Origin of the sequence: Virgibacillus salexigens (genome assembly GCF_014905415.1) — a bacterium.
GTDB classification, from domain to species: Bacteria; Bacillota; Bacilli; order Bacillales; family Amphibacillaceae; genus Virgibacillus; species Virgibacillus salexigens.
Genome location: NZ_BNEO01000002.1, coordinates 1 through 57,671 on the forward strand (window position 1 = coordinate 1; position 57,671 = coordinate 57,671).

Sequence of the window (57,671 nt, forward strand, 5' to 3'; positions counted from 1 at the left end):
CGATGTTCAAAAAGAGTGCTGAGCTTGGTGTAATCATTCGTTCTAGTTCCGGAAAAGATAATTGTAAAATCGCATGCATTTTGCCCCGTAGTTGGATTAATTCTTCATCAACTTCGTCGTAATAACGTGATAGGGCATGCATTTGATTATAATAGGTGTCTTGTTGAAACATTGGCTTACGGTTTATTTTAAAGTGTGTTTTAGCCAGCTCATGCGCATCGCTTTTATCGGTCTTATTTTTCTTCGCATAGCTGCTGTCTGAAGTTTTGCCTCAAGTGGATTTAAGCGACAATATATGTATCCACGATCTTGAAGAAATTTTTCCAAAGCCATTGAATAAACCCCAGTCGCTTCAAAAACAATTTCCGGTCTTTGACCCTTTTGTTGTTCTAACAATATCATTCGCTTACGAAGTGATTCGAAGTCCGCTTGACAATGATTTATTTCCCCTTCAAATATACAGCGTTTTTGATCATAAATAACTATCGTACTTTTACCTTTACTTACATCGAGCGCAACTACAGGTTTCATTTCGTCTCCTCCAATTAATTACTCATAGAAGTCTTCACATAACCTTATCGATTCCACTTTCTTATACACGATCTCTATGGACCCAACATACTAAATTGATTCAAATAAGGGTGTGAAGTGAGCCTGTTTGGGGTGCGGATTCAATATTGATCCCAAAGTTAGATCGGCTTTTCTTCACTCCTACTATAAAAAAATAGTAGCACAAAACCATGGCCTTGGTTTTGTACTACTAATCTTAGTATGTTTGGGGTGATTATTTAGAAGTCTCACAATCCACTGCGACTAGGAAATACTTCTTTTTTATTTACGATGGATTATAAATTGTGCCCATAAAAAGTATGCTATTTGTTTCATGATCTGTAATAGTAAAGAAGAATGGTCGATTTACTTCCATATGAAATGGAGGATCTATTGGGGCCGAAGTCGTTTCCATTCCGATAGAAGTAGCACCAGCCGCCTCTGTACCCTGTTCAGTTACTTCTATATATGTTTTCTGTTTAATATCACTAATCCAGAGTTGGTTATTTTCTTGAATCATCTTCTGGAAGTTTGCGTTTTGCTTGTCGAAAGCCTCTGTCATTCCAAGTTGTTGTAGAGCATCATTTAATGTGGTTTCATATTCGATTTGAAATTTTGGCAACTGCACCGTTCCTTCTTCTTCTTGAAATTGTGACTGCCATTGCTGCCAAATGTCACTGGTTAGCTTTGTTTTTAGTTCAGACAGACTGGTATTCTTTTTAGGAAGGAAAATATTCATGCTCATCTTTTTTTCTTCACTATAAGGAAGGGATACAGCTTGCACATATTTATTCTCTAGATAGTTTAGTTTTTCTTTAAGCAGCATCATTGGCACTTGTTTGGTATCTCCATTTTCAAGATGAAAGTTCCTGTTTGTTGTTTGCGCTTCATTAAACGCATAGGTCCATTGTCCATTAAAATAAATAGCGTTGATGAGCATCGTTACTAAGTTAGGATCCAAAGGGCTGTCTGTAATTTCAGTAATCTTGTTATTCGTCGATTTCTTTATCCAGTCATTCATCTTTTGAGCTGCGTCTGGATTGTTGATGTCAATTTCCTCAATCTCCGCATTAAAGTAATCGGTATTTTTGTCCGTGAAGGCTTCCTGAAAATGAAATTGGTCATTCAGCCAAATTGAGTTTCCAATCTGCAATTGAATTCCCTCTGGTTGCTCCATAAGTGAAGATAGCAAGGAAGCATTCGCTCGATTTAAGTCCGTCGAACGTTTATTTTCTAGATGTAGAATTTGGGAAATTTCATCTTTGGTTGTTTCTTCCGCACCATTATAAACCATAGATAGTGCGATAAATAGACTCGTAGGAGAGAATAAGGTGTTTCCTTTGTCATTTGGCTTCACCCTATTCAATAATTGAAAGCCTAGTTGGTTATTAGCGGAAGTGATTTTTTTGTAATCTTGTTTGTCAAAACTAGCATTGATTACCGAATCGGTTCCTGTTTTACTCGTACCACATCCACTTATATAAAAAATTAGTGCTGCCAAAAATACAAGTATCACGTATTTTTTTGACATGTTTATCACCACCCTTACTCATTAGTCCGTATGCTATAGGAAAATGTTACATTGTGTTTCGTGTTTAATTAATAAATTTAGTCCATGATGTTGTTTGAAATATCCATTATTTAGAAAAGGATATATCTGTAAATTAGTCTTTCCCAGATGATGTAAAAGGTATACAAACGAATAAAAGGCGGGGTACATCGTAAAGTAATTTGGTCGCATACATCCGAATGATATAGTCTCTTTTTAATAAAAATTAGCTTGAAACTTCTTCTTCCAACGCTGCTGTTTGAAATAATTCAATAAAGTTTCGTGTGCTTTTTGAAAGATACCTTTCTTTAAGCCAAATAAGGGATGATTTAGAGATAATTGTATTATCTTCAATCATTAATGTTCTTACCCCGCGTAATGGAGGGCCAGATAGAGTCGATTCAGGGACAATTGTTGCTCCAACCTCCTCACTGACTAACTGAAGAATCATATCTACGTCAGGACATTCACAAACAATGGTGGGAGATAGCCCGAAGTTCTCGAATTGATCAAGTATTAGTTCATATTGTCCTATACCGCTTATACGATGTAATAATAACAATGGGAAGGCATTTAATTGTTCCATTGTAGTTGATGTTATAGATGGATTACACCATTCTTCAGGCAAAACTGCGACATATTTTTCTTCAGGAAGAGCAAGAGAATCGAATGCATGCATTTCTAGCGGTAATCGAATAATGGCAAGATCAATATCTCGATTATGAAGCTGTTCCGCAAGCAGATAGGAATCGCCTTCTTTTAAATGAAAACGTATGTGAGGAAATTTTTGTTGGAATCGTTTCATTTGTTTCGGTATTTGTGAAAAACAGGTTTTTACACAACCAATTGAGATCGTCCCCTTAGTTCCTTCCCCAGTTTCTTTTACTTCGGTAATCGTTTCCTCTAATGTATGAAATAATTTGTCTACATGATTATAAAGAACAGTTCCAGCATCGGTTAACTCCATTTTCCGTCCATGACGCTCCATTAATTTAACACCTAACTCTTCTTCTAATGATTTGAGGCTTTGACTCAATGGCGGCTGAGCCATATGTAACTTATTGGCAGCTTTCGTAATTTGGCCTTCATTTGCTATTGTCTGAAAGTAACGCAAATGTCTCATTTCCATAGAAGATAAACATCCTTTCTTTCATATAACCATTCATGAAAACGCTTCCTTATAAAGAATTATATATAATTTTATATATAAAGACAATGCGATTATCAAAATAGTATATTTTTTATATATAGAATACGAATGTAATAGATATTATTAATATAGTTATAACCGTGCTATTATTCAAATAAGCACAAGTATTCAGATAATGGAAAAGGAGGAAAGGTCTGTTCTGATATGACATCGCTTACATTAATATGGTTATAGGAGGAATTAGAATGCCCGCCAAAACAGGACAACAATATATAGGTCGATTAAAGCAAGCAAACAATAATGTGTATATTCATGGAGAACGTGTTGATGATGTAACAAAGCACCCAGCATTTAAAAATGCAATTCAGTCAATGGCAAAATTATACGATATCCAATATGAAAAACCAGAAAAAATGCTTTATACTTCACCAACTACTGGAGATAAAGTAGGGAAGACATTTATGGTACCAACTACTATCGATGAATTAATTGAACGACGTGAAGCAATTATGGAGTGGCAAAGTTTTACAAAAGGGTTAATGGGGAGATCTCCTGATTATTTAAATGCTGATGTTATGGCCATGGGGCCAGCAAGTGAATTCTATGCTGAAGGAGACCCTGCGTTTGCCGAAAACGCTAGGAACTATGCTACCTTTGCTAGGGAAAATGATATTAGCTTAACTCATACCCTAATACATCCACAAGTGAACAGGGCAAAAATTCAGGCAGATCAAAAAGATGCCAATGTTGCTCTTCATGTAGTTGAAAAAAATGATCAAGGAGTCATAGTTGATGGGATCCGTCTTTTAGCAACACAAGGTGGTATTACCGATGAAATATTAGTATTTCCATCTACGGTTAAGAAATCAGGGGAGCTGGATGATCCGTATTCATTAGCTTTTGCGATACCGAATAACACCCCAGGGTTAAAGTATTTAAGTCGCGAGTCATTTGAATATGGGGAGAATCGCTATGATCATCCCCTAAGTTCAAGATTTGAAGAAGGAGATACCATTGTTGCATTTGATCATGTACTTGTTCCTTGGGATCGTATTTTTGTTTTAGAAAATTCATCGATATGTAACCGAGCTTTTGCTGAGACAAACGCAGTTGTGCATATGACACATCAGGTGATAACAAAAGATATTGCTAAAACAGAATTCTTGTTAGGGGTGGTTTTGACATTAATGGATTCAATTGGAATTGATGGGTTCCAGCATGTGAAAGATAAAGGAACTGAAATCATGCTTACCTTAGAAACAATGAAATCCCATCTATTTCGAGCAGAGCACAATGCGAAATTGGATAAATGGGGAATGATGACACCAGACTTTCAAGCATTGGATGCTGCGAGAAATTGGTTTCCGCGTATTTATCCGAGAATGGCTGAAATTCTAAGAATTTTAGGAGCATCTGGAATGATGGGAATACCCACGCATGCTGATTTTAATAATAAGGAAATTGGTCCGATTTTACATCGTGCCATGCAGGGGAAAAACGTAGAAGGCTACGAACGTGTCCAAATTTTCCGATTAGCTTGGGATCTAACCATGAGTGCCTTTGGCAGCCGACAAACACATTATGAATATTATTTCTTTGGGGACCCAATTAAGATGGGGATGGCTTACTTTGATAAATATGAGAAAGAAGTTTATAAATCTCAAGTTCGTGATTTCTTAAGTAGTCAACAAATCCAACAAGTGAACATATAAACTGGAGGAACAATGTAATAATTTCTGTCTGAATTCTAGTTCGCACGAAACAATTTTTGTTGTAGACGCTATATTTCTCATTTAGTAAGATAAGCTTAAGATTTAGAATATGGTGTGGAGGAGGTAAGTAGATTGAAAGTCATTCGTATAGATCCATTTATCAAGGTAACGAATTTTCAGGATCATGTGATGGCGATAGGGTTTTTTGATGGTATTCATTTAGGGCATCAGCAATTATTACGCCATGCAAAAAACATAGCTGAACAGCAAAATCTGTTGTTTACCGCAATGACATTCGATCCGCATCCAGATGAGGTAATCAACAATGAGAAAGCACGGAACTATTTGACGCCGCTTTCAGAAAAAATTGACAAGATGGAAAAGATGGGTGTAGATGCTCTATTTGTTATACATTTTGATCGTACATTTGCTTCTCTTTCTCCAGCAGATTATATTCAAAACTATATTCTTGAGCTAAATACGAGGCATGTTGTGGTTGGTTTTGATTTTAGGTTTGGTCATAAAGCACAAGGGAATACACAGGTTTTGGCACAGGCTGCAAAACAGAGTGATTTTGGTTTGAGTGTGATACCTAAGAAAATGTACGACAATAAGAAAATTAGTTCAACATTAATTAGGGAATGCATTCAAGCAGGAAGAGTAGAAGTCATTCCATTTTATCTCGGCGCTAATTATCAAATAAAGGCTGTTATTTCCAATACACATACAATTGGTATCTTTCAACTCGATCCAATAGAAAATTTCATCTTTCCTAAAGAAGGAAGCTATAACATTTTACTAATGGTAGATGCCAGGTCTATTCCAGCAGTATTACAATGTGATCGGGGTAAATGGATGTTGATGGTTAGAGAAAGGATAACGAACCACCAGCAAACAGTCACCATCGAATTTCTAAGCCAGGCGATGGTTAAAAAAACGATGACGATGTAAACCTATAAAGGAGGATGATCATGATGGAAAGTAGAACTTTTCGTAATGCAATGGGTCGATTTGCCACGGGAGTTACAGTGATCACTACAAAATCAGGAGAAGATCATCATGGGATGACAGCAAATGCATTTATGTCCGTTTCGTTGGACCCAAAATTGATTACAGTTTCCATTGATAACCGAGCAAACATGCTTCATAAAATTAATCAATCTGGCAAATTTGCTGTTAGTTTCCTTTCTGATAAGCAGCAGGATATCTCGATGCATTTTGCAGGTCAGGCAAATTCAGGTGAAGAAATTCAATTTGATTATATCCAGCAAATTCCAGTCATTCAAAACGCTCTTGCTTCAGTCGTATGTGATTTAGATCGCAGCGTTGAAGTTGGAGATCATACCTTGTTAATTGGTAAGGTGGTTGATATCAATTTAACAGATGGCAATCCGTTAACATTCTTTGGTGGGAAATATGGAAAACATGAACCTGTAGAGTATGTGTAGCTACTTATCATAAATATTATATATGATTTAATATATTATTCATAAAAGGAGTGAATTCATATGGCTAACCAATTAGCGGATGAACATATAGAAATGAAACAGCAAACAAAAGATATCAAGCTGTATATTAATGGAGAATTCGTTGATGCAGCAAGCAAGCATACATTTGAAAATATCAGTCCTTATACCAATGAGACCATTAATCACGTTGCCTCAGGAGATAATGAGGATATTAAAAAAGCTGTCCAGGCAGCAAGAGCAGCGTTTAAAGGAGAATGGGGGAAACTAAAAGTAAAAGATCGACTTGCATATGTTTATAAAATTGCTGACCTCATTGATGATCATATCGATGAAATTGCCCCTTTAGAATCATTTGATACCGGTTTGCCAATAGCACAAACGAAGAAGATGGTGAGTAGAGCAGCCTATAATTTCCGTTTTTATGCTGAAATGGTCTCTACACGTATGGTGGGAGAAGCATATCAAGTAGATGATGAATTTTTAAATTATACCATTCATAAACCAGTTGGTATTGCTGGATTAATTACTCCATGGAATGCACCATTTATGTTAGAAACTTGGAAAATAGCACCTGCGCTGGCTACTGGAAATACGGTTGTCTTAAAACCAGCAGAGTGGTCTCCGCTAACCGCAAATCGATTAGCAGAGATTATTGACAAAGCAGGACTTCCAGACGGTGTATTCAATGTCGTTCATGGCTACGGAGAAACCGCAGGTGCTTCACTTGTGGCGCATCCTGATGTTGAGTTGATTTCATTTACTGGTGAGACCACCACTGGCTCAGAAATTCTTAAAAATGGTGCGGATGCTTTGAAGCGTTTTTCCATGGAATTAGGTGGAAAATCACCGATTATTGTTTTTGATGATGCTGATTTTGAACGTGCACTTGATGCATGTACATGGGGAATATTCTCGTTTAATGGAGAGCGGTGTACGGCGAATTCGCGTTTGTATGTGCATGAACATATTGCAGAGAAATTTATTGATAGATTAAAACAACGTATTAACAAAATTAAAGTAGGTGACCCATTGAAAGCTGATACACAAGTGGGCCCACTTATTCATAAAAATCATTACGATAATGTCAAAGATTATCTTAAAATTGCAAAAGCCGAAGGCTGCGAAGTAATTAGCGGAAATATTCCAGATGGTAAAGGGAATTACATTGCACCAACCCTTATCCTAAATGCAACAAATCAAATGCGTGTGGTACAAGAAGAAATATTTGGACCAGTTATTGCTGCAATGACTTTTACAGATGAACAAGAAGTAATTGAATTAGCTAACGACGTTCGCTATGGCTTAGCCGGGTATGTTTGGACGCAGGATATACAACGGGGACATCGTGTCGCTCAAGCAATTGATTCTGGCATGTTATGGGTGAATGCACAGAATGTTCGTGATTTAAGAACTCCATTTGGAGGGTCTAAGCATAGTGGAATTGGCCGTGAAGGGGGACATTATGCCTTTGAATTCTATACAGAAACGCAAATTATCCATGTTGCCTTAAAGGATCATCATATTCCGCAGTTCGGAAAGTAATTATTGTAATTCATTGATACCATTTTATATGGAGAGGAGAATACCAGCATGATGTTTGATATTATTCGTTCCGGACGTGCTATCTTGCATGTAACAGACCTAGAACAGTCTAAAAGTTTTTATGAAGCACTCGGGTTTATTGAGTCAGAAGCAGATGAGGAGAATATTTTTTTCCGAGGGCTGGAAGAACATAACCACCATAGTCTTTGGTTAAAAAAGAAACCAGAACCTGCTGTAGAGGCAATAAGTTACAAAGTTATTTCTGAGCAGGACCTTGATGAACTTGAGAAGTTTTTTATTAGCCAAGGAAATGATATCAAATGGTTGGAAAAGGGGACTCAACGATCAGTTGGGCGAGCTTTACGAGTTCAAGATATTTCGGGGTTGCCGTTAGAATTTTACGCTGAAATGGAAACTGTTGATCGCCTATTGCAGCGTTATGATTTATACAAGGGTGCAAAAGTTCAACGAATTGATCACTTCAATTGTATGGTTCCAAATGTAGAGCGAGCTTATGATTATTATATTAAACACTTAGGATTTGCATGTTCAGAATATACGGTTGGTGAAGAAGAGAAAGTGTGGGCTGCCTGGCTCCACCGTAAGCCATCTGTTCATGATGTAGCATTTATGAATGGGATCGGCCCGAGACTTCATCATGTCGGTTTTTGGCTAAAAGATCCAATGAGTCTAATCGATGGCTGTGATGTGCTTGCTGCTTTAGGTTACGGACCGAACATTGAACGCGGTCCAGGACGTCATGGTTTATCAAATGCTTTTTTCTTATACTTACGAGATCCAGATGGTCACCGGATTGAATTGTACAATGGGGACTATTTAACGAGTGATCCTGACTTCAAACCAATCAAATGGGATTTAGATGATCCAATGCGCCAAACGTTCTGGGGACATGAAGCACCAGATAGTTGGTTCGATGAAGCATCTGAAGTATTAGATATACAAACAGGAAGAAAATTGCCGCAGCATGAACCAAAATTAAAGAAAAGAAAACCGCAATTTGTGATATAAATTTAATACAATTCAGTTATTGAAAAGAAAGGATGGTCCAAATGAATAAGCAATATGATGAAATTAAACAACGATTAAGAGGTTCTGTGACACCAGTTATTACACCGTTCCAAGCTGATTTTTCTATCGATTATGAGAAACAATCCGAACTGATAGAATACCAGTTAGAGAATGGCACTCACGCGATTTCAGTTACGGGAACATCTGGTGAACCAAGTTCATTGACTGTTGAAGAACGTGTCAAAGTTATGGAAAATGCGAAAAAAACAATAAATGGTAGAGTACCCTTTGCACCGGGTACAGGTTCGACAAATCATGATGAAACAATGTATTTAACAAGGAAGGCACAAGAAATCGGTGCAGATGCAGCGATGGTGATCGTTCCGTATTACAATAAACCAAATCAGCAAGCGTTGTATAAACATTTCAAGAAGGTTGCAGATTCTGTAGATATACCAATCATTGTATATAATATTCCAGGGCGTACAGCATTAAATATGGAAGTTGAGACATTGGCTAGATTAAACGAAGATTGTCCAAATGTTGTAGGAGTAAAAGAATCAAATAAGGATTTTGAACATGTGAATCGAGTGATGCTTCACTGTGGAAGAGACTTTTTATTGTATTCTGGTATTGAATTACTTTGTTATCCCATGTTGACAATAGGTGGGGCTGGGTCCATTAGTGCAACAGCGAATGTAGAACCTGCGAAGGTGGCTGAAATGCATGATGCATGGAAAAATGGGGATGTGAAGCGTGCTCAGGATCTGCATTTTGAATTAATGAAACTAAATGATGTCTTGTTTAAAGACACGAACCCCGCACCAGTAAAGGCAGCGTTGGGAATGATGGGCAAAATTGAGCCAGTATTACGTCTGCCAATGGATTTACCATCGGATTCATTACAAGAAGAAATACGTAAAACTTTGTTAGAATACGGTAAATTAGTGCAACATGCTTAAAATAAGGGGGAGATGCCGCATAATAACTACGTTGACTTGGCTAACATCCAATAACGAAACAATGGTGGCTCATTTTGGGTGTCTCCCCAAGCCTATTGCTTCCTTTAAATCCGCGTTGATAGGAGAATGTAAACTTTCTTTTTCCGTACAATCGCAGTCCTTAAGCAATATCCCTTTGTGGCAAGGTTGTCATCTCGGGTATTGCTTAAGTTGTTTCCTAGATCTGATCTAATTAAGAAGGGATGATGTTTGTGCAAACCGTTTATTTAAAGCAGTCCGGCGTACATCCGTTTAAAGAAGCGAGGGTAGACTTAGAAAATGACACCATTGTAATTGCGGGAAAAACATATGTCAAAAAGGATATCTCCTACGACATTCCTGTCAATGGAACGGTTTATGGTACGCTATTAAACTATCGCGGCGCTTATCAGAAATTAGAAAAATCCATGTATGAGCCGCCGTACCAAGCACCTCCAAAGGCACCAATTTTATATATCAAGCCTGTAAATACGTTTGCTTCAGCTGGTTCAACCATTGCACTTCCAGAGGGTGTATTCGAATTAGAAATAGGTGCTGCATTAGGGGTTGTTATTGGTAGAACCGCAACAAAAGTAACTACATCAGAAGCTCTATCTTATGTTGAAGGATATACGATTGTGAATGATGTTAGTATTCCTCATGATAGCGTCTATCGTCCAGCAATTAAAGAAAAAGCTCGTGACGGGTTTTGTCCAATTGGTCCCTGGATAGTAGCATGTGATTCTATTAATAATCCTAATGACTTGCAACTTCGCGTAAAAATTAATGGGGAATTGAAACAAGAAAACACGACAAAGAACCTTATTCGATCTGTCGAAGAACTTATTGCTGATGTGACAGCATTTATGACGTTAACAAAAGGGGATGTATTATTAGTAGGCGTACCTGAAAATGCACCATTAGCTAGAGAAGATGATATGGTACAAATTGAAATCGACAAAATAGGGACTTTAGAAAATCAGGTAATTTCTGAAAAAGCATTTATAGGAGGGAGAATATGAAGCATGCTCGAATTGCTTACCAAGGTCTAGCTCAAGAAGCAATTGTGACAGAAGCTGGTATTCAACTCAATGATGGCAGGTTTGTGAACAAAGATGAGGTTGTATGGCTGCCGCCTGTTGAACCAAAGACAATTTTTACACTGGGTTTGAATTATGCTGATCATGCGAAAGAGTTATCTTTTTCAGCAACTCAAAAAGAACCACTTATTTTCTTCAAAGGACCAAATACGCTTATTGGTCACAATGCTCAAACGATGCGCCCAAGTGATGTAACTTTTATGCATTATGAATGTGAATTAGCAGTCATTATTGCGCGCGAAGCAAATCAAGTAAGCAAAGAAGCCGCGTACGATTATGTTAAAGGCTACACGATTGCAAATGACTATGCATTACGTGATTACTTAGAGAATTACTATCGACCAAACTTAAGAGTGAAAAATCGTGATGGTTGTACGCCAATCGGCCCGTGGTTTGTTGATAAAGAGGATGTGAAGGATCCCATGAATCTGACCTTACGTACATATGTCAATGGAAAGAAAACACAGGAAGGGACGACTGCTGATATGCTTTTGGGAATTCCAGAGCTAATCGAATTCTTAAGTGGATTTATGACCTTACATCCTGGGGATATTATTCTTACTGGAACACCGAAAGGTTCTGTGGATACGAAAATAGGCGACGAAGTGGTAACAGAGATAGAGGGGATTGGGCGTCTTGTTAATACGATCGTAGGAGAGAATACATTCCAAACGAATTGACGAAAGGAGGAGCATACGTGCCGCATTTAATCATTGAATATACGAATAATCTTAAAGAAGAAGCAGATATCCCTAAATTACTACGAACAGTAAATAACACATTATTGGAACATCAAGATATTATTCCAATTGGTGGATTACGCTCTAGAGCCATTGAATTGTCAGATTATCTTGTAGCGGATGGCACCGAAGATGATGCTTTTGTTCATGTGACATTAAAACTAGGTAAAGGAAGGTCGGAGGAAGAAAAACAAGATTTATGTGATAACTTATTTAAGGCGATCGAACAGCATTTTTCAATAATCTATCAAAATCGTTATCTTGCATTGTCTATGGAACTCTATGAATTTACATCACCTACGTATAAACGGAATAATATTCATCCGCGTTATAAAGAATAGTATAAAATGATATAGTCGCTGTTACTATGGTTTAGCATCCAGAGACGGAAAGATAACGTAATAGAATAAGGAAATAACATGCTTTGACATCATATATGATATAGTATATGATTAATCCACTATGGAAAATAAAACGATTACTAAAAAACAAAAAGCTTATGATTACATGAAATCGCGAATTATTGAAGGGCACTATGCACCTGGACAACGAATTGTAATTAATCAATTAGTTAAAGAATTATCAACGAGTGCAATACCAATACGTGAAGCCGTACGCCAGTTAGAAGCAGAAGGTTTAATTGATTATCAAAATAATATTGGTCCGGTAGTTACTCCGATTGATAAAAGTGAGTATTTAGATACGATTTCTGTATTAGCAGTTATGGAAGGGTATGCAACAGCATTAAGCAGCCAACATGAATTTTCACAAGTGAAAATCATAGAGCTGACAACTAAAAATCAACAAATGAAGGAGGCAATTGAAGCATTCGATCTACAATCTTTTGGTCAACTGAATCGGGAGTTCCATGAATTAATCTATTCCCAATGTGAAAACACTTTTTTGGTTGAGGAGATTCGGAAATCTTGGAGAAAATTAGATTCGATTCGAAGAACGGGTTCTGCATTCCATCCTAAACGAGCATTTGCTTCGATTCAAGAGCATCAACAACTCATTGACTTACTTAGTAAAAATGCTGATTTTGAATTGATTGAGAAGGCAGCACGTACACATAAATTAAATACAAAGGAAGCATTTAACAATCAAAATACCCAAATTCGTAGCGAAGGATTTAAATAGCTAGGAAACGACTGTTGTATCCTTATATCAAGGATTGGAAATCCAGCTTTTCTAGAGCTGCCATTGAGGACAGCTCTTTTCTTTTTATGAAAGCGTTATCGATAAGGGGTGAGGGAGCATATTGATAAGATAAATACTGAGAGAAAGCTTGATTTTGCAAATTTACCGAGTTTTCAAGATTTGACGGATAAGGAGGGAAGGATCTATTTAAACGGGGAACGAATTATTTTAACTTCTTCCTCTGTGTTTGGCATTTTACGGAAAGATTTAAAAGAAAATATCTCTGAGCAGCGTATGAAAGGTTTTCTGATTCGGTATGGATGGAACCTAGGGAAATTAGATGCACAAAGGGTATTAAAACAAAGGTTATCTTCTATAGAACAAATTTTGAGGCAAGGTCCGGTACTACATATGATACGTGGATATACAAAAGTGCAGCGAACCAATTTAAATATTGATTACGATCCATCAGGAAAGATAAATGCTGTCCATGTTGAAGGAATATGGACGGGTTCATATGAAGCAGAAGAGCATCTAAGACAATTTGGTGTCACAAATGAATTTATTTGTCATACCCTTGTTGGTTACGCTAGTGGTTATTATTCAGAGATTTGCAGGAGAAAGGTCATTTTTAAAGAAACGAGTTGTAAAGCTGCAGGGTCAAGTTATTGCTATTATGTAGGAAAAACAATTCCGGAGTGGAAAGATGACATTGTAGAGGAATTAAAATACTACGAAGACAATCCAATTGTCGAGGAACTGGCGATCACCTATGAGAAACTATTAGAAGAACGCAATAATCTGGCGAAGACGTTTATTGTTCATCAACAATTAACGGAAAAATTAGTAGAGGGCGAAGATATACCGTCCATTGCAGAATTAGTCCATCAGAAAACCCAATTACCAATTATGATTGATAATACGAAGCACAATCTGATTGCGCATGCTGGATTTGGTTTGATAAATTCGCTTCAACATTATCAAACTTTTTTGGAGGCTTTACAACAAGAAGAAGCGCAAGATTGGTTTAAAATAAGGCGTGTTTCTTATAATGGTTGTCAGTTTTTAACAAGCCCAATAATGCTTAAGAAAAAATATATTGGTTCTTGTACTTTTGTATATGGAGAAAATGAACAGCCTACAAAAGTGGATCAAATGATATTAGAGCGTATAGCAACGGTTTGCTCTTTATATATGTTAAATGAAAAGACTACATTTGAAGCAATGGAACGAATGAAGGGTCATTTTTTAGATCAAATTATTGACGGGAGCATCGCATCCAAAAAAGAAATGATTAAACGAGGCAGTTATCTGCAAGTTGATTTGGACCAAAACTATTTTATAGTGGCAATTAATTACGAACACACGAAGAATCATTCAAGGAATGAGTTAGTATTTCATGAGCAAGTGATGGAACATGTTTTGAATTACTTTAAGACTCGGTCAAACATGTTAATTGGACAGCGTTCTTCCACAATTATTTTATTAATACAAATACAGTCGTCTGCTAGTGAAGTATGCACCCTATGTTCACATCTGAAGGATAATTTACATGAACATTTTTCTAATCGCATGTTTACATTCGGAATAAGTACAATAGGTCTGGATGTAAAGTTAGCAAACGATCATTATCATGAAGCATTAACAGCCTTATCAATGGCTACTCGATCGAAATCGGTTATGTTATTTGAAGATCTAAGTGTTGTTGGAATGCTAATCCATTCAAAAAACAAGGATGCGATTAAACAAAAAGCGAAACATTTACTTGGTCCATTATATCAAGATAAAGACAGGTATAAGGAACTATTAAAAACGTTATATGTATTTTTATCGAATGGCGGCAATTTAGAGAAATCAATGAAAGAACTGGCTTTATCTATGAGCGGATTAAGATATCGTGTTAAACAATTAGAGGAAATACTTGGTGAACAATTAAGAGATCCTGCAGTAAGTCATCAATTATTACTTACATTAGAAGTGTTGCTTGCTAAAAGCGAATTATCATTTGAATAAAACAATGATTGTCAGTTAGCAGATTATTCACCAACAACCATTGTCGTAGCTGGAACAAATACGATTTGCTATCCTAAATCTACAAGAAAATTACTTGAAAATTCGATAAAAGAGCATTTCAAAAATTGGAGGTAGTATCATATGATGGATGGCAAGCAATATTTAGATAGTTTGAAAGATGGTCGTGCTATTTATTTAAATGGAGAGAAGGTAGACGATGTAACTACACACCCGGCCTATCGAAATGCAGCTCGATCAATTGCAAAACTGTATGACGCATTACATGATCCGGCAAAGGAAGCTATTCTGACGACAAAATCTGAATTTGGGTTCCGTACACATAAATTTTTTAAAGCTTCTACTAGTTCTGAAGAATTGCTAGGGGCAAGGGATGCAATGGCGGAATGGACAAAATTAAGTTATGGCTTCATGGGGAGAACCCCAGATTATAAGGCAGCGTTTACCGCATCATTGGGTCCATATGCTTATTTTTATAAAGGTTTTGAGGATAATGCAAGAAGATGGTATAAAAAAGCTCAGCAAGAAATTCCATTTTGTAATCATACTATAGTTAATCCACAACTGGATCGGGATCAACCACTTCACAAGAATAAGGAGGTATTTGTTCGTGCAGTAGAAGAGCGGGATGATGGTGTTATTGTTAGCGGCGCCAAAATGGTTGGAACGTCAGCAGCATTAACGCATTATAATTTTGTGGCTAATTATTCTCCTCAAGATTTAGGGGAAGGGGATAAGAGTCACGCATTAATCTTTTTTGTACCAATGAATGCACCGGGGTTAAAAGTGATTAGTCGCCAATCCTATGAGGAAACGGCAGCAATAATGGGGACACCTTTTGACTATCCTTTATCTAGCAGGTTTGATGAAAATGATGCAGTAATTGTGCTGGATAATGTATTTATACCATGGGAAGACGTACTAACATATAACAATGTTGACATTGCGAATGGATTCCGACCTAAAACTGGATGGCTCAATCGTTATACTTTTCAAGGATGTACACGCTTCGCGGTAAAATTGGATTTCATGGTAGGGTTACTTTTGAAGGCGACTGAAATGGCAGGTACAAATAAGTTTAGAGGCGTTCAAGCGAATATAGGTGAAGTTATCTCTTATCGTAATATGTTCTGGGCGATTTCGGAAGCTATGGCAGCAAATCCCGAAACTGGTCCAAATGGGGTGGTCTTACCTAATGCTACTTATGCAACAGCTTACCGGACATTCGCTCCTAGTGTTTGGCCAAAGATTAAGCAAATATTTGAGCAAGTAGTAGCTGGAGGGCTGATCCAGCTTCCTTCCAGTGCAAAAGATTTCCAAAACCTGGAATTACGTCCGTATCTCGACCATTATTATAAAGGTTCTGGTGGAGTAAGTGCTGAGGAACGTGTTAAGGTCTTGAAATTAATATGGGATGCAATTGGTACTGAATTTGGAGGCAGGAATGAACTATATGAAATTAATTATGCTGGTAATCATGAAGGTATTCGCTTAGATGCGTTGAAAATGGCTGATAATTCAGGACAGACAGCTAAATATAAAGCATTTGTAGAACAAGCATTAAGTGATTATGATCTTACAGGCTGGACATCGGATACATGGATTAATCCGGACAAACATCAAGAAAAAGTGTTTAACTAGATGCAGCACAAAAAAAGCACTTATATCCTGTTTATAGGTGCTTTTTTCTTTAAATAACAACATTAAGCTATGATTAATTGACATCATATATGAAATCATATATAATTTTATAATAAATGTAAGCGTTAACATATGGTGGATTACTACACTCCATTCCTTAGGGGGAGAAAATATGTATCGAAAGATGATGAGTTGTTTAATTAGTGTACTTCTCTTAGTTGTCCTTTCTGCTTGTTCTAGAGGTATAGCCTCTACTGGTTCTTCACATAATTTAATTATTTCTCACTTCTTACCGGGGAATCATCCGATTCAAACACAAGTATTCCAACAGATTGGGAATGATTGGAAGCAGAAGTCAAATGGGGAGATTACGTTTGAACTGTATCCATCCAATGCTCTAGGTAATGCCGGTTCACAGTATGATATGGCTGTTACAGGGGAGGCAGATATTGCATTAAGTGTACATGGGTATTCTCCTGGGAGATTTCCATTAGTCTCTGTTATGGAGTTACCATTTCTTGCAGAATCAGCTGCGCATGGTTCAGAAATCATAGCCAATCTATATGAAGAATTTCCAAGTATACAGGCAGAACATGATGATACGATACCGTTATATTTATTTACTGCTGAACCTGCCCAGTTAATTATGAAAGACCATCAAATTGAATCACCAGACGATTTAAAAGGATTACGTGTTCGCTCTCCATCACCATTGGCTAATGATATATTGGAGGCTTTAGGAGCCGTACCCATTTCTATGCCGATGGGAGACGTATATGAATCACTGGAAAGAGGGGTTATTGATGGAGCAATGGTGCCTTTGGAAGCGCTTTACAATTATAATTTGCATGAAATAGCATCCTATATTACAATTGGAAACTTTTCAGCTACGCCATTTTTTACTGTTATGAACAAAGATACATATCAGCGTTTCACAGATTCAGAAAAGGAGCTTATTAATGAATCGACAGATATAAATACTGCTATTAAGAGTGGACGTGTTTTTGACGTAGATGGTCAAAAAGGAAGGAAATTAGCAGTTGAAAATGGCGCAAAAGTAATTGAACTTAGTGAACAACAATTAGTGCCATGGAGGCAGGCGCTAAATTCACTTGTACAATCATGGATAGAAGAGATGGAATCGAAAGGGTTACCAGGTGAAAAAATCTATCAGCGGGCGAAAGCATTAAAGGATGAAGTGAAGTAGCGGGAGAGGTGAATGGTGTGGAAAGAATAATACAGCGATTAAGTAAGATGTTGCATGTTTTTGCTCAGATTATCTTATTATTCATGGCAGTGATGATTACGTTAGATGTGCTTGGGAGATGGCTCTTTAAAACTCCAGTAACGGGCACTGTAGATTTTACAGAGTTAGGTCTATCTGTAGTTATCTTTCTAAGCTTAGCATATACACATGTCAAAGAAGAACATATTACTATTGACTTTGTTGTTGAGCGGTTTTCTCAGCGTATCCAGTGGATAGTTGAATCGATTATTCATTTATTAATCGCTGTTTTAATGGTACTTGTTTCTTGGAGTACTTGTCATTATGCGATACGACTTTTTCATGCTAATACAGTAACGGGGGATTTAAGTATCCCACTTTATCCAATTGCTATATTAGCAGTTATTGGTTCCATTCTCTTTGCATTCATTGCAATCCTGCATTCCATTTACTACTTGCAAAAGGTGGTTCATCAAAATGAGTCCTGAAATGATTGGTTTTATTGGGATTGTACTATTATTGATCTTATTTTTACTAAAAGTTCCAGTTGGTATTTCTTTGTTATTCGTAGGCTTAGTAGGTACAACCTTAATCAGGGGATGGGATGTAGCGTTTGCTCAACTAGGTAGAACTCCTTTTGATACAGCAAGTTCGTATTCATTAAGTGTTATTCCATTATTTATACTAATGGGGATGATTCTGTCGTACACAGGGTTAGGTAAGGACTTATATCGAGCGGTAGATAGCTGGATTGGTCATTTTCGAGGAGGATTGGCGATGGCTACAATTGGTACTGCAGCTATATTTTCTTCTATTTCCGGTTCCCTTAATGCAACAACTGCAACAGTTTCTAAAATAACCTTACCAGAAATGGATAAATATAAATATAAACCAAGCCTTTCCACTGCTTGTGTTGCAGCTGGGGGTACATTAGGTATTTTAATTCCCCCAAGTGTTATCTTAATATTATATGGAATACAAACAAGAGAACCCATTGGGGCATTATTAATTGCGGGTATTATTCCAGGAATTTTTCAAGTTATTATATTTATGATCATTATTGCCATTCTTGTTCGACGGAATCCTAATTTGGCACCAGCTAGAACAGAGCAGGCGACTATTAGTGAGAAGCTACATACATTAAAAAATGTTTGGCCATTTATGGGGTTATTTTTTATAAGTATTGGCGGGATATATTTAGGGGTATTCACTCCAACTGAAGCAGCCGGGGTTGGAGCAGTTGGTGCAATTATTTTTGCACTATTGTCTAGGCGTTTAGACTGGGATAAGTTAAAGCAATCGTTTAATGAATCAGTAAGGTTGACTGCTTATATTTTTCTAATTCTAATCGGTGCTACTCTATTTAGTCAATTTTTAACAATTAGTAGGTTGCCAGTCATGCTTACCAGTTTTGTAGGTGGGCTAGATCTCCATGCATATATCATACTTGTATTTATATTGATTGCTTTATTTTTACTAGGTTGCTTCATTGAAGGTCTTTCCTTAATTGTTTTAACGCTTCCAATAATTTATCCAATCATTATGGAACTTGGTTTTAATGGTGTTTGGTTTGGAATTATTATGGTGATGGCAATTAATATTGGTTCTTTAACACCACCGCTTGGGATTAGCATTTTTGTAATCAAAGGCGTTGCAACAAATATTCCAGTACAAACCATATTCCGGGGAACAGTACCGATGATTATTGGAATGATTATCTGCATTTGTTTATTAATCCTATTTCCACCGTTGGTAACGATCTTACCAAGTTTGATGAAATAATTCCTTATATAATAGGAGCCTTTTTACAGGCTCTTTTTTATATAGCAGAAGATCAATTATTTTAATTGGAAATAACTGTAACCAATTGATAATAGGGAACATTATATTCTAGCAGAATTTTTATGGTAGAGTATATAAATAAAGGAGTCGAGTAGGCAATTGCAGAATTAAAAACGTATCGAGATCGATAAAATAGACGGATCGAACAGAATAGATTAGCAAGTTAAGGGATATAATTAAGCCTTATCATATGATTTATCAAACAGGGATTGTATAATGATAGAAATGAGCAATTGAATGTTATATGTAACATAAGAAAAAGGATGGAATGACTGTGAAAAATAATAAGGAAAGATTATATTTATTGGAGAAGGCATTGAATTATACAGAGGTCGGTTTAATAATTACAGATCCTTCTATTGAAGATAATCCGATTATTATCGCTAATAAAGGTTTTTTAGAGCTAACAGGCTATAATGAAGAAGAAGTGATTGGAAAGAATTGCAGGTTTTTGCAGGGGGAAGAGACCAATAAAAAGCGTGTGAATCAAATTTGCGAAGCTGTCGATGCTAAAGAATCGATTTCTGTGCAATTATACAATTATAAAAAAGATGGTACGGGTTTCTGGAACGAATTATCCATTGATCCGATGTGGATAGAAGAAGATCAAAAACTCTATTTTGTTGGAGTGCAAAAAGATGTTACAGATGAAAAACAAAAGGAACGCCTGCTTCAAGAAAGCTTGGTAGAAATTGAAAAGATTTCTACTCCAATTGTTCCAATAAGGGATGATGTTTCTATTTTGCCGCTTATTGGCAATATGAGCGACCATCGATTAGAAGCTTTGATGACTTCATTATCTGCTTATTTGGAGCAATCGAATGAAGAATATTTGATTATGGATTTATCTGGATTGTATGAAGTGGATACGTATACCGTTTCACGCTTTTTAAAAATTCATCAATTTATATCACTTATGGGGAAGCAGCTATTAGTAGCAGGCATTCGCCCAGATATGGCGATAAAAACGGTATCCATTCAAGATACGTTTAAAGATATGAAAACATTCAAAAACGTTAAAATGGCAATTGAACATATTGATCGTGTAAAAGAAAAAGAGGTATAGGTTTTAGCCAATTTATGGTAAACTAATGATAACAAGTAAAAATAAGAATTCTGTAAAATAGCAGGAGAGGTTCGAAATTCCATCCCTCTATAAAAAACTAAGGAGATCAAAACAACACACCTTCTTAGTGTTGTTTTTTTGATGGAAATTTTAGTAACGAACGCTCTTCTTTGTTGTAAAAAGGGAGGAGAAGAGTCGATGAACAACCAAAAAGCAGTCGTTGTATTCAGTGGTGGTCAGGATAGTACTACCTGTTTGTTCTGGGCATTGCGTGAGTTTGAACATGTGGAGGCAGTAACATTTCAATATGGACAACGGCATCTAGAAGAATTACATGTTGCGAAAAACATTTGCGATCAATTAAAAGTAACGCATCATGAACTGGATATGAATCTATTAAATCAGTTAGCTCCAAATGCATTAACTCGTAAAGACATAGCGATTACTGAAGGAGATGATGGCTTGCCATCTACATTTGTCCCCGGAAGAAACCTGCTGTTTCTATCTTTTGCAGCAATATTAGCTAAGCAAATTAATGCAAAGCATGTGGTAACAGGGGTGTGTGAAACAGATTTTAGTGGTTATCCTGACTGCCGAGATATATTTACCAAGTCCTTAAATGTGACATTAAATTTAGCAATGGATGATCAATTCGTTATCCATACTCCGCTTATGTGGCTGGATAAAGCAGGAGTATGGGAATTAAGTGATCAATTAGGAGCTTTTTCGTTTGTGAAAAATAATACATTGACTTGTTATAACGGATTAAGAGGTAGTGGATGTGGGGAGTGTCCTGCTTGTCAATTACGTCAAACTGGTTTAGAAAAGTATGAAGCAAATCGAAAAAAGGTGAGAACGTAATGATCCAACAAATCTATCCTTTCATAAACCATAACTATACATATGAAATCAATAAAGACTTTCATTTTGCTGCGGCCCATTATATTCCCCATCAAGACGCTGGAAAATGTCAATCGATGCATGGGCATACGTATTTTACAAATATTACTATTGTTGGTGAAGAACTCAATCATACAGGGTTTTTAGTAGATTTTAAACAAATAAAAAATCTTATTCATAAACGTTTTGATCATGTTGTCATGAATCAGGATGTTGCTTTTTCCGATCATAATCCCAATGCTTTTCCAACTACTGAGATTGTGGCACGGACGATTTATGAACTTGTGCAGGAATACTTAGATACATTATCCCATTCCCCCCGCTGTATCCAAGTATATATACGAGAAACACCGTCCAGTTATTGTGTATATCGTCCAAAGAAAGGGGATAGGTAAGTGAAAATACCAGTAATTGAAGTTTTTGGGCCGACGATTCAGGGGGAAGGAATGGTTATTGGTAGAAAAACCATGTTTGTCCGAACTGCTGGTTGTGATTATTCCTGCTCATGGTGTGATTCAAAATTTACTTGGGATGGTACAGAAAAACATCACATTCAAATGATGGAAGCAGAAGAGATTATGCAAGATTTAAGGGAAAAAGGTGCTGATCAATTTGGTCATGTGACGATCTCAGGTGGGAATCCTGGATTACTCCCCCAAATCGATCAACTGATTGATATCCTGCATGATCACGATCTGGAGGTAGCGCTCGAAACACAAGGGAGTAGATGGCAGACATGGTTTACAAAGATTGATGATCTAACACTTTCTCCAAAACCTCCAAGTTCAGGGATGAAAACAAATTATCAAACCCTTGATTTTATTATTGATTCATTGAAACAAAAGCAACGTGGAAAATGCAGTTTGAAAGTAGTCATCTTTAATGAAGATGATTTAGGATACGCAGAAAATATCCATCAACGCTATCCAGATGTAAGCTTATATCTTCAGGTGGGAAATGATGAAATTACGATGGATAATGATCAAGCATTGTCGTTATATTTACTGCAAAAATACGAGGAGCTGATTGACCAAGTAATGGTTAGCACTATTCTAAAGGATGTCCGAGTGCTTCCACAGTTACATACATTTCTTTGGGGAAATAAGCGTGGAGTATAGGGATAAATTAATACAAGAAGAGCCCAGACTGTTTCTTTACAGAACTGGGTTTTTTTAAGTCGTTAACACACGATGATTGTGTTTAGAAGTAGATTATATTATCATTTAATATATTGGTATGTAAAAAGAATTAATTGTGAATAAAATCACTAATGGTAGGAAAGCGATACTTTTAGGAATTCTAACTATGGTAGTAAAGGAGCAGAACATTGAAGATTGGTATAGACAAAATAGGATTTTATGCACCACATTTATTTTTAGATATGAATAAGTTAGCAGTCGCTAGAGATGTTGATCCAGCAAAGTATACGATTGGTATTGGACAAGAGAAAATGGCAATCGCTCCGATTACACAGGATGCAGTCTCACTCGCAGCGAATGCCGCTTTAAATATATTAGACGATAAAGATAAGGAAGACATTGACTTTGTCATTTTTGGTACAGAATCTGGTATTGATCATTCAAAATCAGCTGGGGTATATATCCATGATCTATTAGGGCTGAACCCAAAAGCGAGAACAATTGAGGTGAAGCAAGCATGTTATGGTGCTACTGCTGGAATTCAAATGGCGAAGGGTCATATTGCTTTACATCCAAAAAGCAAAGTGCTTGTTTTAGGTGCGGATATTGCAAGGTATGGATTGAACTCTGGTGGAGAAGCAACGCAAGGAGCAGGTGCAGTTGCAATGGTTATTAGTGCAGACCCACGTATTCTAGCTTTAGAAGATAAAAGTGCTTATTTAACAGCCGATATTATGGACTTCTGGCGCCCTGTCTACTCAGATACAGCAATGGTCGATGGCAAGCTTTCAAATGAAAAGTATATTTCTTTCTTTGAGAGTGTATGGGAAGATTATAAAGTACAATCAGGGTTCGGTTTAGAAGATTTTACAGCTATTTGTTTCCATCTTCCTTATACGAAAATGGGTCAAAAAGCGTTACGTGCGATCTATGAACAAGGAACGGAAGAAGATAAGGAAAGATTAGTGGCCAATTTAGAAGCTAGTAAAACGTACAATAAGCAAGTTGGTAATATTTATACAGGTTCTTTATACTTAAGCCTTCTATCATTACTAGAACAGCAGGAAGAGTTACAGGACGGTGCAAGAATCGGCTTATTTAGTTATGGGTCTGGTGCTGTTGGAGAATTCTTTACAGGAGTACTACAGCCTGGTTATCGTAAGTATTTAAATACTTACGATCATGAAGAATTGCTTGCTTCTCGAACAGAATTATCGGTGGATGCTTATGAAACAGTTTTTGAAGACACCTTGCCAGCAGATGGCTCAACTGTCGAGCTTGAAATTGAAGCAGATCCTGCCAAAATAGCGTTATCAGGAATTAGTGGTCATATGCGACACTATGTTCACAAAGACAAAAAATAAGTATATAAAAACGGATTTCGAAACCGCAAACGAAATCCGTTTTTATTTTACAATTAATTAGTTGCTTCGATTTTAGTGATCTCTTCAGCGATGGCTTCTGTTAATTCCTTGGTTGTTTTAGGAACAAAGGATTTAAGGACAGGATTAATCATTTTAGCCATCAGCCCACCTGCAGTAATGGAAAGATTTCCTGTAATTTTTGTTGTTGATTCAGCTAGTGCCTCTGCTTTAAAATACCCTTCTCCGTCAAAGTTTTCACTCAATCCTTTTAAGTCAAAGGTTACTTTTGTTGGTTTCTGCCATTCCGTAATAATTATTTTCAAGTTCACCGTTTTTTGTATGATTCCAAGGTCGCCTTTGAATTTCCATGTGGATTCTCTGTCATTAAGAATGTCATGTTCAATATATCCTGGAACTAAAGGTGCCCAATGATTCATATCGCTCACGAATTCCCACACGTTTTCAATTGGTACGTCAATTTCTACTTCGTGTATTCCACTTGGCATACCATTCATCTCCTTTTCATCAAATACGTTATCTTCGAAAATAGAATAACATGTTTATTCTTTTCCACAAAGCTATTTCAACTAATCATTTTTTAAATAACAATAGAAGAAGGATTGACAGTATAAGGAGAACATTTTATAATTATATTTAATTAAAAATAAATGAATTAAATATATATAAATTAAATATGAGGTGAGCGGTTAAATGAAAAAGACAGCTGGAATACACCATATAACCGCTATCGTTGGTCATCCACAGGAAAATGTCGATTTTTATGCAAGTGTGCTTGGTTTACGATTAGTTAAGAAAACCATTAACTTCGATGATCCTAGTACTTACCATCTCTATTTTGGAAATGAAGGAGGAGAACCAGGTACGATTATTACCTTCTTCCCATGGTCACATGCATTTAAAGTTCGAATTGGCGATGGCCAATTCGGAACCATTTCCTTTGCTATACCAGTTGGGTCTTTATCATTTTGGAAAGAGCGCTTTTATTAATTGGCTATTGACTTCACTGAAGCGGAACGTTTTGGGGAGACGTATCTTTCGTTCAAAGACCCTCTCATGGACTACAATTAGAATTAGTAGAGAAAGAAGCGGGAGAGGCCAATCATTGGATGATTGGAGATGTTACATCAGAAGTAGCGATTAAAGGGTTTGCGGGAGCTGTTTTATTATCCGCTAAACCTGCAAGCACAGCTGAGCTGATGGAAGATATTTTGGGTTTTGAAAGAGTAGGAGAAGAAGGTGATTTCGTTCGTTTTACTTCCTATGCTGATATAGGGAATACGATTGATATTAAATTAACCACAAACGGAGGATCGCAAATGGGTGTTGGCACAATACATCATATTGCATTTCGTGCCAAAGATGATAAAGATCAATTAGATTGGCGAGGCTATATTGCTAACCATGGGTATGCAGTTACCCTGTAAAAGATTGAAATTACTTTCAAGCGATCTACTTCAAAGAGCATGGCAATTTACTGTTTGAAATTGCAACAGATCCTCCAGATTTTGCTCATGATGAGTCGTTTCAGGAGATGGGAAGTAAATTGAAACTACCACAACAATTTGAGATTTATCGTAATCGATTGGAGAATACCTTAATTCCAATCGAAGTAAAAATGAAAAATGAAGATGATGAGGGTTAAGTAGTATTCCATTATGTGATAAACATTTGTTCAAGTTTAATAAGAGAATCCGTTAATTGGTAGAAAGATCCAACGATCAATCGCCTTTACAGCAATACACCTGTAGAAGAAGTGACAGGGTGAATGGATGCTGAATAACCCATGGAATATCAATGGGTTATTCAATAAATATTTTTCCTGGATTAAGGATGTTACTTGGGTCAAGCAATTGTTTTATTTGGTGCATAACTTCTAATGCAGTTCCATGCTCCTTTTGCTGATATTTTCGCTTGCCTATTCCGACGCCATGCTCACCAGTGCATGTTCCACCAACATCAATAGCTAGTGTTGCCAATGCTTCATTTGTTGCCTCGGCTTTTTCGCGTTCTCCAATTACAGCAGGGTCAAATAATACAAGTGTATGGAAATTCCCGTCGCCTACATGCCCCCAAACGCCGCCAGTTAGTCCGCTGTTATCTATTAATTGCCTCGCATAAGTAACTAATTTAGGCAGTTGTGATATCGGTACACAAACATCAGCGCCAACTTCATCTATTCCATCCGTATGCTGAAAAGCGTAAGATAAGTTATAACGTGCCTTCCATAATTCTTCTTGTTCTACTGGATCGGTAGCTACTGTCCAGTGTTTAGCCCCGAGCGTTTTAACTATCTTTGCAGTCAGTTGAACATCAGCTTCTACCCCGTGTACAGATCCAGCAAATTCAAAGAATAAAGAGTGTGCAACAGGAAAGGTGTATACATTTTGTCGATTAACTTCAGCAATACTAGCCGCATCCATCAGTTCCATTCGCTTAATAGGGATTGTTTGTAATAAGATTTCTTTCGCTGCTATGGCACATGTTTCCATGGACGCAAATGTACAACGTGCCATTACTGTATACTCTGGGATTCCGTGTAGTTTAAGTGTAATTTCAGTAATAATTCCTAATGTCCCCTCTGAACCAGCAAAGAGGTTTGTCATTAGGTAGCCAGAAGAGGATTTCTTTGCTTTGGTTCCTGTATGAATAATTCTGCCATCGGCCAGCACGACTTCTAGATCTAATAATTGATCTTTCATAGCACCGTATCTAACAGCGGTTGTACCACTTGCATTAGTTGCAACCATACCACCGATGGTTGCGTTTACCCCAGGATCAACGGGGAATTGTAATCCTTGTTCACGAATGACATCATTTAACTGAAAACGAGTGACACCAGGTTGAACAGTGATCGTCATATCATCTGGCGAGAATTCAATAACCTGATTCATTCGGCTGAAGTTCATGGAGATTCCATTCTCAACAGGTATGGCTTGCCCTTCTAAACCGGAGCCTGTCCCAAATGGAGTGATTGGGATATGATAGTCTCGTGCTACTTCTACGATCAGTTGAACATCTTCAGATGAATTTGGATAACAGACGACTTCAGGCAGTACGGCTGAATGAGGTGATTCATCATAACTGTGACGAATAAGATCATCTGTTTGTTGACTTACCTTCTCTTTTCCTAATTTCTCAATTAATACATTGATATACACATTTATCACCTCAGGCAGTTTTTATATTTTCAAGAAGGCAAGGGAAGAGGAATACATTGTTATCTCCTTAGCATTCTAGGGTTTATATATTAATAAATTAGATGTGCAATGATTACGATAATGGGTAGTGAGATAATAGTACGCTCAAGAAAGATGATAAATAAATGCCAAGCTTTCACTGGAATTTTTGAGATTAATAGCAATGTGCCCATCTCGGTTAAGTAAATAATTTGCACTAACGACAATGCCCCGATAACAAATCGAGTAATTTCCGCTTCAATTCCTGAAGCTAATACAGCTGGTAAAAACATATCAATAAAGCCGATAATAGTCGCTGGTGCTGCATCTGCTGCATTGGGAAGCTGCATTACTTCAAGAAGTGGAATAATTGGCTGCGAAATAATTTCAAAAAATGAAGTAAACTCAGCAATCACTAAAGCAATTGTACCAATTGCCATTACTTGTGGAAGTAACACAAATGCAATCCCTAAGAAAATAGAATTCCCCTGTTTTACCTGTTCTTTAAACGAACCAGCACTTTCTGCACGTTTGACTGCTTGGTGAATTCCCCATTTGAATTTGCTTATGTTGGCTGGCACATCTTCTTGATAGTCATTATTTGTATAATATTGATCTGGTATGTTAGCGATAGGTGGAATTCTTGGAACAATTACAGCACTTACAATTCCAGCCACTACGATGGCTAGATAAAAGAGTGGGAACATATGATCAACCTCTAGCATACCAGCGATCACTAAACAAAAAGGCAAGGACACGGTAGAGAAGCAGGTTGCGATTGCTGCAGCTTCTCTACCAGTGTAGAACCCATTCTGATACTGTTCTCTTGTAATCACTACACCAACATTTACATTTCCAATCCATGAAGATAGGAGATCAATTGCTGAACGCCCTGGTAACGTAAAAAGGGGTTTTATGATGCCGCGTAGTATCGAGCCAAAGAATTCCATAACTCCAAAGTTGATAAGATATGGCATTAAGAACGATGCGACAAAGAACCATACAATTAAACTAGTTAATAATCCAAACATTACTTCACCAGTAAGCTCAGAATAAATGATTTCCATACCAGCTCCAAAGTATGTCATTATTGCAAATATCGTCCCAAGAATTCGTAAAATGGTCCAGAATATGGTTACGTTGAATAAAGACATGAATAGTGCAGACTTTTGAATAAATCTTGGTTTAAAAATGGCTTGTACCACAGTAAATACAGTAGAAATCACCATAATCAAAGTGACAATTGCAGGTAACCAATTGGATAGAATATCAATGATATACTCTGTAATAATACCTAATGGTATATTAAATGTACCCCCATCAAAAATGGGAAATAAAAAGATGAATACTCCAAATAATGAAGGGAGGAGGAACTTTAACAATCCACGTGTATGGACATTTTCTTCTTCCTGGCTTTGTTCATGTTCCTGTAAATGTTCTGGATAGTCACTCATTTTATTTTCCTCCTAAAGGCGGGCAAGGACGTTGTCTAGTACATTTAGTCCTTGGTCTATTTGTTCTTTGGTTATCGTTAATGGTGGAATCATACGAATGACTTCACCTTCGTTTCCGCAAAGGTAGAATAATACGCCTGCTTCTAAACAGCTATTTAATACGTTCATAACAGCTTCACCGTCAGGTTTCCCATTTACTGGATCCCTTAGTTCTATACCGAGCATTAAGCCAATTCCACGCACTTCATGAATCACATCATATCTCTGCTTCATCTCTGTTAATCTGGTTAATGCATAAGAACCCATTTCCGATGCGTTTTCAAGCAAGTTTTCTTCCTTTATTACGCTTAAAGATGCTCTAGCAGCTGCACATGCAATAGGATTTCCGCCAAATGTTGTACCATGAGATCCAAGTGGCCATTGTTCCATAAGTTCTTTAGACGCAACAGTTGCACTAAGTGGTAAACCAGCAGCAATACCTTTTGCGATTGCCATAATATCTGGCGTTACACCAAATGATTGTGCAGCAAACCAATTACCTGTACGTCCAAAGCCTGTTTGTACTTCATCAAAGATGAGTAGGATACCATGCCGATCACATATTTCACGTACTTTCTTTAGCCACGACTTTGGAGGAATGATATAACCGCCTTCCCCCATTACAGGTTCCAAAATCATACATGCAACCTCTTCTGGATCTACTTGATGTTTAAATAGAGACGTAACATCCTTCTCCAGTTTAGCAGCAAAGAAGGTATCAGGATCTTCATCACTCGGACAATCTTCTGGTAAAGCATACGGGAGTTGGTAAGTTAGCCAAGATGGTTGCTGAAATTTCCGATACTTACTCTTCGATGTGGATACACTTAACGACCCGATTGACCTTCCATGAAAGTTTCCAGTAAATGAAATAATGTATGGACGCTTCGTAACATGTTTTGCTAATTTCAATCCACCTTCAATTGCTTCCGTTCCACTATTTGAAAAGAAGAAATTATCTAGATTACCTGGCATTATTTCTTGCAATTCTTCAGCTAGTTTTAATATAGACTCATAGATAATTACCCCTGAAGGTCCATGTACAAGATGGTCAGTACTATCTTTAATGGCTTGTACGACTTTTGGATGACGATGTCCCACATTTTCTACCGCAATACCAGAAGTGAAATCTAAATATTGCTTTCCATCTGTTCCATAATAATAACAGCCCTCCGCCTTGGTAACTGGTAAGTTCGGATGATCTTTAGCCATGCTAGGTGCTAAAAAGTTCCCAATAGAATTTGTAAGTTGTTCCCAATTATTTGTAGGTGTTGTCATTTCCATGCTCCTTTGGTTTATCTTTTTATTATTAATGTATATTTATAAAATTATTTGCATAAAAATTATATACTAAATTTCGTGAATTTAGAAGAGGTAATCGAAATTTCTTATCATCTATGAATAAAGCATTTTTTTCCAAATAAAACAAAGGATTGGTGTACATATAAAAAGGCCGATGAACTTAACAAATTGTTGCTAAGTCATCGAGCGCTCCGTACAAATGGAATAGGTGGTGCAGCTATAACTGTTTTTTTCTCCATAAGAATGTATATAAATCAACAAAAAATGAAAAAAGCAACACTACAGGGCGATAGAATAAACCCTATTACGATAAAAGCTTGATTCGTTTGGATCGGCGGTTTTGGTATCGTGTTGCCCATGAGCATACCCCCTTCACTATTCTAATTAGAAAGTTGACTGTTTTATTTTGCAAATTTATAGCCTTACAATTTATACCTAGTGAACCCCCTTACTATTGTTGAAATAACAGATTATAATAAGGTTGCAAGTTAGATGAAATCATTTAACAGTTAGTTATTGCAATATTTCTTTTCTGGAAAGGAATCTAATGATGGTATTAGATAAAAGACGTGCGCACTTATTATCTTTGTTAATTCAAGAGGAAAATCCTATTCATGCAAACGCATTGTCAGAAATAATAGGGGTTTCATCACGTACAATTTATTATGATCTGCAACAAGTTAATGATTGGTTAGAGAATCAAGAACTGCAACCAATACAATCGATTTATGGAAAGGGTTATTTATTAGTAAGTGATGTGAAGGAGGAACTACAGGGTCAAGGTATTCATATTACGGATGAATACGAATATCAACTGGCGGAGAGTGAACGTCAGTATCTTCTAATGATTAAATTATTGATTGAAAATCAACCATCTACGATGAACCAATTTATCAAGTTGACACAGATGAGTAGAAGTTCCCTGGTTAAAGATTTAAAAACGGTAAGAACGTATATAGATGACTATGAACTTACACTTACTTTTACACGTCCAATAGGCTATCAAGTCAATGGTTTAGAAGAAAATAAACGAAAACTATTATTAAGTATTCTTTCACGTACGATCTTACAATCTAACTCAGTTATACTTCATAAAAAAATCTATCAATTATTATTTGCGAACAGTCAAGATAAAATACGTGACATGCTTTTAACCATTATCCATAAGGCAGAAAGCAAGTTACATCTCACTTTAACGGATGAAATGGTGGAAATGTTAATTGTTCAACTGCTTATTATGATCAAGCGTATAAAGGTTGGTCAAGTCGTCGAAGTAGATAGCCAAGAAAAGGAGGTATTGAAACAATCCACCTATTTTAAAGCATCGCAGTTTATAACCAATACGTTAGCTGAGCAATTCGAAATGCCGGTCCCATTCAATGAAGTTTGTTTTCTAACCATGAATTTATTAGGTTTAAAAGTTCATCATGATGATTTTAGGAACTATACAGAAAGAGAGCTATTCGGTTTACAGCATGTTGTGCATCGAATGGTTTCAGATTTTCAAAAAAATGCTTGTGTTATTTTCAACGACCGAGAAGGTTTAGAAAAAAATCTTATTTCCCATATGAAACCATCCTATTATCGTCTGAAGTATGGGGTGCCATATTCGAATCATTTAACTGAAAATATTCAAAAGAATTATACAGACATCTTTCATTTTACCAAACAAGTCGTCATTCATTTACAATACTATGTTGGTAAACCTATTCCAGATGATGAAGTTGCTTATATTTCTCTACACTTTGGTGGTTGGTTAAAGAAAGAAAAGAAACAAGTAAACATGAATTATAAGGCAATTATTGTATGTGAGAATGGGATTGGGACGTCGAACATGTTAAAGACTCAATTAGAAAGTTTGGTTGCAGGATTAGATGTAGTAGCAATTCAATCCATTCGTGAATTTCATATTAATCACTATAACGTGGATGTCATTTTCTCTACAAATTATTTAAAGGAGAAGGAAATTCCTGTTATTCATGTAGCTGCTATCCTAACCAACTATGAGAAAGAAAGAATTTTGAAGCAAATAAATGACATGTTCCATATCTCTTCTGTGAATAAAAATAATATAGAACATTTAATGGAAGTAATTGAAGAATTTGCTGTCATACAGGATCCGATAGGTTTGAAAACAGCATTAGCAAACCTTATTGAAAATCGAAAGCAATTAGTAAAGGAGATAAGGAAACCAATGCTAAATGAGTTGTTAACAGCAAATACTATACAATTCCGAGATCGAGTGTCTAATTGGCGAGAAGCTATTACAGTTGCGGCAGAGCCTTTATTACACCAAAAGTCGATTCGCTCTGAATATATACAAGCGATGATCGATAATGTGAACGAACTGGGACCCTATATTGTAATGGCACCTAATATTGCATTGCCACATGCAAGGCCAGAAGCTGGGGTAGAACGCTTAGGGATGAGTTTTCTTAGATTAAAAGAACCTGTTTACTTTTCAGATGAAGAAAAACATCGTGCCCAACTTATTATTGTATTAGCTGCAATTGATAATGAAACCCATTTAACAGCTTTATCACAATTAACGGAACTGTTATCGGAGGAAGAAAAAGTAACGCATTTAATAAAAGCTGAAAGTATAGAAGATGTACAACATATGATGAAACAAGTTATTAAGGAATAGGGGGATAAAAAATGAAAAAAGTATTAGTTGTCTGTGGAAATGGGTTAGGAAGCAGTATGATCGTCGAAATGAATGTAAATGCTATTTTAAAAGATATGGGAAAGGATGCAAATGTTTCTCATACTGACTTAGCTACAGCAAAAACAGAGCAAGCAGATATATTTTTAGGTTCTGAAGATATTGTTGATAGTTTAGATGACGGTCATAAAAACGTAATAAAGTTAAAAAATCTTATGGATAAAGGCGAGCTTCGTGAGGCATTGGAAAAACATTTTTAAATTTTAACGTGAATGAGAAGGGGAGTAATTCAATGGTAGACTTACTTATGAATGATGTGCTAGGTACTCCTGCGATTCTTGTTGGACTGTTCGCTTTAATTGGCTTACTTGCACAAAGAAAGAATATTGCTGACGTTGTTTCTGGAACATTAAAAACAATAATGGGATTCGTTATTTTAGATGCAGGTGCAAACGTGATTGTGTTGTCCTTGGGACAGTTTTCAAATATGTTTAATGAAGCTTTTTCCGTAGATGGCGTTATTCCGAATAATGAAGCTATTGTAGCAGTGGCCCAGCAAAGCTTTGGTACAGAAACCGCGATGATTATGCTTTTTGGTATGGTTGTAAATATCATACTTGCAAGAGTAACACCCTATAAATATATTTTCTTAACAGGTCACCATACGATGTTTATGGCTTGTATGATTGGTGTCATCCTAACAACAGGCGGGATTACGGGTATAACATTAATTGTTGTTGGTTCCATAATCTTAGGGTCTTTAATGGTACTTTCACCAGCAATGCTGCAACCATTTACTAGAAAAATTACTGGTTCAGATGACTTCGCAATAGGACACTTCGGATCCTTTGGGTATTTTATTTCTGCGTTAATTGGAAGGTTCGTCGGAAAAAATTCAGCGTCTACAGAAGAATTAAAGGTTCCGAAGTCACTAGGGTTTTTACGTGATACATCTGTATCTGTCTCATTAACCATGGTTATCTTATTCTTTGTTGTGGCACTGTTTGCAGGTCCAGCTTTTATTGAATCCGAATTAAGCGAAGGTCAACATTTCTTAGTATTTGCATTTTTGCAAGGCTTAACGTTCGCTGCAGGTGTTTATATTATTCTAGCTGGTGTACGTATGCTCTTAGGAGAAATTGTACCAGCTTTTAAAGGTGTTGCTGATAAATTTGTTCCCCATGCAAAACCTGCACTAGATGCACCAGCAATATTTCCATTCGCTGGTAATGCTGTAATTATAGGTTTCTTGTTTAGCTTTATGGCTGGATTAATAAGTATGTTCTTGTTACCTGTATTTGGTTTAAAAGTAATTGTACCTGGATTAGTCCCGCACTTTTTTACGGGAGCTGCAGCAGGTGTATTCGGTAACGCAACGGGCGGACGAAGAGGGGCAATTATTGGTTCCATGTCAAATGGTCTTATTATAAGCTTCTTGCCAGCATTGCTTTTACCTGTATTAGGAACAATTGGTTTTGAAGGTACGACTTTCGGAGATGCTGATTTTGGAGTGGTAGGAATTGTGTTAGGAAACTTGATTAATGTTATTCCATCAACTGTATTATTTATTATCATTACTTTTGTAATTCTAATCATCCTTTATATGATTGGATGGAAAGCAATGAAGAAAGTGGAGAAGGAAGACGCAGCATAGTTTATTGTAAACAGGTATTCTACAAAAGAGTACCTGTTTTATAATAGAGCAGGTGCTTAAGATAAATTAATTTGACAATGAAGTGAAACAGACATAGACTTAAGACCTATACGTACAAAATAATCAGAAAAGTAACAAGGGGTTTCGTTATGCTTCGTAAAGTAAAAGAATTATTACCAGTGTTATTTGATTCAAAACCAATGAAAATAATTGGTGATATCTCCCTAATTTTACTGGTTTTCGTTTTGTTTATTGGACTAATTATATTTGTCTATTTACTGGTATCAAGCCTATTATATAATGGGGCCGTGTAGCCTGGATTATTGAAATGGAATTCCTGTTATTATTTTAGTCTAATAAATGCTAGTGAAAATATAAATAAAAATACTAAACCAGCACCTATTAAAATACTGATAATATCCATAAGAAAAAACTCCCAGTTTTAGTATTGAATAGCGAAGAGGAAAGTTGCTATAAATGCATCGTATAAGAATGGTGCGATAATTGCAATACGTATTATAATTTCTAGTGTATAGCTTGGGGATAAACCAAGCTTTTTTTACTTTAGGAAATGATTACTTTTATGCTGGAGGTTACCTAACCAATTAATCTAACTGTCTGCAATGATCCGTCCATGACACGCGAACACATACATGGTTATATGGCACTGATGCCTTTGTTCTGTAATGGTATGCTATTTGTTTATAAAAGGTCTGTTACTACTCCCCCTATCATAATGTATTAATAAAGCGGAAAAAAGATGCTTTAGAAAATCTGGTCAAAAAATGATTCATTTCATTTAGGTACCAGTCTCGTTGGAGGTAGTAAACATGGAATTTATTGAGGCCATTCTAAAAATTTTGTTAGTTAACCTTATATTAAGTGGAGATAACGCTGTTGTAATAGCTATGGCAAGTAGGAAACTACCCAATTATTTGAAAAGACAAGCAGTTGTTTGGGGGACGATCGGAGCTATTACGTTTCGGATTATTTTCGTATTTCTAGTGATCTACCTCCTGAAATTGCCTTTCATCCACTTCATCGGAGGCATCCTCTTGCTTATAGTTGCTTATAAATTATTGGTGGACAAGCAAGAAGAACAGCAGATAAAAGGTGGCAGTTCACTTAAAGAAGCAATCGTTATTATCATTTTTGCTGACTTAATTATGAGCTTAGACAATGTATTAGCAATTGTTGCAGTTTCGAATGGAGATATATTATTGATTATGATCGGAATTATAGTAAGTATCCCCATTATTATTCTGGCAAGTCAATATATAATGGAATTAATGGAGGATTATGCTTCCATTGTCTATGTTGGAGCTTCAATTCTAGCGTGGACAGCAACAGAAATGCTGCTCAAAGAACAATTGATGGTTGATCTTCTTACTTTTATGCATATCACAGATACCGTTTTATATACCGTAATTATCTTATTTATACTAGTATTCGGCGGATATAAACGAAAAAAATATAACGCCTAATCAGAACGAATTCTCTTTTAACCACGATTAGAAATATATGATAATATGAACGTATTGTATTTTCAGTATTCGTGATAAAAGGGGAGAAGATGAATGTTTGACTTGGCGGTTATGGAATGGCTGATTGTGATCTTATGTGCATTATTTATTGGTTTTTCTAAATCTGGTTTGCCAAACCTCGTCATATTGGTTATAACCATGATTATGTTTGTCTTCCCAGCAAGAGATTCGGTAGGCATCTTATTGCCGATGTTGTTAATTGGAGACTTGTTTGCAGTTACATACTATCGAAGAAATGTTGTTTGGAAGCATCTGAAGGATTTGATACCTTGGGTTCTAATTGGTATTGTAGCAGGGTATTTTGTTTTAGAATATGTGAACGATCAACAATTAAAACCAATTATCGGTATTATTGTGTTAATAATGATCGCATTAAATTTCATTCGCGAACGATTAGGTACGAAATTTAATCAAATGCTTCCTGCTTCCAAAAGTTTTACATTGTTAATGGGAATCCTTGGGGGATTTACGACAATGGTGGGGAATGCTGCCGGGGCAATTATGACGATTTACTTATTGGTTAAAGGCTTACCGAAGAAAGAATTCGTTGGAACAAGTGCATGGTTTTTCTTATTGGTAAACGTGATAAAAGTGCCTTTTTATATTCATTTGGGATTAATTACAACGGATTCTGTCATCGTTAATATAACAATGGCACCGGTCATTATACTCGGAGCATGGATCGGTGTTAAAGTATTACCGTTAATTCCGCAAAGAGTGTTTACTATTCTTATTCTATTATTAGCTGCTTTAGGTGGAATTAATTTACTCTTGAATTAACGAGGAGGGAAGAAAATGACATCCTTTCCGGCAATAAAGGCAGCTAAGCAATTTATTAGAAACGAATTTTCAACTTGTGATGCAGCTCTCTTAGCTGGGAGTACAGCAAGAGGTGAGGGAACAGAGACTTCTGTTTTAGATCTTGTGGTTTTTGATAGAACTGTTCGGTTAGCGTATAGAGAATCGGTGAAAGCTATCAATTGGCCAATTGAAGTATTTGTACATAATTTATGTTCTTATAAAAACTTTTTTAAAAAAGATTGTGATCGTGCGAAGCCATCACTACTTCGAATGGTGGTTGAAGGCATCGCGCTTCAAGATAATGGGATCATTCATTCAATAAGAAGGAAGCGGCTATCCTTTTAAATCATGGTCCACTAATCTGGTTAACAAGTAAGATCAACCACCAACGTTATCTCATAACGGATATAGGAGAGCAGGTGAAATCATAATTGCTAATCGATTACTAGATTTAGAATTTGCTTTACGAACGAATAAGCATTGGCTGGTTACATCTAAATAGCTGATGCGATCTTTAGAGTCTTATAATGAGATATTTGCTAAGAATTTTATCAATGGATTTGACGATTTACATATGGTAACAAAGAGTAGTAATGCAATTAGTGGAGCAAGTATTAGCACCATATGGTGGTAGGTTATTTGAAGGGGATTCAATTGGAAAGTAAGGTAACTGTGAATTACACATAATAAATGATCATAGCTACAAGACAAATAGTTAATTTGGCAAGAAACTTCATATTGGCTTCACCTCCAATACAGTCCATTTATTAAGGTTTGGTTTAAGTATAAAATACAAATATTAAACCGGTATGAATACATCGTAAACGATATGTAAATGTAATACGGATAGCCCCAGCAATAGCATCAATTATTTGTACATAAATCATTCTAGATACGTATAAAATGTATCGACGGAGGAGGTTGTACAATTGGATGCTATCTTAGAGATTAGCTTATTCATTTTTATTGGGCTAATAATGGGCGGGGTATTCGCATGGTTAATGCTTAAAATAGGGAAGCAGCAAATAATAAATCTTTATTTGTTTGCTACAGGAATTCTAATAGGTGTCGTCGGTTTCATGTTAATACCAGATGCCTTATCGCATTATAGTATTCCCGGATTAATGATTGGGACATTAGCTGGACTTTGTTTCATGATGTGTTTAGATGAATATGTAGTTAAAATTATAAAAAGAAAACAGATTCATCCCCGATTTGTTAGTGGTTCATTATTTTTAGTACTTGGTATCATATTCCATACGTTGCCGGCAGGGATTACAATAGGTACGGAACTCACCGGAAGTTCATGGGAGATGAATTCGTTAGTCGGCACATTTTTGCTTCATCAGATTCCTGAAGGTATGGCGTTATTTGTTTCTTTTTTAGCTTGGACTGATTCCCTGACTCCATTTTTCTTTGCTGCACTTCTAGTAGCATTAAGTTTGTTTTTATCCATTCTTATAGGAAACTATGCGCTTGCATTTACTTATAAAACAAAATCAATAACTATGGGGCTAGCAATTGGAACCCTTAGCTTTGCAAGTGTACATAGCATATATCTCCAACAAGTAAAAAAACAGAGGAAGTTTGTACATATCCTTTTAGGGGTTATGTTTGTACTTCTCTATATGATGGTATTTCTTGAACATGGAATAAGATGAGGGCTAGTGTAATTATCAGATTTTTGATATTATATTGAAATATCATTGGATAGGGGGAGTAGAAATGCGCGTATTAGAAAAAATTAGTTCAATAGCTGGAAATACATTTGCAATATGGGTTGTTTTATTTGGAATTATCAGTTTTATCTTACCTGATGGATTCACTTGGATTGCTCCACATATATCGGTCTTATTAGGAGTGATTATGTTTGGTATGGGTTTAACGCTTTCTCCTGCTGACTTTAAGGGGGTCATGCAAGCACCAAGAAGTGTATTAATAGCGGTTCTAGCGCAGTACACGATTATGCCATGCATAGCTTATGGATTGGCGGTTGCATTTCAGCTCCCTCCCGAAATAGCAGTTGGGGTTATCTTAGTAGGTTGTTGTCCAGGAGGGACTGCTTCCAATGTGATTACCTTTTTAGCAAAAGGAAACACTGCTCTATCTGTATCAGTAACTACGGTATCTACGTTACTAGCACCAATATTAACACCGGCATTAACCCTTCTATTTGCGAGTGAATGGATGTCCGTATCATTTGCAGAAATGGTCATGTCCATAGTTAAAATGGTATTATTACCAATTATATTAGGTGTTATTATTCGAATGCTTTTCCGTAAGCAGGTTGAAAAAAGTGTAGCCGTATTGCCGCTCGTTTCAGTCATTGGCATTGTAGCTGTTGCAGCAGCAGTTGTATCAGTTAATACAGATGCGATTGCATCCTCCGGTTTACTTATTTTTGGTGTAGTCGTGTTACATAATGTATTAGGATTAATGTTAGGGTTTATGTTAGCAAGGATCTGCAGGCTAAATTTCCATGATCAGAAAGCAGTTTCGATTGAAGTAGGAATGCAAAATTCAGGACTTGGTTCTACACTAGCTCTTACTTATTTTGCGCCAATTGCAGCTGTACCAAGTGCTATTTTCAGTGTATGGCATAATATTTCTGGACCGGTTTTAGCAACCATTTGGGCGAAGAGAAGTCAAACTATTGATCCGCCACAAGATAAGGGAGAAAAATTAGCATAAGTGGATAAAAGGAGAATGTCTCAAAGGCATTCTCCTTTTATTATAAAGAGCTTGAAATAAATTAGATTTGATTAGATCTAATTTATTGATGAATTAGAAAATAAAGAAATTAATAAATAAATGTGTTAAAATAATAAAATAAATACCTTCGGAGGGAATGTATATTGAAAAAGAGTTATTTTAATAATGACAATGTATACTCTGAGAATTTGAAATACCTATCTAGTATTTGGTCTGAGAAAATAGATAACTTCTATGTATTGTGCATTTATGATGAGGGGAATTTTAATAACCCGAGCTATCGGTTATTCAATAACAACATCTCAATTGTGGAAGGTAGTAAGTCATCTAATACGTTCATTATTTGGGAGCAATCCTATCAAAAAAATAAAGATTTATTTTTTAAATTACGTGTTGCCTCAAGAAATGAATTGATGAAACAAATAGCAAAATATATTGTAAATTATTTATTGAAGGAATATGAATCGTATTCCAGCGCTCCGATTGAAAGTCACCAAATTCTTAATAAAAAAAGTTATATTAGCAAATTAATTGAGAAATTCGAAATTATATTGAAAAGAGATACATTCCTCGTAAACCATAGAGTTTGGGAGGATTTTTGCAAATGGTTTAAAGCATACTTAATAAATTGGGTACTTGAGGATATCCAAGAATCAATTGGTATTCCGACAATGAATACGTTAAATGAAAAACAACTAAATGAATTATTTTATCATTATATAACTAAAAACTTTACGGAAAATAACGATTTCACTGTAAAGTTTACAAATATTATCGACGATTATGTTCAAAAATGGGTAGAAAAAATTATTGCTTCACTGAAACTTAAGAATATATCGATTGATAAAATCATTCAATTGCTTGAACTAACTGAAGATCCAATAACAATCAAAGGCAATAATTATCAAAAAGATATCTATTATACGTTAATTAAGGATGGATGTATACGTGTAATGAGTAATGCTCCATATCAAACTATAAGAGAAGCATTATCACTAAATAGGTTCCAGCATAATCCATCTTTACCTTGGCCCAGTGCGGTTCTACATAATGGTGTGATTGATGGAGTGGTGCAAATAAAGCCAATTCGTTTTCAGAAAAAAGCGAAGAATAGTGATGTACCCAAGGTGGTATCGTTGAAACAAATCGAACGGTTATTTGAATTAGCAGTTGATGTATATGATGCATTATGCAGTTTTTATTTATCAAGAGCCCAGCATCACAGCGATATTGTAGAAATTCGAATCGATGATCTATTAGCTTTAAGAGGTCTAAAACCAAAACTTGGAGGAAGTGGTCGAAGAGGAGGATATGAAAGTGAACAGCGCAAAAATATTTTGGAAGCGCTTTCTGTTATACAGAAATTATGGATTAGCTTAGAGAAGGCTACCGTGTATGAGAAAGGGAAGCCTGTTCAATTGAAATTAGAGGGAAGCGCATTTAAATTTTTAGATGACCGTAATAAAGAGCAATTCATTGATAGAAAATTACGAGTTCAAACTATAAGGTTTACGGTAGGTGAGGTATTTGAAAAGTATTTATATGGTACCGGCAGGCAAATCGCATTGTTACCAATTCAAACTTTACAGTATAACGTTTATCGTAAAAAATGGGAAAAGAAATTAATAAGATATTTGAGTTGGAGATGGAGAACGCAAGCCAGAAAGGGAGAATACTTACAACCTCACAAAATAAGCACATTATTAAGTGCTATAGGGGAGAAGGTAAATGAACGAATACCATCTAGGTCAAGAGATAGATTGGAACAAGCATTTGATGCATTATTGGAAGGTGAAGTAATCGCATCGTGGCAATATGAGCAGTGGAATGAATCGATTGCATCAAATAAAGGATGGTCACGAATATGGTTGAATTCGACGGTTATTATCGAACCTCCGGATGCCATTAAAAAGCATTATATTTCAATAACGAAGCAGCGAGGGAAAAGTAACAAATTTACAATTAATCCAAAATATTCAAAATCAATAGATGATGAACGTAATATTGGAAAAGAATTAAAGGTTATTCGGAAAGATCAAAAGCTTACGATATCACAATTGGCAGAAGAATTGGAGATATCTGCTGCGTATTTGAGTACGATCGAAAGAGGTATCAATATACCATCGAAACGAGTAGAAACTAGAATAATACGCTGGATGTATAGTTATGAAATTAAAAAATAAAATAGCACTTCACCCTCATACATGTTTGGTGTATGAGGTTTTTTTGATTAACTATGCGTTTAAACAATTCACATGTCGGGGTTATCATGAACTGTTGTCGGGTTTGAATAGGTTAGAAATTTTTTTATGAGCTTTTTGCTTCTTGTATGAAGGCAACTTTTGAAATTAGTTAAAACCTAATAATTAAATAAATTTGATATTTAGTTTAATAATAATATTTTTACCTCTCGATTTATCATGACGAATAACATAAATAAATCGAGGTGATGGATATTGGTTTATCAAGAGGAATCCTATTTAGAGCTTGAAAATCTGTTTAATCCACAATCATTAGCTATACTGGGTGCTTCTGGAAACAAAAACAAGTTAGGAAATATGCTAATTAAATCCTTAATAGAAGGAGGTTTTAAAGGAGAGATCTATCCAATAAACCCAAAAACTGAAAGCATAGAAGGTTTGGATTGCTTTGCTTCTGTATTAGATGTACCAACTGAGATTGATTTAGCAATCTTTTGTGTAGGTGCAGACAAAGTAATAAATGGCCTACAAGAATGTGCAAGAAAAAATGTGAAATCCGCAATTATATATGCTTCGGGGTTTTCGGAAATAGGAGAAGCAGGTGAAAAAGAACAGCAGCGAGTCAATCAAATCGCAAAACAGGCAGGAATTCGACTAATAGGCCCTAATTGTGTAGGAATTGTTAATACTTCTAATGGATTAATGGCAACGTTTTCGCCTGGTCTTACAGGAGTTCCAGAAAATAAACAGAGAGAAGTAGGGTTTGTTACACAAAGTGGAGCATTTGGTGTATTGACTTATATTGCAGCAGCACAAAACAGGCTAAGTTTTAACTACTTTGTAAGCGTTGGGAATGAAGTTGATACCGAGTTCTCCGATGTAATTGAGTACATGCTTCATGACTCAAACACTAGTGTGATTAGTGGATACTTAGAAGGGGAGAAAAGCCCTCATAAGTTACGTCAATTAGCAAAACAAGCATTAGATAAAAATAAGCCAATCGTCATAATGAAGGCAGGGAGAAGTAATGCAGGTAGTAAGGCAGCTGCTTCACATACTGGATCATTAGCTGGTTCGGACAAAATTTATGATGGTTTATTTAAACAGACAGGTATTATTCGGGTAGATGATTATGAGGATATAATTGCTTTTACAAAGCTCTTTTTATCCAAAAAACTACCTACAGGTAAAAATACAGCTATTGTTACTAGTTCCGGTGGACGAGGAATTAATGAAGCAGATCGATGCGAAGCATTTGGTCTTAAAATAAATCCATTAAATGAAAAAGTTAAGAAGGATATCGAACAAAATATTCCATCTTATGGAAGCGCTTTAAACCCAATAGACCTAACTGCAGCTGCAGCAGTATCTAATCCAGAATTATATATTGAACCACTTAAGGTTCTTGCTAACGACCCTGAGACAGATATAATCATCTTCACCGAATTTCCAATGGGCTGGACGGAGGATAATCCATCCTTAAAAGAGTTTGTGGATATATGTAGAAATACGGATAAATTTATTCTTATTGCTACGTTTCCGTTAGAAGGTATGTCGATTCCAAAGTCAGCTGATTATCTTGAACAAAATGGGATACCTGTAATACCTGGTGATTTAAACCCTATTAGAGCACTGAAAAAGTTAGTTCAATATAGCGAGAAATATGAAAAAAATAAACGAGCAAATGAACAAACATCACCTAAAATTAGCAGAAAAAACGAATTGCAGTTACAACCAGGAGCAACTCTAAGTGAGTCTCAAGCAGCTGATATTTTAGATCTTTACGGAATTCAAACAACGAAAAGAGCGATCGCTTTATCATTAGATGAAGCTGTCAATCAGGCAAATACAATTGGTTATCCAGTTGTCTTAAAAGTTGACTCGCCTGAAATTCCTCATAAAACGGATGCTCATGCAATTGCGTTAAATATAAGCAATGAACAACAGTTAAGGAAAACATTTAATCAGATTTTAAAAAATGCTAAGGAATATAACCCTGATGCCCAAATTAACGGAATATCTGTACAAGAAATGTTACCTGAAGGAATTGAGGTAATTGTTGGAGTCACGAATGATTCCGTATTTGGTCCAGTTATTATGTTAGGACTAGGTGGGGTATTTGTAGAAGTTTTCCAAGACACTTCATTTAGAATTGCACCTTTAACTAGGAATGACGCCATCGAAATGATAGAAGAGTTACAAAGCTTTCCAATTCTTAAAGGATTTCGAGGAAGGGATTCAGTTGCTTTAGAGCCTATTATAGATACGTTGTTAAAGGTATCAGCATTTGCTTCTGATTATGGAGATGCTATCAAAGAATTGGATATTAATCCTCTTATTGTATATGAAAACAAAGTTGTTGCGGCTGATGCAATGTTGGTGGTACAAGATTCCAAAAAAGTATTGAAGATTGGTGGTTAATAAAAGTATGGAATTAGATAAAAGTGTAATTGGCTTACAAGGGAAAGTTTATAACTTTGAAGTGGAAAAAAGACATATTCGCCAATTTGCAGAGGCGATAGGTGATCCGAATCCTTTGTATAAGGATGAACAATATGCCAAGGATACACCCCACAAGGGAATTATCGCTCCTCTAACTTTTCCAATTACGATTGGTGCAGATGGAGGAGATCTGCCACTTCAGCTAGATACAAAACGAATGCTACATGGGGAGCAAGAATTTATCTATTATCAATCGATTCGTCCTGGTGATCGGCTCCAATGTCAAATGAAAGTGACTGATTTGTATGAACGAGAAGGAAAAAGTGGACGTATGCAGTTTTTAGTAATAGATACGGAAATTAAAGATGATGAAGAACAGATGGTTGCTATCAGTAGGATGAATATTATTTACAGAAGCTTAACTACGTAATGCCAGGAGGAGAAATGGTGATGTTAAAAACAGAATTAAATTTTGACTCACTAATTGAAGGACAAGAGCTTGAGTCTTTAAATAAGCCACCTATTTCAAAGGTCCAATTAGTGAAATATGCAGGTGCATCTGGTGATTTTAATCCGTTACATACGGATGATGCATCTGCACAAAAGGTAGGTATGGATGGCGTAATTGCCCATGGAATGCTAATTATGGGATTTCTTGGCCAATATGTAACGGAACTTGCAGGTGATCGTGCAGAGACAAGGAATTTCCGTATGAGATTTGGAGCAATTACTAAACCAGGAGACGAGATTACTTGCTCCTCTACTGTAGAAAAACGATATGAAGAAGCTGGGGAAAAGTTTGTATCTTTAGCATTAGAAGCCAAGAAGCCTACAGGGGAAGTAGTTGGAACTGGCACAGTACTACTACGCTTTCAATAATACCAAGTGAAAAAATAAGGAGGTTTATAGATGAGTAGAATAACTGACAGATATGCAATTGTAGGTGTAGGTGAAAGTGAGCGTTCGAGAAATTCTGGTACTACACCGCTGCACCTTGCGTTAGATGCTTCAAAAGCTGCGCTTCAAGATGCTGGTCTGCAAGCAAAGGATATTGATGGATTTATGAGTTATAACGAGAATGATTCTTGTACATCACATCAATTAGCAACTCATTTAGGTGCTCGGCCAAAATATGTAAAAGATATTCATGGTGGTGGAAGCAGCACGGAAATGTTAATTAGTGACGCTGTAGCTTTAATTGAGGCAGGCTTACTAAACACAGTATTAATTTTTCGTTCGATGAATGGTAGTTCAGGACAACGTGTAGGACGTGGCTATGATCCAGATATGTTACAAACAGCTTTGCCTGAGGGGAGTTTCATTATTCCATATGGTTCTGCTAGCCCTTCACAATGGTTTGGTATGTTTGCTACGCGTCATATGTATGAAACAGGAATTACAAAGGAACATTTAGGTCATGTCTGTACGAGCTTTTATGAGCATGCGCAAAAGAATTCAAGGGCATTTTTAAATGGAAAGCCATTGACCATGGAAAAATACCTGGAAACACCGGATATTAGTTATCCATTCAATATTCATGATTCCTGTGTGGAGCTTGATGAAGCAAATGCAGTAATCGTAACATCTGCAGACAGAGCAAACGATGGTAATTCAAAACCTATCTATATCATGGGATTATCTGCAAGACAAACGCATTCACACGCCCATTATTGGTCCGACTTAACTCAAGTAGCTTCTGACTTTGCTGCTCCTGAAGTATATCAATCAGCTGGTGTAAAACCTGGGGACATTGATGTTGCAGCCATTTATGATTGTTTTAGTTGGGTAGTCCTTCGTCAATTAGAGGCATTTGGATTCGCGCCACGTGGAGAAGTTGGAGATTTTGTAGCAGATGGAAATTTAAGAATTGATGGAAAATTACCGACGAACACTGCTGGTGGCATGCTGTCAGAAGGATATACACATGGAATGAATAATACGATTGAGCTTGTTAGACAGTTGCGGCATCAGTATAAAAATACAGATCGTCAAGTTAATGATTGTGAGATTGGAATTTGTACAGGTTGGAGTGGTCCAGACCTTGCTGGAGCGATGGTACTTAGGGGATAACAGTATATTATTAAATGGATTACTAGATTCATAGTCAGGCTTAACTATTAATGAGGAGGGATAGAATGGAATTTCAAAAACCAATTCCACTTAAAAATCAAGATAACAGCCCTTATTGGGATGCAGCAGATCGTCACCAATTAAAAATTCAAAAATGCAATGACTGCCAAGCGTATGCACACCCACCTGGACCTACTTGTGCAAAGTGTGGAGGAGGTCGACTTAGTTGGATAGACTTCGGTGATCATGTGAAAGCAACCATCTATTCATATATTGTGTCGTATCGTCCTTTTTTACCGGGTTTTCAAGATGATCTACCACTGGTTATCGCTCAAGCTTCCTTGGAGGATGTCCCAAGTGTAAGGATTATGTGTAATGTTCTAGATTGTAAACCAGATGATATGCATATTGGAATGCCTGTAAAAATGGTTTGGGATGATATCACAGAGGATAGAGCTCTTCCACAATGGAAGCCAATCGATTAATAGAATACGTTGCCACTAAATCCAATACAATCGATGAGGATGTGAATGAATGGAATTTACAATATCTAAAAAAGAAGAAGCTTTTCGAGAAGAGCTAAAAACATGGCTTAGTGAAAATCTTCCATATGGATGGATGGAAGGAAAAAGAGAAATCCCTACAACTAAGGAAGAGTATTCAAAATTTCTAAGAGATTGGCAAAGAACGCTATATGAAGGGGGATGGGCAGGTATTGCCTGGCCAAAAGAGTATGGCGGACGGAATGCAACCATTATGGAAGAAATTATCTATCACCAGGAAATGGTTCGTGTGAAGGCACCTCCTCTTATCAACTATATTGGCATTCATATGGTTGGACCAACATTAATTCGGTCAGGAAGTGAGCAACAGAAGCAGAAATATATACAAAACATACTCACAGGTGAAGAAGTATGGTGTCAAGGGTATTCAGAACCAAATGCTGGTTCAGACCTTTCCGCTATTCAAACAAATGCTACGAAAGACGGTGATTGCTGGATCATTAATGGTCAAAAAGTTTGGACCAGTTATGGGCATTTAGCGGACCGCTGTTTTCTATTAGCACGTACAAATAATCATCCAGAGAAAAAACATAAAGGAATTACTGCCTTTTTATTAGATATGAAACAATCTGGGGTAGAAACGAAACCAATTTTACAAATGGATGGTAATCAAGAATTCAATGAATTATATTTAACCGATGCTATCGCTCATGATGCTGACATCATTGGTGAGGTTGATGAAGGTTGGAAAGTAATGATCGAGCTAATGCTGCATGAACGTGTCGGAATTGGAGCAGAGTTATTTAGTTTAGAAATGCGCTTCAATGAGATGGTAGAAATAGCAAAGGAACATCATGTTAATGAGAAGCCATTACTTGAAGATAGATTCGTGAGACAAAAAATGGCTGAATTCTATGCACGATATCGAGGATCACTATTAAATTACTATCGCAATCTTACGAACACACTTAAGAAAGGTCATCCAGGTCCAGAAAGTTCCATTGATAAATTGCTTGTCAGTGAATTAAATAAAGAAATGGCAAGCTTTATGATAACGATACAAGGGCATCATGGCGTTTTATGGAAGGAAAATGCGCCTGTCGATACGGTTTGGCAAGATGAATTTTTAGCTTCGTTTGGACAGACAATTGGTGGTGGGACGAGCGAAGTCCAACGAAATACGATAGGAGAAAGAGTCTTAGGTTTACCAAAAGATAGAGGTCGTTAATTGAAAGGGTGGTAAGTAGAATGGATTTTGCTTTGAATGAAGAACAAGAAATGTTTCGTGAGTACTTAAGAAAATATCTAAATGATGTTGGTCAGACCAAAGTTGCTCGTAATTTTATCAAAGGTGATCTACAAGGATTTCTTGACATTCATTCAGGATTAACGGATCTTGGGTGCACTTCTATTAATATATCAGAAGAATATGGAGGACTTGGACTTAGTTCTCTTGATTTAGTTCCTTTTTTTGAAGAAATTGGTCGCTCTCTATTACCGGGGGTTTATTTGGAAACAATGGCTTTTGCTGTACCTTTATTAGAATTATATGGAACGACGGAACAAAAAGAAAACTATTTGCCGCAAATAGCATCTGGGTCAAAAAAAATTACACTTGCATGGCTCGAACCAAACAAGAGTTTTAACCCAGACGAGGTAGAATGTTCAGCTGAAATTAACGGGGATTCACTTATTATTAATGGGGTGAAGACATTAGTATCTGGTGGAGATATTGCTGATATCTATATTCTTTTAGTACGTACAGGTGAGGAAGTAGAAGAAGGATTATCGTTAGTCCTAGTTGATCATTCAGAAGAAATTAAACGAAACAATCTGAAGTGTGTAGACGAAAGCAAGCACTTAGCAGAACTTAAATTCAATAGTTTGGCGGTACCTATAAACCAGGTGGTTGGGCCTATAAACCAAGGATGGTCTTTATTACAAGAAGGGTTGCTCTACTTAAATGCTGCACTTAGCTCTCAAATGGTAGGAGGAATGGATCGGGTAGTAGAAATGTCAACGGAGTACGCGAAAATTCGAGAACAGTTTGGTCAGCCAATAGGTCGTTTCCAAGCAATTAAACACAGAATCGTAGACATGAAATTGGAATTAGAAACAGCTCGTTCATTAAGTTATTATGCCAACTGGACACTGGAAAACAGTTCTGATGATCGAGCAGCTGCAATCTACAGTGCAAGGTCATTTGCAGCAGAAGCTTACATTCGTTCAGCTTCACAAAATATACAGATTCATGGAGGAATTGGTTTTACAGAAGAGATAGATTGTCATTTATATCTAAAACGAGCTCGCTATTTTGAAAATTATTTAGGTTCATCCCAAGATTATAATGAGCAGGTTGCATTAGCTTTGGCATGGTAATTAAAGAAGGGGATTAAATTACGTGAACCTTCAATCAGTGGAGGGGTTTCTTTTCACCCACTGATTGTTAGTGCCGCGAGGTTATGACCTAAAGGCCTCTGAACAGAATCGGACTTTTGACTTTCAGTTGGATCCCCCGCTTATCCTTCTGGGCCTCACATCGTAGGGTTGAAGAGGGGGTCTTACTGCCAGTTATATCCGGGATAAATGAAAGGACAGGTGGTACGAATGGTAGAAGTTCAAAATGAAATTAAACAGTATCATAATATTATTAATGGAGAGCAGGTATCTTCTTCAACTAGAGCAACAATGGATAGTATCGATCCTTCTACAGGAAATGTATGGGCAGAGATTCCATTAAGTACGAAAGATGATGTTGAGCAAGCTGTTAGTGCAGCTAATGATGCTTTCACAAATTGGTCAAGTCTTTCATCTAGAGAAAGAGGAGATTATTTAAGGAGTATTGGCGATTTAATTCCTCAATATGGTGAAGAACTACTAACATTGGAAACTAAGAATAACGGTTGGGTGCTAGATGAATTCCAATACTTAACTATCGTTTTAAAACAAATTTGGTATGACGCAGCTGGATCTGCTTCTTTAATTGGCGGTAAAGGAGAAACTGTACAGTTAGGAACCAGTAGTTTTGGTTATACGTTACGGGAACCGTTCGGAGTCGTATTAGGGATTCTTCCTTGGAATGCACCTCTTTTTACATTTACGATTAAAGCTGCATATGCACTTGCTGCAGGAAATACAGTGGTTATCAAGCCTTCTGAACATGCAGCTGTTGCTTCTCTAAGGTATGGTGAAATTCTTGCTGAAGTACTTCCACTGGGAGTTATTAATGTTATATCAGGTTTAGGATCTGAAATAGGGGAGTCTCTTGTTAGTCATAAGCAAGTGAAGAAAGTAAGTCTCACAGGTTCAAAAGGGACAGCACAAGCTATTACAAAAGCATCCGTTTCTACACTAAAGCCACTAATCTTTGAATTGGGCGGAAAGTCACCCAATATCATTTTTGAAGATGCGAATTTTGAGCAAGCGATTAACGGTGTAATTCATGCAATTTATACTCCGAATGCTGGACAAATTTGCGCAGCTGGGTCACGAATTTTAATTCAACGAACGATTTATGATGAATTAATAGCACAAATTAAAGAGAAAATGCAGACTCCAGGAGCAGTAAAATATGGAGATACATTGAATACTGTAAATACGATGGGACCGATTGCTAATTTACCTCAATATCACAAAGTGTGTTCATATATTGAGTTAGGTCAACAAGAAGGAGAAATTGTTTTTGGGGGTCGGACTGGTGGTCATACGTTGCTGCCTGACAAACCTGAATTTGTTAATGGTTATTGGGTAGAACCAACTTTGTTCAAAGTCGATAGTAATTCTTACCGAATTTGCCAGGAAGAGATATTTGGTCCAATTGCGGTAGCTATACCTTTTGATACAGAAGAAGAGGCAGTAAAGATTGCAAATGATACGAACTTTGGCTTAGCTGCAGGTGTTTGGACTAGCAATTTAGGCCGAGCCCATCGGATGATTAAAAACATTGAGTCAGGTAACGTGTGGGTTAACACTTATAGTAGAGTGGGGGCAGATTTGCCGTTTGGTGGTTTTAAAGAAAGTGGCTATGGTACAGACACTATTTTAGAGTACACAAGGGAAAAATCATGTGTCATAGAAATTGAAGATAAATGAATAGGGACAGTCTCATAAGATTAGCTTCTATTCGACAAAATGTGAGACTTCTATGTGCTCGGTCAGGGTAAAGTCAACGTAATGAGTGGTTTTCACTCACGAGTAGGGCTGAACCGTTACCCGTGGAAAGTAGCATATTCCAGTTGTGTAGGTAGGGAGCTGTCTTAGGACAACAGCTCCTTTTACACGTTAAAAATGTTAAGAGATTTAATGGAAAATGGGGAGGGTTTTTATTGAATAGGAAAGAGTCTGAAACGGAGTCGTTAAGAGGTCTATATGTTATCTGTATTGGAGCATTTTTTATTATGCTCAGTTTAGCAACGCATCTCCCAGCATACCCACATATGTTAGAGGAATTTCAATTGACTGCTGGATCAGCCGTATGGATGCAGCTAGGCCTTGCTCTCGGTCTTACGGGATTTCAGCCACTTCTCGGCTGGTGTGGAGACGCTTTTGGTATTAAAGGAGTTATTCTAATGGGCGCCTTATTTATGGTCGTTGGTTCTGTCTTGGTAGCGTTATCCCCTGCATTTTGGTTACTGGTTGTTGGACTGTTTTTTAAAGGATTAGCTGGAGCGGCCATTGCTCCTGCTGGTGTAGCATATGCAGGAACGCTTTTTACAGGAAAGCAAAGAGGGAGATCTATTGGCTTATTTACTTCTATTATGACCATTGGTGCATTGTTTGGTCCGCTTTTAAGTGGATCGTTTGTTGACCTTTTTGGTTGGGATTCAACCTTTTGGGTAACTGCGCTATTTGGAATGATAGCATTCTTCTTATTTTGGCTTGGGGTACCTAATGTAGAAACTCCAGGTACGAGGAAATTAGATGTAATGGGTTTATTATTTGTATTGATTGTCTTAGTTGGGATATTGACCATTCCAACATTTATTAATCGGTACGGATTTTCTTCAGGATCCTGGCTGCCGTCATTAGCAATTTTTGCAATTGGCTTGTTTAGTTTAATAATCATTGAAAGAAAGCAAAGATATCCCCTCTTAGATATTAAATATGCTGCAAATAAAAATTTTTGGGTGCCTACATTAATCGCTGGTCTAATTTTTGTAGGCTATTCTGGGGTTATGTATTTATTAACGTTTTTTGTTCAAGACATTCAAGGTAAGTCTGCTACTACGGTTGGGTTCTTACAAATGGCAATATTTCTTGGTTCGGCAGGAGCAGCAATAATCAGTGGGAAAATAATGGGTAGATTTACAGTTCGGAAGATGCTCGGCGGAGGGATTACATTATTTGCACTAGGATTAATAATGCTCATTGCGGTGAACATATTAACGTCAAATTTACATTTGTTTATTTCGATGATTCTAATAGGTGTTGGTTCTGGTTCTTTAGCACCTGTCTTAAAATCGATTGTTGTTTCAAAGGCTGATACTGCACGTATTAATGTCGTAACATTTACAAATACCGTTATAGAAAACGTCGCACAACGACTAGGCGCTTCTTTTGCATTAGTTGTTTTTACTATGTTTGCAGCTAAAGGAGATGGTGTAAGCGCGATATCCAATACAACATGGATTTATATAGCCTTAGTGGCCGTATCGCTAATCTTGCTATTACTAATTCCTAAAAGAATCGAAGGGATTCATAAGGATCATACTACTTCATCTAGAGTAGAGGAAATAAAAGGAACAGAAAAAGCTCGGTAATAACCAATAGTTTTACATTTTGTATCATAGATTGAGCACCCTTGTTTGTAATTACAGCGAATAACATAATCAATCCACCTAGATAATGTGAAAATTTATTTATTCATTTTTGCGAAATGGGTACAAGAGGATCTGAAATTATGTAATTACTGTTCATTATATCAATAAAAAACACCATTTTAACGATAAAATGGTGTTTCTTATGACTTAATCATTAATATCAATGAATCGTCTACTTGAATTCTTTTTAGGAATAGTTATGCGTAATATTCCATTGTTTAAGTCAGCCTTTGTTTCTTTTTCCGATATTGTGAATGGAATCGTAATTGTTCGTTCTGCACGTTGTCCACGGTAGTTTTTTTCCTGCTCATTAGATGAAAAATCTTCAACTGCAATACGTAATTGGTTTCCTATAATCTCTAATTGAATTTGGTCACGTTTATATCCAGGTAATTCTGCTTCAACAATTAGATTTGATTGTGTTTCATAGGTGCGAACGTTAATGGGGCGTCTGACTAGCGTATTAAAATTCTTTGCTGACTCGTTAAAAAACGCATCCATTTGCTCCATCAAACCATGAAATGGATTACGCTCCGGACGTACTGACCGATTATCTTTATTATCCACGAACGATCACCTCTTTTTGCTACTATCTACACTAATAACCTATGCAATTATTGCTATTGAGTAGTGGGCTCCTTGCTATACTTTAGAAAGGAGATAAAAAATTTTTGGTCATCTATTGTCATTTTTTAAACTTTTTTGTTGTTTTTGTCCTATTTTTAAGTAACCGCTTACGAAGGTGGTATGTAAGAATTTGTGCAGATAAATTAAAAAAATAAATTTACTTTTAATATTAAAATTGTAATAAATTGTCTAAAAAAACAGTATAGACAAAAAATATCGCAGTGATATATTAAATAATATTATTTTCAAGGAGGGGTTCTCTTGTTAAGTAATCCACTTATTGCTACTGCATTTATCTTTGCATTAATTGCCCTAGGAGAATGGCTCTCCATTATTTCAAGAGCAAGAATTCCGATGCTGCTAACAGCAATGGTAGGTTTTTTAATTTGTGTATGGACAGGCATTTTTCCAAGCGATATATTGGATAAATCACAATTTGCAGCACTTGGGGCAATTCTAATAGGACCAGCTATTTTGCATATGGGGACGATGATTCCGCTATCTTTGTTAAAAAGCCAAGTAAAAGCGATATTGATTGCACTTGGTGGAGTTATTGTATCAGGAATTATTATTCTTGTTATTGTTTCGCTCGTATTTGATTATGGCACGGCGATTGCTGGGGTGGGTCCATTAAGCGGTGGAATTATTGCGCTGCTCATTACTTCTGAAGAACTTGCATCTATTGGGAGATCAAGTTTAGTTGTTATTCCGGCTTTAATCGTAGCTTTTCAAGGATTGTTGGGGATGCCTCTTGCACTAAATTTCATGCGCAAATATGCAGTGAAAATACAGAGCCAATTGGATAATGGAACTTTTGTTCCAATGGCAAATGAGGTTGCTGCAACCAAAGAGAAAGCAAAAGTTAGCCCCTTAAGAGAAAGCGCGGTACTTAAGTTATTTTATATATTCGTAGGTGCAGCTATTGGTACTGCTTTAGGAGAAGTAACTCCTATTCATGCTACACTATGGTGTTTAGCGATTGGTATAGCAGGACTAAAAATTGGTATTTTCGAAACAAAGACATTAGAAAGAGCAAATTCATTTACAATTACGATGATTGCGATTATTTTTGTAGTAATTGGTACAATGGCAGATGTAACACCACAAGAAGTGCTCACCAATTTACCAAGTATTCTTTTAATGCTAATTTTGGGAACATTCGGTATTGCGTTGGGCGGATTTATTGTTTCTAAGATGGTCAAATGGGATCCATTAAAAGGAATGCCAGTTGCATTGACTGCATTGTTCGGCTTTCCAGGTGACTATCTTCTATGTGAAGAAGTTAGTCGAAGTGCTGCACGAAATGAAGAAGAAGAGAAAATTATATTTAATGAATTACTAGCTCCTATGCTCATTGGTGGCTTTACAACTGTTACAGTTGCATCTGTAGTTATTGCAGGGTTTTTGGTTCAAACACTATAAGGGGGAAGTTAAATGAGTAAAATAATTATTGAAAATGGTCTTGTAATTGATGGTACTGGAAAAGAACCATTAAAAGATTCAATCGTTGTTATTGATGGTCAGCAAATTATCTATGTAGGTAAAAGAGAAGGCTATGCGAAATCTGGAGATGAGGCAGTAGTAGATGCTCAAGGTGGCAGTATATTACCTGGTTTTATTGATACACACGTGCATATGATGATGGAATATTCGCCGATTGCTGACCGATTAGCAACTCCTTTTTCTTTTATGTATTACCAAGCAGCCAACTATTTAAAAACTACATTGCATGCTGGTATTACTTCTGTAAGAGATGCATTAGGTACTGACCTCGGTGTAAAAAAAGCGGTCGAAGATGGGCTGATTGAAGGTCCAAGGTTGCAATTAAGTATCAACGCATTAACGATTACAGGTGGACACGGAGATGGTTATACGGTATCTGGTAATGAATTTGATTTACTGCCTTCTGGTTACCCTGGCATGCCTGGTGGAAAATGTGACGGTGTGGAAGAAGTTCGTAAAAAGACACGGGAAATGTTACGAGCTGGTGCAGAGGTAATTAAGGTTCATGCCACTGGCGGAGTTTTAAGTGCCACAGATCACCCTGAATTCACTCAATTTTCCTTAGAAGAATTAAAAGTGATTGTAGAAGAAGCACGCTTCCGTAAAGGTGTCAAAGTAATGGCTCATGCGCAGGGAGCTGAAGGAATAAAGAATGCGATTAGAGCAGGAGTCCATTCAATTGAACATGGCATTTTCCTTGATGATGAAGCAATTGAATTAATGATTAAAAATGATACGTATCTTGTTCCGACATTGCTTGCACCACTAGCAGTATTGGAAACAGCTGAAGAAGCAGGTATGCCAGAGGCCTCCGTACAACAATCAAGAGAAGTAATTGAACAGCATAATGCGAGTATTGCTAAAGCTCATCAAGCAGGAGTGAAGATTGCAATGGGGACAGACGCTGGAGTAATGAAACATGGTACCAATCTACGTGAGCTTGGGTTAATGAAAAATATTGGAATGCGTCCGATGGATACCATCGTAGCTTCAACTAAAACAGCGGCAGCTTGTTTAGGTTGGCAGGATAAACTTGGCACATTGGAAGAAGGAAAGCTTGCAGATATTATTGTTGTACAAGGAAATCCTTTAGAGGATATTCACTCATTAGCAAATAATGATACGGTACAAGTAGTTATAAAGAATGGGAAGGTAGAGAAAAATACATTAACAAAAGAACCTCTTCCTACAATCTCATAATAGAAAGGAGTAACCATTTCTTGTTAAAAAATGGTTACTCCTTTTCATTTATATACATTCTATTAACTTAGGTTAATAACCTTGAAATGTATGCTCATCTGGAAGGATTCTTAATTATATACCGTATAAATCCGTATATTACGGTATTTTAAGAGGTTTTTAGCGAATTTAAAGTTTTTTTGGAATTGCTACTAATTGAATATAGCTAACCATCGTATTTTTTAGAATTTTTGGTAGCTATTCTTAAAAGATTGGGTTTTATTTAACTGTCAGTAAAGCTGACTACGTTTAATCAAGCTATATAAGGATTAACGCGTTTTGACGCTAGCTCTGATTCTTTATAAGCTAATAAAGTAGATTATTTACCAAACTTTGGGAGGTGAAAGCATCCAAAACACTGTAAGTACGATGACAAAAACAAGTGTAATTGAACAAGATCTTAAGTTTCGTATGCCTACAAAAGATGATGGGGCAGCTGTGTGGGAACTAATCAATGAAATTGGTAACCTAGACCTTAACTCTTCTTATAGTTATATTCTTTGGTGTGATATGTTTTCTGAATCATCCATTGTTGTGGAAAGTGAAGGGGAAACGGTCGGATTCATTTCCGGGTTTGTACATCCGAATAAACCGGATACATTATTCATCTGGCAGGTTGCTGTTCGAGAAACTCAGCGAGGTAAGGGGTTAGGAACGAGGATGTTGATGCAGCTACTAGAGCGTGAACAATTAACAAATATACGATATGTAGAGGCAACTGTATCACCATCTAATTTACCATCTCAGTACTTATTTTTAGGTCTTGCAGAAAAGCTTGACACGGAATGTGTGGTTGGAAATTATTATCTATCGATTGACTTTCCAAGAACAGGACATGAAGATGAACAATTGTATAAAATCGGCCCTTTTCAAAAGGGAAATAATGAATAAAAGGATGATTTGGTGACTACAGCAGTATTAAATAATGATCTAATGAAAACATTTGAAGAATTAGAATCAACCGTTCGAAGCTATAGTAGAGGTTGGCCGACTATATTTGAAAAGGCCAAAGGATATAAGCTATGGGACGTAGATGGAAACGAGTACATTGACTTTTTTGCTGGTGCCGGTGCTTTGAATTATGGCCATAACAATGATGTTATGCAGCAGAAGTTAATTGAATATATCCAGAATGACGGAATCATTCATAGTCTAGATATGGGTACAAACCCTCGGAAAGACTTCTTAGAACGCTTTAATGAAGTGATTCTAAACCCTCGTCACTTAGACTACAAAGTTATGTTTCCGGGACCTACAGGGACAAATACGGTAGAAAGTGCATTGAAGATTGCTAGAAAAGTGACTGGTCGTGATACGGTGATCAGCTTTACGAATGCGTTTCATGGTATGACAATTGGATCTTTATCTGTTACTGGTAACTCATTTAAACGTCATGGCGCAGGCATTCCACTTCATCATAGTGTTTCTATGCCATTTGATGATTATGTTGAGGATCAAGATTCCATTGCATATTTAGAGCGCTTTCTAGAGGATAGTGGAAGTGGTGTGGCATTGCCAGCTGCTATTATCCTTGAAACGGTTCAAGGAGAAGGCGGTATAAATGCTGCAAGTATGGAATGGTTGAAAAAAGTAGAAGCAATTTGTAAACGCTGGGATATTCTGTTAATTATAGACGATGTCCAGGCGGGATGTGGACGAACAGGTACTTTCTTTAGCTTTGAACCAGCTGGTATTAAGCCTGATATTGTCTGTCTCTCTAAATCCATAGGC

The 57,671-nt window shown here is 36.6% G+C and carries 50 protein-coding genes, 2 pseudogenes and 1 riboswitch (1 of these 53 running past the window's edge); of the genes and pseudogenes, 44 read left to right on the forward strand and 8 right to left on the reverse strand.

The window, feature by feature from the left end; genetic code table 11:
* From JKP73_RS07550 to JKP73_RS07560, 3 genes and pseudogenes are all read right to left on the reverse strand, one after another.
* Positions 1-531: pseudogene (locus tag JKP73_RS07550) on the reverse strand (IS110 family transposase); the annotation flags it as partial.
* Between the two features lie 304 nt (positions 532-835).
* Positions 836-2,080 (reverse strand): serpin family protein, encoded by a 1,245-nt coding sequence (locus JKP73_RS07555; protein WP_021291963.1) that lies wholly within the window; start codon positions 2,078-2,080, stop codon positions 836-838.
* A gap of 244 nt (positions 2,081-2,324) precedes the next feature.
* Positions 2,325-3,227: a LysR family transcriptional regulator gene (locus JKP73_RS07560; RefSeq protein WP_200411094.1), complete on the reverse strand. Its 903-nt coding sequence runs from the start codon at positions 3,225-3,227 to the stop codon at positions 2,325-2,327.
* A 266-nt stretch (positions 3,228-3,493) separates the two neighbouring features.
* Here JKP73_RS07560 and hpaB point away from each other — a divergent pair, with 266 nt between their 5' ends.
* The 20 genes from hpaB to JKP73_RS07660 all read left to right on the forward strand — a co-directional run bounded on the left by hpaB (position 3,494) and on the right by JKP73_RS07660 (position 24,168).
* Positions 3,494-4,960 (forward strand): 4-hydroxyphenylacetate 3-monooxygenase, oxygenase component, encoded by a 1,467-nt coding sequence (gene hpaB / locus JKP73_RS07565; protein ID WP_200411095.1) that lies wholly within the window; start codon positions 3,494-3,496, stop codon positions 4,958-4,960.
* A gap of 132 nt (positions 4,961-5,092) precedes the next feature.
* Entirely contained in the window at positions 5,093-5,911 is an 819-nt protein-coding gene (locus JKP73_RS07570) for an FAD synthetase family protein (protein ID WP_021291960.1), read from the forward strand.
* A 23-nt stretch (positions 5,912-5,934) separates the two neighbouring features.
* Complete coding sequence (locus tag JKP73_RS07575) at positions 5,935-6,408, forward strand: flavin reductase family protein (RefSeq protein ID WP_200411433.1); 474 nt, start codon at positions 5,935-5,937, stop codon at positions 6,406-6,408.
* Between the two features lie 60 nt (positions 6,409-6,468).
* Positions 6,469-7,971, forward strand: a complete 1,503-nt coding sequence (gene hpaE / locus JKP73_RS07580; protein ID WP_200411096.1) for a 5-carboxymethyl-2-hydroxymuconate semialdehyde dehydrogenase — start codon at positions 6,469-6,471, stop codon at positions 7,969-7,971.
* A gap of 48 nt (positions 7,972-8,019) precedes the next feature.
* On the forward strand, positions 8,020-9,000 hold the full coding sequence (gene hpaD / locus JKP73_RS07585) for a 3,4-dihydroxyphenylacetate 2,3-dioxygenase (protein WP_021291957.1): 981 nt from the start codon (positions 8,020-8,022) through the stop codon (positions 8,998-9,000).
* Between the two features lie 41 nt (positions 9,001-9,041).
* The gene (gene hpaI, locus JKP73_RS07590) at positions 9,042-9,962 is read left to right on the forward strand and encodes a 2,4-dihydroxyhept-2-ene-1,7-dioic acid aldolase (RefSeq protein ID WP_021291956.1); all 921 of its coding nucleotides are present in this window, start codon (positions 9,042-9,044) and stop codon (positions 9,960-9,962) included.
* A gap of 251 nt (positions 9,963-10,213) precedes the next feature.
* Positions 10,214-11,002: a fumarylacetoacetate hydrolase family protein gene (locus JKP73_RS07595; RefSeq protein WP_231378694.1), complete on the forward strand. Its 789-nt coding sequence runs from the start codon at positions 10,214-10,216 to the stop codon at positions 11,000-11,002.
* A complete protein-coding gene (locus JKP73_RS07600; protein ID WP_021291954.1) occupies positions 10,999-11,760 on the forward strand; it encodes a fumarylacetoacetate hydrolase family protein in 762 nt (253 codons plus the stop codon). Before JKP73_RS07595 ends, JKP73_RS07600 begins: the two co-directional genes overlap by 4 nt.
* A gap of 17 nt (positions 11,761-11,777) precedes the next feature.
* Positions 11,778-12,161: a 5-carboxymethyl-2-hydroxymuconate Delta-isomerase gene (locus JKP73_RS07605; RefSeq protein WP_021291953.1), complete on the forward strand. Its 384-nt coding sequence runs from the start codon at positions 11,778-11,780 to the stop codon at positions 12,159-12,161.
* 121 nt (positions 12,162-12,282) lie between these two features.
* Positions 12,283-12,960: a GntR family transcriptional regulator gene (locus JKP73_RS07610; protein WP_021291952.1), complete on the forward strand. Its 678-nt coding sequence runs from the start codon at positions 12,283-12,285 to the stop codon at positions 12,958-12,960.
* A gap of 108 nt (positions 12,961-13,068) precedes the next feature.
* Positions 13,069-14,973, forward strand: coding sequence for a XylR N-terminal domain-containing protein (locus tag JKP73_RS07615; protein WP_200411097.1), 1,905 nt, complete (start codon positions 13,069-13,071; stop codon positions 14,971-14,973).
* Between the two features lie 141 nt (positions 14,974-15,114).
* The gene (locus JKP73_RS07620) at positions 15,115-16,632 is read left to right on the forward strand and encodes a 4-hydroxyphenylacetate 3-hydroxylase family protein (RefSeq protein ID WP_038245536.1); all 1,518 of its coding nucleotides are present in this window, start codon (positions 15,115-15,117) and stop codon (positions 16,630-16,632) included.
* 172 nt (positions 16,633-16,804) lie between these two features.
* Positions 16,805-17,839: a TRAP transporter substrate-binding protein gene (locus JKP73_RS07625; RefSeq protein ID WP_200411098.1), complete on the forward strand. Its 1,035-nt coding sequence runs from the start codon at positions 16,805-16,807 to the stop codon at positions 17,837-17,839.
* Between the two features lie 17 nt (positions 17,840-17,856).
* Complete coding sequence (locus tag JKP73_RS07630; RefSeq protein WP_021291948.1) at positions 17,857-18,345, forward strand: TRAP transporter small permease; 489 nt, start codon at positions 17,857-17,859, stop codon at positions 18,343-18,345.
* Positions 18,335-19,639 carry a TRAP transporter large permease gene (locus tag JKP73_RS07635; protein WP_021291947.1) on the forward strand — a complete coding sequence of 435 codons (1,305 nt, stop codon included), beginning with the start codon at positions 18,335-18,337 and terminating at the stop codon, positions 19,637-19,639. The genes JKP73_RS07630 and JKP73_RS07635 overlap by 11 nt, the downstream gene beginning before the upstream one ends.
* A 334-nt stretch (positions 19,640-19,973) precedes the next feature.
* Positions 19,974-20,765, forward strand: a complete 792-nt coding sequence (ytvA, locus tag JKP73_RS07640; RefSeq protein WP_234447078.1) for a YtvA family blue-light photoreceptor — start codon at positions 19,974-19,976, stop codon at positions 20,763-20,765.
* Between the two features lie 60 nt (positions 20,766-20,825).
* Positions 20,826-20,872, forward strand: a riboswitch (PreQ1 riboswitch).
* 91 nt (positions 20,873-20,963) lie between these two features.
* The gene (gene queC / locus JKP73_RS07645) at positions 20,964-21,626 is read left to right on the forward strand and encodes a 7-cyano-7-deazaguanine synthase QueC (RefSeq protein WP_021291945.1); all 663 of its coding nucleotides are present in this window, start codon (positions 20,964-20,966) and stop codon (positions 21,624-21,626) included.
* Positions 21,626-22,060, forward strand: coding sequence for a 6-carboxytetrahydropterin synthase QueD (gene queD, locus JKP73_RS07650; RefSeq protein WP_021291944.1), 435 nt, complete (start codon positions 21,626-21,628; stop codon positions 22,058-22,060). Before queC ends, queD begins: the two co-directional genes overlap by 1 nt.
* Positions 22,061-22,783, forward strand: coding sequence for a 7-carboxy-7-deazaguanine synthase QueE (gene queE, locus JKP73_RS07655; protein WP_021291943.1), 723 nt, complete (start codon positions 22,061-22,063; stop codon positions 22,781-22,783). It begins immediately after the preceding gene.
* Between the two features lie 209 nt (positions 22,784-22,992).
* On the forward strand, positions 22,993-24,168 hold the full coding sequence (locus JKP73_RS07660) for a hydroxymethylglutaryl-CoA synthase (protein ID WP_200411100.1): 1,176 nt from the start codon (positions 22,993-22,995) through the stop codon (positions 24,166-24,168).
* 53 nt (positions 24,169-24,221) lie between these two features.
* Here the strand turns inward: JKP73_RS07660 and JKP73_RS07665 are convergent, their stop codons facing one another.
* Positions 24,222-24,674 (reverse strand): SRPBCC family protein, encoded by a 453-nt coding sequence (locus JKP73_RS07665; protein ID WP_200411101.1) that lies wholly within the window; start codon positions 24,672-24,674, stop codon positions 24,222-24,224.
* A 205-nt stretch (positions 24,675-24,879) separates the two neighbouring features.
* On the opposite strand from JKP73_RS07665, the pseudogene JKP73_RS07670 reads away from it, so the two are divergent.
* Positions 24,880-25,831: pseudogene (locus tag JKP73_RS07670) on the forward strand (ring-cleaving dioxygenase).
* A 157-nt stretch (positions 25,832-25,988) separates the two neighbouring features.
* Here JKP73_RS07670 and JKP73_RS07675 read toward each other — a convergent pair.
* From JKP73_RS07675 to JKP73_RS07685, 3 genes are all read right to left on the reverse strand, one after another.
* Positions 25,989-27,347, reverse strand: coding sequence for an FAD-binding oxidoreductase (locus tag JKP73_RS07675; RefSeq protein ID WP_021291937.1), 1,359 nt, complete (start codon positions 27,345-27,347; stop codon positions 25,989-25,991).
* An 89-nt stretch (positions 27,348-27,436) separates the two neighbouring features.
* The gene (locus JKP73_RS07680) at positions 27,437-28,819 is read right to left on the reverse strand and encodes a YjiH family protein (RefSeq protein WP_021291936.1); all 1,383 of its coding nucleotides are present in this window, start codon (positions 28,817-28,819) and stop codon (positions 27,437-27,439) included.
* 12 nt (positions 28,820-28,831) lie between these two features.
* Positions 28,832-30,136 (reverse strand): aspartate aminotransferase family protein, encoded by a 1,305-nt coding sequence (locus JKP73_RS07685; protein ID WP_021291935.1) that lies wholly within the window; start codon positions 30,134-30,136, stop codon positions 28,832-28,834.
* A gap of 571 nt (positions 30,137-30,707) precedes the next feature.
* Here JKP73_RS07685 and JKP73_RS07690 point away from each other — a divergent pair.
* From JKP73_RS07690 to JKP73_RS07780, 19 genes are all read left to right on the forward strand, one after another.
* Positions 30,708-32,807, forward strand: a complete 2,100-nt coding sequence (locus JKP73_RS07690; protein WP_200411102.1) for a BglG family transcription antiterminator — start codon at positions 30,708-30,710, stop codon at positions 32,805-32,807.
* Between the two features lie 11 nt (positions 32,808-32,818).
* Complete coding sequence (locus JKP73_RS07695; protein ID WP_021291932.1) at positions 32,819-33,085, forward strand: PTS sugar transporter subunit IIB; 267 nt, start codon at positions 32,819-32,821, stop codon at positions 33,083-33,085.
* A 32-nt stretch (positions 33,086-33,117) separates the two neighbouring features.
* Positions 33,118-34,479, forward strand: a complete 1,362-nt coding sequence (gene ulaA, locus JKP73_RS07700) for a PTS ascorbate transporter subunit IIC (RefSeq protein ID WP_021291931.1) — start codon at positions 33,118-33,120, stop codon at positions 34,477-34,479.
* A 149-nt stretch (positions 34,480-34,628) separates the two neighbouring features.
* Positions 34,629-34,793: a hypothetical protein gene (locus tag JKP73_RS07705; protein WP_158295241.1), complete on the forward strand. Its 165-nt coding sequence runs from the start codon at positions 34,629-34,631 to the stop codon at positions 34,791-34,793.
* 516 nt (positions 34,794-35,309) lie between these two features.
* Positions 35,310-35,963: a YjbE family putative metal transport protein gene (locus tag JKP73_RS07710; RefSeq protein WP_188944131.1), complete on the forward strand. Its 654-nt coding sequence runs from the start codon at positions 35,310-35,312 to the stop codon at positions 35,961-35,963.
* Between the two features lie 93 nt (positions 35,964-36,056).
* Positions 36,057-36,803 (forward strand): sulfite exporter TauE/SafE family protein, encoded by a 747-nt coding sequence (locus tag JKP73_RS07715; RefSeq protein WP_021291928.1) that lies wholly within the window; start codon positions 36,057-36,059, stop codon positions 36,801-36,803.
* Positions 36,804-36,818: 15 nt separating this feature from the next.
* Positions 36,819-37,169, forward strand: a complete 351-nt coding sequence (locus JKP73_RS23505) for a nucleotidyltransferase domain-containing protein (protein ID WP_021291927.1) — start codon at positions 36,819-36,821, stop codon at positions 37,167-37,169.
* 584 nt (positions 37,170-37,753) lie between these two features.
* Complete coding sequence (locus JKP73_RS07725) at positions 37,754-38,485, forward strand: ZIP family metal transporter (RefSeq protein ID WP_038245516.1); 732 nt, start codon at positions 37,754-37,756, stop codon at positions 38,483-38,485.
* Between the two features lie 64 nt (positions 38,486-38,549).
* Complete coding sequence (locus tag JKP73_RS07730; RefSeq protein WP_021291925.1) at positions 38,550-39,515, forward strand: bile acid:sodium symporter family protein; 966 nt, start codon at positions 38,550-38,552, stop codon at positions 39,513-39,515.
* Positions 39,516-39,679: 164 nt separating this feature from the next.
* Entirely contained in the window at positions 39,680-41,719 is a 2,040-nt protein-coding gene (locus JKP73_RS07735) for a helix-turn-helix domain-containing protein (RefSeq protein WP_200411103.1), read from the forward strand.
* A 273-nt stretch (positions 41,720-41,992) separates the two neighbouring features.
* Entirely contained in the window at positions 41,993-44,158 is a 2,166-nt protein-coding gene (locus JKP73_RS07740) for an acetate--CoA ligase family protein (RefSeq protein ID WP_038245514.1), read from the forward strand.
* Between the two features lie 7 nt (positions 44,159-44,165).
* A complete protein-coding gene (locus tag JKP73_RS07745) occupies positions 44,166-44,609 on the forward strand; it encodes a MaoC family dehydratase N-terminal domain-containing protein (RefSeq protein WP_021291921.1) in 444 nt (147 codons plus the stop codon).
* A 14-nt stretch (positions 44,610-44,623) separates the two neighbouring features.
* Positions 44,624-45,058, forward strand: coding sequence for a MaoC/PaaZ C-terminal domain-containing protein (locus tag JKP73_RS07750; protein ID WP_234447079.1), 435 nt, complete (start codon positions 44,624-44,626; stop codon positions 45,056-45,058).
* 30 nt (positions 45,059-45,088) lie between these two features.
* Positions 45,089-46,249, forward strand: a complete 1,161-nt coding sequence (locus JKP73_RS07755; RefSeq protein WP_038245513.1) for a thiolase C-terminal domain-containing protein — start codon at positions 45,089-45,091, stop codon at positions 46,247-46,249.
* 65 nt (positions 46,250-46,314) lie between these two features.
* Entirely contained in the window at positions 46,315-46,734 is a 420-nt protein-coding gene (locus JKP73_RS07760) for a Zn-ribbon domain-containing OB-fold protein (protein ID WP_021291918.1), read from the forward strand.
* 49 nt (positions 46,735-46,783) lie between these two features.
* Entirely contained in the window at positions 46,784-47,980 is a 1,197-nt protein-coding gene (locus JKP73_RS07765) for an acyl-CoA dehydrogenase family protein (protein ID WP_038245512.1), read from the forward strand.
* 20 nt (positions 47,981-48,000) lie between these two features.
* On the forward strand, positions 48,001-49,131 hold the full coding sequence (locus JKP73_RS07770; protein ID WP_021291916.1) for an acyl-CoA dehydrogenase family protein: 1,131 nt from the start codon (positions 48,001-48,003) through the stop codon (positions 49,129-49,131).
* A 228-nt stretch (positions 49,132-49,359) separates the two neighbouring features.
* Entirely contained in the window at positions 49,360-50,844 is a 1,485-nt protein-coding gene (locus tag JKP73_RS07775; RefSeq protein ID WP_160807268.1) for an aldehyde dehydrogenase family protein, read from the forward strand.
* Between the two features lie 233 nt (positions 50,845-51,077).
* On the forward strand, positions 51,078-52,511 hold the full coding sequence (locus JKP73_RS07780) for an MFS transporter (RefSeq protein ID WP_021291914.1): 1,434 nt from the start codon (positions 51,078-51,080) through the stop codon (positions 52,509-52,511).
* A 207-nt stretch (positions 52,512-52,718) separates the two neighbouring features.
* Here JKP73_RS07780 and JKP73_RS07785 read toward each other — a convergent pair whose 3' ends face one another.
* Positions 52,719-53,138, reverse strand: a complete 420-nt coding sequence (locus JKP73_RS07785; RefSeq protein WP_051739199.1) for an Hsp20/alpha crystallin family protein — start codon at positions 53,136-53,138, stop codon at positions 52,719-52,721.
* A 321-nt stretch (positions 53,139-53,459) separates the two neighbouring features.
* Between JKP73_RS07785 and JKP73_RS07790 the strand changes: the two genes are divergently transcribed.
* The 4 genes from JKP73_RS07790 to ectB all read left to right on the forward strand — a co-directional run.
* Entirely contained in the window at positions 53,460-54,620 is a 1,161-nt protein-coding gene (locus tag JKP73_RS07790; protein ID WP_038245508.1) for a hypothetical protein, read from the forward strand.
* 12 nt (positions 54,621-54,632) lie between these two features.
* A complete protein-coding gene (locus JKP73_RS07795; protein ID WP_038245506.1) occupies positions 54,633-55,901 on the forward strand; it encodes a metal-dependent hydrolase family protein in 1,269 nt (422 codons plus the stop codon).
* Between the two features lie 408 nt (positions 55,902-56,309).
* Entirely contained in the window at positions 56,310-56,831 is a 522-nt protein-coding gene (gene ectA / locus JKP73_RS07800) for a diaminobutyrate acetyltransferase (protein ID WP_021291910.1), read from the forward strand.
* 42 nt (positions 56,832-56,873) lie between these two features.
* Positions 56,874-57,671 carry the 5' portion of a diaminobutyrate--2-oxoglutarate transaminase gene (gene ectB, locus JKP73_RS07805; protein WP_101953569.1) on the forward strand. Its footprint extends 447 nt past the window's final position, so only the first 798 of its 1,245 coding nucleotides appear in the window; its start codon is at positions 56,874-56,876; the stop codon falls past the right edge of the window.

What these genes read in the sequence shown, in the direction of transcription:
- JKP73_RS07555 (WP_021291963.1), bottom strand. Translation starts at nt 2,080, where the DNA reads ATGTCAAAAAAATACGTGATACTTGTATTTTTGGCAGCACTAATTTTT.
- JKP73_RS07560 (WP_200411094.1), bottom strand. Translation starts at nt 3,227, where the DNA reads ATGGAAATGAGACATTTGCGTTACTTTCAGACAATAGCAAATGAAGGC.
- hpaB (WP_200411095.1), top strand. Translation starts at nt 3,494, where the DNA reads ATGCCCGCCAAAACAGGACAACAATATATAGGTCGATTAAAGCAAGCA.
- JKP73_RS07575 (WP_200411433.1), top strand. Translation starts at nt 5,935, where the DNA reads ATGGAAAGTAGAACTTTTCGTAATGCAATGGGTCGATTTGCCACGGGA.
- hpaE (WP_200411096.1), top strand. Translation starts at nt 6,469, where the DNA reads ATGGCTAACCAATTAGCGGATGAACATATAGAAATGAAACAGCAAACA.
- hpaD (WP_021291957.1), top strand. Translation starts at nt 8,020, where the DNA reads ATGATGTTTGATATTATTCGTTCCGGACGTGCTATCTTGCATGTAACA.
- hpaI (WP_021291956.1), top strand. Translation starts at nt 9,042, where the DNA reads ATGAATAAGCAATATGATGAAATTAAACAACGATTAAGAGGTTCTGTG.
- JKP73_RS07600 (WP_021291954.1), top strand. Translation starts at nt 10,999, where the DNA reads ATGAAGCATGCTCGAATTGCTTACCAAGGTCTAGCTCAAGAAGCAATT.
- JKP73_RS07610 (WP_021291952.1), top strand. Translation starts at nt 12,283, where the DNA reads ATGGAAAATAAAACGATTACTAAAAAACAAAAAGCTTATGATTACATG.
- JKP73_RS07620 (WP_038245536.1), top strand. Translation starts at nt 15,115, where the DNA reads ATGATGGATGGCAAGCAATATTTAGATAGTTTGAAAGATGGTCGTGCT.
- JKP73_RS07625 (WP_200411098.1), top strand. Translation starts at nt 16,805, where the DNA reads ATGTATCGAAAGATGATGAGTTGTTTAATTAGTGTACTTCTCTTAGTT.
- JKP73_RS07635 (WP_021291947.1), top strand. Translation starts at nt 18,335, where the DNA reads ATGAGTCCTGAAATGATTGGTTTTATTGGGATTGTACTATTATTGATC.
- queC (WP_021291945.1), top strand. Translation starts at nt 20,964, where the DNA reads ATGAACAACCAAAAAGCAGTCGTTGTATTCAGTGGTGGTCAGGATAGT.
- queD (WP_021291944.1), top strand. Translation starts at nt 21,626, where the DNA reads ATGATCCAACAAATCTATCCTTTCATAAACCATAACTATACATATGAA.
- JKP73_RS07665 (WP_200411101.1), bottom strand. Translation starts at nt 24,674, where the DNA reads ATGCCAAGTGGAATACACGAAGTAGAAATTGACGTACCAATTGAAAAC.
- JKP73_RS07680 (WP_021291936.1), bottom strand. Translation starts at nt 28,819, where the DNA reads ATGAGTGACTATCCAGAACATTTACAGGAACATGAACAAAGCCAGGAA.
- JKP73_RS07685 (WP_021291935.1), bottom strand. Translation starts at nt 30,136, where the DNA reads ATGACAACACCTACAAATAATTGGGAACAACTTACAAATTCTATTGGG.
- JKP73_RS07690 (WP_200411102.1), top strand. Translation starts at nt 30,708, where the DNA reads ATGATGGTATTAGATAAAAGACGTGCGCACTTATTATCTTTGTTAATT.
- JKP73_RS07695 (WP_021291932.1), top strand. Translation starts at nt 32,819, where the DNA reads ATGAAAAAAGTATTAGTTGTCTGTGGAAATGGGTTAGGAAGCAGTATG.
- ulaA (WP_021291931.1), top strand. Translation starts at nt 33,118, where the DNA reads ATGGTAGACTTACTTATGAATGATGTGCTAGGTACTCCTGCGATTCTT.
- JKP73_RS07705 (WP_158295241.1), top strand. Translation starts at nt 34,629, where the DNA reads ATGCTTCGTAAAGTAAAAGAATTATTACCAGTGTTATTTGATTCAAAA.
- JKP73_RS07710 (WP_188944131.1), top strand. Translation starts at nt 35,310, where the DNA reads ATGGAATTTATTGAGGCCATTCTAAAAATTTTGTTAGTTAACCTTATA.
- JKP73_RS07715 (WP_021291928.1), top strand. Translation starts at nt 36,057, where the DNA reads ATGTTTGACTTGGCGGTTATGGAATGGCTGATTGTGATCTTATGTGCA.
- JKP73_RS23505 (WP_021291927.1), top strand. Translation starts at nt 36,819, where the DNA reads ATGACATCCTTTCCGGCAATAAAGGCAGCTAAGCAATTTATTAGAAAC.
- JKP73_RS07730 (WP_021291925.1), top strand. Translation starts at nt 38,550, where the DNA reads ATGCGCGTATTAGAAAAAATTAGTTCAATAGCTGGAAATACATTTGCA.
- JKP73_RS07745 (WP_021291921.1), top strand. Translation starts at nt 44,166, where the DNA reads ATGGAATTAGATAAAAGTGTAATTGGCTTACAAGGGAAAGTTTATAAC.
- JKP73_RS07750 (WP_234447079.1), top strand. Translation starts at nt 44,624, where the DNA reads ATGGTGATGTTAAAAACAGAATTAAATTTTGACTCACTAATTGAAGGA.
- JKP73_RS07755 (WP_038245513.1), top strand. Translation starts at nt 45,089, where the DNA reads ATGAGTAGAATAACTGACAGATATGCAATTGTAGGTGTAGGTGAAAGT.
- JKP73_RS07760 (WP_021291918.1), top strand. Translation starts at nt 46,315, where the DNA reads ATGGAATTTCAAAAACCAATTCCACTTAAAAATCAAGATAACAGCCCT.
- JKP73_RS07765 (WP_038245512.1), top strand. Translation starts at nt 46,784, where the DNA reads ATGGAATTTACAATATCTAAAAAAGAAGAAGCTTTTCGAGAAGAGCTA.
- JKP73_RS07770 (WP_021291916.1), top strand. Translation starts at nt 48,001, where the DNA reads ATGGATTTTGCTTTGAATGAAGAACAAGAAATGTTTCGTGAGTACTTA.
- JKP73_RS07775 (WP_160807268.1), top strand. Translation starts at nt 49,360, where the DNA reads ATGGTAGAAGTTCAAAATGAAATTAAACAGTATCATAATATTATTAAT.
- JKP73_RS07795 (WP_038245506.1), top strand. Translation starts at nt 54,633, where the DNA reads ATGAGTAAAATAATTATTGAAAATGGTCTTGTAATTGATGGTACTGGA.
- ectA (WP_021291910.1), top strand. Translation starts at nt 56,310, where the DNA reads ATGACAAAAACAAGTGTAATTGAACAAGATCTTAAGTTTCGTATGCCT.